Origin of the sequence: Pontibacter harenae (assembly GCF_020907245.1) — a bacterium.
GTDB classification, from domain to species: domain Bacteria; phylum Bacteroidota; class Bacteroidia; order Cytophagales; family Hymenobacteraceae; genus Pontibacter; species Pontibacter harenae.
Window position 1 is genome coordinate 1 of the sequence record NZ_JAJJWH010000022.1, and the last position, 57,671, is coordinate 57,671.

The 57,671-nt window shown below is 43.5% G+C and carries 51 protein-coding genes and 1 pseudogene (1 of these 52 running past the window's edge); 24 read left to right on the plus strand and 28 right to left on the minus strand.

What is annotated here, in order from left to right; translation table 11 throughout:
* Positions 1-277 precede the first annotated feature (277 nt).
* The 3 genes from LN893_RS12325 to LN893_RS12335 are packed head-to-tail and all read right to left on the minus strand — an operon-like array spanning position 278 to position 4,679.
* On the minus strand, positions 278-1,972 hold the full coding sequence (locus tag LN893_RS12325; protein ID WP_229970471.1) for a sodium:solute symporter family protein: 1,695 nt from the start codon (positions 1,970-1,972) through the stop codon (positions 278-280).
* Entirely contained in the window at positions 1,969-2,109 is a 141-nt protein-coding gene (locus tag LN893_RS12330) for a hypothetical protein (protein WP_229970473.1), read from the minus strand. The genes LN893_RS12325 and LN893_RS12330 overlap by 4 nt, the downstream gene beginning before the upstream one ends.
* A 26-nt stretch (positions 2,110-2,135) precedes the next feature.
* Positions 2,136-4,679 carry a PIG-L family deacetylase gene (locus LN893_RS12335; RefSeq protein WP_229970475.1) on the minus strand — a complete coding sequence of 848 codons (2,544 nt, stop codon included), beginning with the start codon at positions 4,677-4,679 and terminating at the stop codon, positions 2,136-2,138.
* 470 nt (positions 4,680-5,149) lie between these two features.
* On the opposite strand from LN893_RS12335, the gene LN893_RS12340 reads away from it, so the two are divergent.
* From LN893_RS12340 to LN893_RS12375, 8 genes are all read left to right on the plus strand, one after another.
* The gene (locus LN893_RS12340; RefSeq protein WP_229970477.1) at positions 5,150-5,845 is read left to right on the plus strand and encodes a hypothetical protein; all 696 of its coding nucleotides are present in this window, start codon (positions 5,150-5,152) and stop codon (positions 5,843-5,845) included.
* A gap of 147 nt (positions 5,846-5,992) precedes the next feature.
* Positions 5,993-6,751 carry a DUF2461 domain-containing protein gene (locus tag LN893_RS12345; protein WP_229970479.1) on the plus strand — a complete coding sequence of 253 codons (759 nt, stop codon included), beginning with the start codon at positions 5,993-5,995 and terminating at the stop codon, positions 6,749-6,751.
* Positions 6,748-7,122 carry a DUF3221 domain-containing protein gene (locus tag LN893_RS12350; protein WP_229970481.1) on the plus strand — a complete coding sequence of 125 codons (375 nt, stop codon included), beginning with the start codon at positions 6,748-6,750 and terminating at the stop codon, positions 7,120-7,122. Before LN893_RS12345 ends, LN893_RS12350 begins: the two co-directional genes overlap by 4 nt.
* A gap of 3 nt (positions 7,123-7,125) precedes the next feature.
* Complete coding sequence (locus LN893_RS12355) at positions 7,126-7,482, plus strand: Rieske (2Fe-2S) protein (protein ID WP_229970484.1); 357 nt, start codon at positions 7,126-7,128, stop codon at positions 7,480-7,482.
* A gap of 132 nt (positions 7,483-7,614) precedes the next feature.
* On the plus strand, positions 7,615-7,899 hold the full coding sequence (locus tag LN893_RS12360; protein WP_229970485.1) for a hypothetical protein: 285 nt from the start codon (positions 7,615-7,617) through the stop codon (positions 7,897-7,899).
* 356 nt (positions 7,900-8,255) lie between these two features.
* The gene (locus LN893_RS12365) at positions 8,256-8,933 is read left to right on the plus strand and encodes an alpha/beta hydrolase (RefSeq protein ID WP_229970488.1); all 678 of its coding nucleotides are present in this window, start codon (positions 8,256-8,258) and stop codon (positions 8,931-8,933) included.
* Positions 8,930-9,181: a hypothetical protein gene (locus tag LN893_RS12370; RefSeq protein WP_229970490.1), complete on the plus strand. Its 252-nt coding sequence runs from the start codon at positions 8,930-8,932 to the stop codon at positions 9,179-9,181. The genes LN893_RS12365 and LN893_RS12370 overlap by 4 nt, the downstream gene beginning before the upstream one ends.
* 3 nt (positions 9,182-9,184) lie before the next feature.
* On the plus strand, positions 9,185-10,324 hold the full coding sequence (locus LN893_RS12375; RefSeq protein ID WP_229970492.1) for an NAD(P)/FAD-dependent oxidoreductase: 1,140 nt from the start codon (positions 9,185-9,187) through the stop codon (positions 10,322-10,324).
* 82 nt (positions 10,325-10,406) lie between these two features.
* Here LN893_RS12375 and LN893_RS12380 read toward each other — a convergent pair whose 3' ends face one another.
* The 4 genes from LN893_RS12380 to LN893_RS12395 form a co-directional block, all read right to left on the minus strand.
* Positions 10,407-10,616, minus strand: a complete 210-nt coding sequence (locus LN893_RS12380) for a hypothetical protein (protein ID WP_229970494.1) — start codon at positions 10,614-10,616, stop codon at positions 10,407-10,409.
* Between the two features lie 341 nt (positions 10,617-10,957).
* On the minus strand, positions 10,958-11,623 hold the full coding sequence (locus LN893_RS12385; protein WP_229970497.1) for a GDSL-type esterase/lipase family protein: 666 nt from the start codon (positions 11,621-11,623) through the stop codon (positions 10,958-10,960).
* A 42-nt stretch (positions 11,624-11,665) separates the two neighbouring features.
* The gene (locus LN893_RS12390; RefSeq protein WP_229970499.1) at positions 11,666-13,327 is read right to left on the minus strand and encodes a DUF8614 domain-containing protein; all 1,662 of its coding nucleotides are present in this window, start codon (positions 13,325-13,327) and stop codon (positions 11,666-11,668) included.
* Between the two features lie 261 nt (positions 13,328-13,588).
* Complete coding sequence (locus LN893_RS12395) at positions 13,589-14,203, minus strand: deoxynucleoside kinase (RefSeq protein WP_229970501.1); 615 nt, start codon at positions 14,201-14,203, stop codon at positions 13,589-13,591.
* Between the two features lie 183 nt (positions 14,204-14,386).
* Here LN893_RS12395 and LN893_RS12400 point away from each other — a divergent pair, with 183 nt between their 5' ends.
* A complete protein-coding gene (locus LN893_RS12400; RefSeq protein WP_229970503.1) occupies positions 14,387-14,563 on the plus strand; it encodes a hypothetical protein in 177 nt (58 codons plus the stop codon).
* 57 nt (positions 14,564-14,620) lie between these two features.
* Here the strand turns inward: LN893_RS12400 and LN893_RS12405 are convergent, their stop codons facing one another.
* Complete coding sequence (locus LN893_RS12405; protein WP_229970504.1) at positions 14,621-15,253, minus strand: hypothetical protein; 633 nt, start codon at positions 15,251-15,253, stop codon at positions 14,621-14,623.
* A gap of 258 nt (positions 15,254-15,511) precedes the next feature.
* Here LN893_RS12405 and LN893_RS12410 point away from each other — a divergent pair, with 258 nt between their 5' ends.
* The 4 genes from LN893_RS12410 to LN893_RS12425 all read left to right on the plus strand — a co-directional run bounded on the left by LN893_RS12410 (position 15,512) and on the right by LN893_RS12425 (position 19,962).
* On the plus strand, positions 15,512-17,947 hold the full coding sequence (locus LN893_RS12410) for a GAF domain-containing protein (protein WP_229970506.1): 2,436 nt from the start codon (positions 15,512-15,514) through the stop codon (positions 17,945-17,947).
* 282 nt (positions 17,948-18,229) lie between these two features.
* Complete coding sequence (locus tag LN893_RS12415; RefSeq protein ID WP_229970508.1) at positions 18,230-19,033, plus strand: hypothetical protein; 804 nt, start codon at positions 18,230-18,232, stop codon at positions 19,031-19,033.
* Positions 19,034-19,170: 137 nt separating this feature from the next.
* The gene (locus LN893_RS12420; RefSeq protein ID WP_229970510.1) at positions 19,171-19,395 is read left to right on the plus strand and encodes a CDGSH iron-sulfur domain-containing protein; all 225 of its coding nucleotides are present in this window, start codon (positions 19,171-19,173) and stop codon (positions 19,393-19,395) included.
* Between the two features lie 120 nt (positions 19,396-19,515).
* Positions 19,516-19,962: a putative signal transducing protein gene (locus LN893_RS12425; RefSeq protein WP_229970512.1), complete on the plus strand. Its 447-nt coding sequence runs from the start codon at positions 19,516-19,518 to the stop codon at positions 19,960-19,962.
* Between the two features lie 137 nt (positions 19,963-20,099).
* Here LN893_RS12425 and LN893_RS12430 read toward each other — a convergent pair whose 3' ends face one another.
* Both LN893_RS12430 and LN893_RS12435 read right to left on the minus strand, forming a co-directional pair.
* On the minus strand, positions 20,100-20,357 hold the full coding sequence (locus LN893_RS12430; protein WP_229970514.1) for an acyl-CoA-binding protein: 258 nt from the start codon (positions 20,355-20,357) through the stop codon (positions 20,100-20,102).
* 97 nt (positions 20,358-20,454) lie between these two features.
* On the minus strand, positions 20,455-21,459 hold the full coding sequence (locus LN893_RS12435) for a zinc-binding dehydrogenase (protein ID WP_229970516.1): 1,005 nt from the start codon (positions 21,457-21,459) through the stop codon (positions 20,455-20,457).
* A gap of 123 nt (positions 21,460-21,582) precedes the next feature.
* Between LN893_RS12435 and LN893_RS12440 the strand changes: the two genes are divergently transcribed.
* Positions 21,583-22,083 carry a GNAT family N-acetyltransferase gene (locus LN893_RS12440; RefSeq protein WP_229970518.1) on the plus strand — a complete coding sequence of 167 codons (501 nt, stop codon included), beginning with the start codon at positions 21,583-21,585 and terminating at the stop codon, positions 22,081-22,083.
* A 74-nt stretch (positions 22,084-22,157) separates the two neighbouring features.
* Here LN893_RS12440 and LN893_RS12445 read toward each other — a convergent pair whose 3' ends face one another.
* Positions 22,158-23,375, minus strand: coding sequence for a S8 family serine peptidase (locus LN893_RS12445; protein WP_229970520.1), 1,218 nt, complete (start codon positions 23,373-23,375; stop codon positions 22,158-22,160).
* A 416-nt stretch (positions 23,376-23,791) separates the two neighbouring features.
* Here LN893_RS12445 and LN893_RS12450 point away from each other — a divergent pair, with 416 nt between their 5' ends.
* Positions 23,792-24,544, plus strand: coding sequence for a peptidylprolyl isomerase (locus LN893_RS12450; RefSeq protein WP_229970522.1), 753 nt, complete (start codon positions 23,792-23,794; stop codon positions 24,542-24,544).
* Between the two features lie 90 nt (positions 24,545-24,634).
* Here the strand turns inward: LN893_RS12450 and LN893_RS12455 are convergent, their stop codons facing one another.
* Positions 24,635-26,710 carry a M13 family metallopeptidase gene (locus LN893_RS12455; protein WP_229970524.1) on the minus strand — a complete coding sequence of 692 codons (2,076 nt, stop codon included), beginning with the start codon at positions 26,708-26,710 and terminating at the stop codon, positions 24,635-24,637.
* A 155-nt stretch (positions 26,711-26,865) separates the two neighbouring features.
* Positions 26,866-27,549, minus strand: coding sequence for a TIGR04283 family arsenosugar biosynthesis glycosyltransferase (locus LN893_RS12460; protein WP_229970526.1), 684 nt, complete (start codon positions 27,547-27,549; stop codon positions 26,866-26,868).
* Between the two features lie 98 nt (positions 27,550-27,647).
* Between LN893_RS12460 and LN893_RS12465 the strand changes: the two genes are divergently transcribed.
* Positions 27,648-28,493 carry a zinc-dependent peptidase gene (locus LN893_RS12465; RefSeq protein ID WP_229970528.1) on the plus strand — a complete coding sequence of 282 codons (846 nt, stop codon included), beginning with the start codon at positions 27,648-27,650 and terminating at the stop codon, positions 28,491-28,493.
* Between the two features lie 73 nt (positions 28,494-28,566).
* Here the strand turns inward: LN893_RS12465 and LN893_RS12470 are convergent, their stop codons facing one another.
* Entirely contained in the window at positions 28,567-31,035 is a 2,469-nt protein-coding gene (locus LN893_RS12470) for a S9 family peptidase (protein WP_229970530.1), read from the minus strand.
* Positions 31,036-31,240: 205 nt separating this feature from the next.
* Between LN893_RS12470 and LN893_RS12475 the strand changes: the two genes are divergently transcribed.
* The 3 genes from LN893_RS12475 (at position 31,241) to LN893_RS12485 (ending at position 33,996) form a co-directional block, all read left to right on the plus strand.
* A complete protein-coding gene (locus tag LN893_RS12475; RefSeq protein WP_229970534.1) occupies positions 31,241-31,729 on the plus strand; it encodes a hypothetical protein in 489 nt (162 codons plus the stop codon).
* 234 nt (positions 31,730-31,963) lie between these two features.
* Positions 31,964-33,517: a M28 family metallopeptidase gene (locus tag LN893_RS12480; protein WP_229970536.1), complete on the plus strand. Its 1,554-nt coding sequence runs from the start codon at positions 31,964-31,966 to the stop codon at positions 33,515-33,517.
* Between the two features lie 197 nt (positions 33,518-33,714).
* Positions 33,715-33,996: a (2Fe-2S) ferredoxin domain-containing protein gene (locus tag LN893_RS12485; protein WP_229970538.1), complete on the plus strand. Its 282-nt coding sequence runs from the start codon at positions 33,715-33,717 to the stop codon at positions 33,994-33,996.
* 67 nt (positions 33,997-34,063) lie between these two features.
* Here LN893_RS12485 and LN893_RS12490 read toward each other — a convergent pair whose 3' ends face one another.
* Entirely contained in the window at positions 34,064-34,600 is a 537-nt protein-coding gene (locus LN893_RS12490; protein WP_229970540.1) for a ferritin, read from the minus strand.
* Between the two features lie 212 nt (positions 34,601-34,812).
* A complete protein-coding gene (locus LN893_RS12495) occupies positions 34,813-35,163 on the minus strand; it encodes a hypothetical protein (RefSeq protein WP_229970542.1) in 351 nt (116 codons plus the stop codon).
* A gap of 110 nt (positions 35,164-35,273) precedes the next feature.
* Here LN893_RS12495 and LN893_RS12500 point away from each other — a divergent pair, with 110 nt between their 5' ends.
* Positions 35,274-35,651 carry a cupin domain-containing protein gene (locus LN893_RS12500; protein ID WP_229970544.1) on the plus strand — a complete coding sequence of 126 codons (378 nt, stop codon included), beginning with the start codon at positions 35,274-35,276 and terminating at the stop codon, positions 35,649-35,651.
* 122 nt (positions 35,652-35,773) lie between these two features.
* On the opposite strand, the gene LN893_RS12505 is transcribed toward LN893_RS12500, so the two are convergent.
* A complete protein-coding gene (locus tag LN893_RS12505; RefSeq protein WP_229970546.1) occupies positions 35,774-36,514 on the minus strand; it encodes a LytR/AlgR family response regulator transcription factor in 741 nt (246 codons plus the stop codon).
* Positions 36,515-36,537: 23 nt separating this feature from the next.
* Positions 36,538-37,644 (minus strand): sensor histidine kinase, encoded by a 1,107-nt coding sequence (locus LN893_RS12510; RefSeq protein WP_229970547.1) that lies wholly within the window; start codon positions 37,642-37,644, stop codon positions 36,538-36,540.
* A gap of 278 nt (positions 37,645-37,922) precedes the next feature.
* On the opposite strand from LN893_RS12510, the gene LN893_RS12515 reads away from it, so the two are divergent.
* On the plus strand, positions 37,923-38,498 hold the full coding sequence (locus LN893_RS12515) for a DUF1579 family protein (protein ID WP_229970548.1): 576 nt from the start codon (positions 37,923-37,925) through the stop codon (positions 38,496-38,498).
* Positions 38,499-38,568: 70 nt separating this feature from the next.
* Here LN893_RS12515 and LN893_RS12520 read toward each other — a convergent pair.
* Positions 38,569-38,905, minus strand: a pseudogene (locus tag LN893_RS12520) (MGMT family protein).
* 229 nt (positions 38,906-39,134) lie between these two features.
* Here LN893_RS12520 and LN893_RS12525 point away from each other — a divergent pair.
* The 3 genes from LN893_RS12525 (at position 39,135) to LN893_RS12535 (ending at position 44,972) form a co-directional block, all read left to right on the plus strand.
* The gene (locus LN893_RS12525) at positions 39,135-40,229 is read left to right on the plus strand and encodes an efflux RND transporter periplasmic adaptor subunit (protein WP_229970549.1); all 1,095 of its coding nucleotides are present in this window, start codon (positions 39,135-39,137) and stop codon (positions 40,227-40,229) included.
* Between the two features lie 251 nt (positions 40,230-40,480).
* Positions 40,481-43,606 (plus strand): efflux RND transporter permease subunit, encoded by a 3,126-nt coding sequence (locus tag LN893_RS12530; RefSeq protein WP_229970550.1) that lies wholly within the window; start codon positions 40,481-40,483, stop codon positions 43,604-43,606.
* A gap of 28 nt (positions 43,607-43,634) precedes the next feature.
* Positions 43,635-44,972 (plus strand): TolC family protein, encoded by a 1,338-nt coding sequence (locus LN893_RS12535; protein WP_229970551.1) that lies wholly within the window; start codon positions 43,635-43,637, stop codon positions 44,970-44,972.
* Between the two features lie 236 nt (positions 44,973-45,208).
* Here the strand turns inward: LN893_RS12535 and LN893_RS12540 are convergent, their stop codons facing one another.
* From LN893_RS12540 to LN893_RS12580, 9 genes are all read right to left on the minus strand, one after another.
* Positions 45,209-46,585 (minus strand): leucine-rich repeat domain-containing protein, encoded by a 1,377-nt coding sequence (locus LN893_RS12540; RefSeq protein ID WP_229970552.1) that lies wholly within the window; start codon positions 46,583-46,585, stop codon positions 45,209-45,211.
* Between the two features lie 622 nt (positions 46,586-47,207).
* Positions 47,208-47,705 (minus strand): hypothetical protein, encoded by a 498-nt coding sequence (locus LN893_RS12545; RefSeq protein WP_229970553.1) that lies wholly within the window; start codon positions 47,703-47,705, stop codon positions 47,208-47,210.
* Between the two features lie 66 nt (positions 47,706-47,771).
* Positions 47,772-48,113 (minus strand): hypothetical protein, encoded by a 342-nt coding sequence (locus tag LN893_RS12550; protein ID WP_229970554.1) that lies wholly within the window; start codon positions 48,111-48,113, stop codon positions 47,772-47,774.
* A 382-nt stretch (positions 48,114-48,495) separates the two neighbouring features.
* A complete protein-coding gene (locus LN893_RS12555; protein ID WP_255710031.1) occupies positions 48,496-50,865 on the minus strand; it encodes a glycoside hydrolase family 127 protein in 2,370 nt (789 codons plus the stop codon).
* Positions 50,866-50,941: 76 nt separating this feature from the next.
* Positions 50,942-52,099 (minus strand): BT3233 family polysaccharide utilization protein, encoded by a 1,158-nt coding sequence (locus LN893_RS12560; RefSeq protein ID WP_229970556.1) that lies wholly within the window; start codon positions 52,097-52,099, stop codon positions 50,942-50,944.
* Between the two features lie 110 nt (positions 52,100-52,209).
* Positions 52,210-54,144 (minus strand): DUF2264 domain-containing protein, encoded by a 1,935-nt coding sequence (locus LN893_RS12565; RefSeq protein WP_229970557.1) that lies wholly within the window; start codon positions 54,142-54,144, stop codon positions 52,210-52,212.
* Between the two features lie 195 nt (positions 54,145-54,339).
* Positions 54,340-55,494: a glycoside hydrolase family 88/105 protein gene (locus tag LN893_RS12570; protein ID WP_229970558.1), complete on the minus strand. Its 1,155-nt coding sequence runs from the start codon at positions 55,492-55,494 to the stop codon at positions 54,340-54,342.
* A 63-nt stretch (positions 55,495-55,557) separates the two neighbouring features.
* A complete protein-coding gene (locus LN893_RS12575; protein WP_229970559.1) occupies positions 55,558-56,898 on the minus strand; it encodes a BNR repeat-containing protein in 1,341 nt (446 codons plus the stop codon).
* Positions 56,899-57,012: 114 nt separating this feature from the next.
* Positions 57,013-57,671, minus strand: the 3' end of a protein-coding gene (locus LN893_RS12580; RefSeq protein ID WP_229970560.1) for a glycoside hydrolase family 43 protein. It continues 1,579 nt past the right edge of the window; 659 of the gene's 2,238 nt are visible here — the last part of the coding sequence; the start codon falls outside the window, past its right edge — the gene reads right to left on this strand; it ends in the stop codon at positions 57,013-57,015.

Here is a 57,671-nt window from a genome sequence, read left to right on the forward strand (position 1 = left end):
CTCGCTTTGCAGAAAAGTTATGAAACAGGATAAGGCTGCAAACTCGCACCGTGCGTTAGGACATGCTCCCAAGCATGGTCACTGATTTCGTAGCGTCGCATAAGCTCTTAAACTATAAACGCTATCTGACGGAAATCATTCATTTAATTGTCAACACAACCTTACAACCCCACTTTCGGAACCCGAGAGTCCATCAATCAAAACAACCTTATCCACGAAAACAGCCTTGCCAGTACGCGAGCAAGAATATCCGAAACAGCAGAGCAGCAGATATGTTCTATTTTCTAGCCTTCTCCCCAAGCACCGCCTGTAGCACAAAACCAAACACAATCACAGCCACACAACCAATCACATTAAACCACAGGAAAGCAATATCGGTGAAGTTGTAGCAGTAAAGCACAATGGCCTCAGCAATTACAGCTGCTATAAACACAGCCTGCCCTTTGATGTACTTGAAGTAGAAAGCTACCAGGAAAATGCCCAGTATAGTTCCGTAGAAAATAGAGCCGATGATGTTTACCGCTTCTATCAGGTTTTCAAAAAGTGACGCGGTGGTAGCGAAAAATATGGCTACAACACCCCAGGCTACGGTGAAGAGTTTAGAAGCTGTCAGGTAATGCTTGGCATCACCTTCTTTTCGGAAAGAGCGCTTATAGATATCTACTACCGTGGTAGAAGCCAAAGCATTCAACTCTGAAGCTGTGGACGACATAGCAGCCGAGAAGATCACCGCCAACAGCAGCCCCACCAGCCCCACAGGCAGGTATTTCATCACGAAAGAGATGAAAATGTAGTCCGTATCCCTTGTTTCAGTATCAGGAACGGCAGCTTTTACAACAGTTTTCACCTCTTCCCGCACTTTATCTGATGCCGTTTCTATACTTGCTAACTGCGTTTGAGCCTCAGCAATGGCTGTTTCATCTTCTTGCTGAACAGCTGTAGTTAGCGCCTGCACTACCTCCTGCTTTTGGTTAAACAACTGCTCGTGCTGTGCCTCTAGTTGGCGCAACTGCGGAGCATAATCAGTAGCGTATACTTTGTTTTTGGCGGCTTCATTGAAAAAGGCAGGCGGCTGATTGAACTGGTAAAACACGAATACCATTACGCCGATAAAAAGGATAACGAACTGCATCGGGATCTTCAGCAAACCGTTGAACAACAAGCCTAGCCTACTCTCAGTTACCGATTTTCCGCCTAAATAACGCGCCACCTGCGACTGATCGGTGCCGAAGTAAGACAGCGACAGGAATAGGCCACCTGTTATACCTGACCAGAAATTATAGCGGTCGTCCCAGTCGAAGGAGAAATCTACTACATTCATTTTGCCCATTTTGCCTGCCACCTTTATGGCATCACCAAAAGAAACATAATCAGGCAGATAGCGAACCACCATAATACCTGCGATAATCATTCCGCCCATCATCACGGCCATCTGTTGCTTCTGCGTTACACTTACAGCTTTTGTACCGCCCGACATGGTGTAGATAATTACCAGCACCCCGATAATGATGATGGTAAGATTCAGGTTCCAGCCAAGTATAGAAGACAAAATAATGGCAGGCGCATAAATAGTGATGCCTGCCGCCAGGCCACGTTGCACCAGAAACAGGAGCGCCGCCAGCGTACGGGTTTTCAAGTCGAAGCGGTTTTCCAGAAACTCGTAGGCCGTATATACTTTCAGTCTATAAAAAATAGGGATTACGGTTACAGAAATGATAACCATGGCAATGGGCAAGCCGAAGTAGAACTGCACGAAGCGCATCCCGTCTTCGTAGGCCTGCCCTGGTGTGGAAAGAAAGGTGATAGCACTTGCCTGTGTCGCCATTACGGAGAGACCAATGGTCCACCATTTCATGCTGTTATCTCCGCGCAGGTAGCCGTCTATGTCTTTGCTGCCGCGCGTTTTTACCACACCATAAATCACGATAAACCCGAGGGTACCAAAAAGCACAACCCAATCCCAAATGCTCATTCGTAGATTCTGGTAATCAGGTAAAACAAAATGATCAGGAAGGCTAGGTTTCCGAGCACCAGCAAATATAAGTTGCGCCAGCTACCAAGTATAGGTGGCTTTTCAGGGCTCTGCTTTTCGGGTATATTTTCTTTCATTTTAGACAGATTGTGCTGGTAGGCCTTTACTTCGTTTTTTGTCCTACCTCTTTGCTTGGCTGCGTTTCGCCCAGCGAGATAATATTGGTAAACAAGCGGTAGGCTCCTGGCACACCAGCGGGTAACTCTCTAAACCAGGAGTAACCTGTGTATACAAAGTGGCCTTTGCCATACTTCGCAACCAGCAAACCTCCGTTACGTGGCGGCTCATTAGGGTCGTTGCTCGAAAGTATCGCCTCAAACTCATTTCCCCAGTCACTGGCAAAGTATAAACCACGTTCCTGTACCCATCCTTCAAAATCTTTTTGGGTGATCTTGTTTGGCCAGTTCAGCACCTGGTGTCCAGGCTTTAGGAAACGCACTTCCGCTTCCTCCACCGTCACACGGTCGTGGGAAAGCGTTAGCGGGAAAGGCGAAAAGTTTGGCGAGAGCAAGCCCTGCGGCGTAGTATACTGCAGCACCACCGTACCGCCGTTCTGCGCATATTCCAGCAGTTTAGGTTGGTAAAAGCGCGTGCGCTCTACTGTGTTATGGGTTCGAATACCCAATATAACAGCACTAAAACGGCTAAGATTCTCAGAGGTGATGTCGCCATCCTGCAGCAGCGTGACGTTATAGCCAATCTGGCGCAGGCTCTCAGGCACCTCATCCCCAGCCCCCATTATGTAAGCAACTTGATTGGCGGGTGTTTTTATTTCAAGCCGCACCGCCTTCGCCTCAGCCTCAGGGAAAGTAGTTTGTGTCGGGATGTGTTGGTATTGAATCACGTTCAGGCCACGGCTATACTTTTGCCCATCCATGGTAGCCACGGCCTTTATCGTTATGCTTTGCTGGTCTTTTGGCGGATAAAGCATAAAACGTACCTGCTGCTCCTCATCTTTCAGCGACAGGTTAAACGGCACCTGCGCTGGTTCAGAACGCCAGTTTTTGGGTAACTGCAGTGCCACATTGCCTTTTATACCTGCTTTTCCAGCCTTCACCAGCACCTGCACCGCCTTCGGCTCCTGGTTGGCAAACATGTAAACTTTCTCCTGGATGTTCACAAAAACGGGTGGCGTAACGGCCAAAGGTCTGTACTGCTCCCCTGCCACGGGATCGGTACGTTTGTACACCACAGGCATAGTATAGTTGAACGGCTGCCCTTGGATGAGCAGGTTGAACTGTACATTGGCGGCAGGTTTATTTTCGGGCAAGCCCACCTCCTGCTGGTTCTCAACCTTAAACATACCCAGAGTACCTTCCTTGCGCAACCAGTAAGGCTGCGACAGCGGGTAATCGGCAGGCAGTTTCGCTTTTAGCCTTAGCTGCAGTTGGTCGTTGGCAGTTAGTTGTTTGTTGATGGTAGTATCGGCTTTAGCAAAATCTAGTTTCACGCTCTGCAGTTGCACAGGCACTCCTGATCGGTTTACGGCCTCCAGTTGCAGCTGCAGCAGCTCGCCTGGCGTTACGGCATAATCCGAGGCTACGGCTTCTAAGTATAAACCCAGCGCATGGCGCACCAGGTTGTTTACCTCTTCCAGCTTCACACGTTTCCAGTACGAATCTGGCAGCTTCTGTAGTTCGTTTTTTATAGTTAGCAAAGCTGGCACAGAGGCAGCGGGGGCTTCTGGTTTATAGTTCTGGATGGCTTGGTCCACCAGCTTTTCTATTTTCTCACCGCCTTTTACACGGCTCCAGCTGGTGTTTATACCTTCCAGCAGTTCTTTATCGGCTTTGTTGCCCTTAGTGTGTTGCAAATACTCCATAGCGCTGCCACGAAAGCCGCTGGAGCCGAACCCCTGGCTCTTGTGCATGCTCCTGCTTTCGGCAGCCATCTCGGGATAAGATTTTCCCAGCAGCGGATTGTACTGCCCTACATCAATCTTCAGCAGATTCTTTGCGTTCTCTTCAAACTCCTTTTGGCTTCTGAACGACCACACGCCCGTGTTCCACAGCAGGCGCTTCGGCTGCCACACTTCCACAAACTTCAGCTGCTTAGGAAAACGTTTCTGATCGGCGGCGGCTTCAAAGGCTTCTTCAGCCAGCATAGCAGAGGCCGTGTGGTGCCCATGTCCTGCACGGGAATCGGGCGGAAAACGGGTAACCATCACATCAGGCCTAAACTTCCTAATTACCCATACCATATCAGCCAGCACCTGCTCTTTGTCCCAGATGGTGAAAGTCTCCTCAGGGTTCTTGGAAAACCCGAAGTCGTTGGCACGGCTGAAGAATTGATGGCCGCCATCTACTCTGCGGGCTTGCAGAAGCTCCTGTGTTCGGATTATGCCAAGTCCCTCACGTATCTCGGGCCCGATTAGGTTTTGACCACCATCGCCGCGGGTAACAGCAAAATAGCCTGTGTTGTACAGGTTGTGGTTAGCGAGGTAAGCGATCAGGCGTGTGTTTTCGTCGTCGGGGTGCGCGGCCACGTAAAGCACGCTGCCCAGCACGTTCAGCTTTTTCAGGTCCTGCAGCAACTCTGCCGAAGATGGCTTGCGTGGTGCCTGGGCAGTGGCTGCAGTAACTATAAAGCATAGCACCAATAGTTGTAGCAGCAGGTGCTTAAAAGTATACGTATATTTCTTTATCATAACTCAAAGGGATTCCTCTGGCAGTCCTTCAGACTTCATTTTATGTAAAGCTAAAAAATATTGGTGAGCTATAGTAATGCAATTTTCACAAGGTAATTCAATCAATCAAATTACTGAATACTTAAGTTGCACAAGGTCGACTTATAGCTTCTGATAACACATAAGTCTTTGTTCACATAGAAGGAGTGAAATTTAAAACTTATGATCACATTTATATTTCCCATTATTCAGCTCTGTAAGTTTGAAGACTTGAAACTCGCCCTCAAACTTACTGTTATAACAGTGAAAAATTTGATATCCAACCTGTTGCACGTATCACAAATAGCACTATATTTGTATTACCTTAGTATTCTACCGCTAAAGCAGCAGAAGAATATTAGATTACAACAAGTATAAAACCTAGAAAACAATACTTTATTATAATTTTATATTTTACACCATTCATCCGTCTACTATAATCATAATAAAGTATGCCGAGCCCAAAAGAGAGCAGAATTGAAGACTTTGCTTATCCTTTCCTACAGTCTTACTACTCCAACAAGTATAAAGGCAAAAATGTCTATGTATTTAAGGCTATAAAAACAAAACAAGGCACCGAAGTAGACGGACTCTTTGCTTTTCTTTCTCCAGAAAACAAGATTTGCACCGCCAGCCTGAATACAAGCTATTCTACCGAGATAGCTAGCATGTTGAACAACTATAAAAAGAATGGCCTCAGCAAAACGCGATATATAACGGCTGTTATAACTGCTGCCATTTCTTTCTTGCTGCTGTTTCAAATAGCAGGAATATTTATTGCTGCTGGTGCAGCTTTAGTTGTGGCAGCTACTTGCTTTCTCATACATTCTCTACTCGAAAAAAAATTCAAAGTAAATAAACTCAGGAAGATAGTAAGCAGCTTTAAGCAGGTACCTGCTGATGAAAAGTGGGTAGGTTTATCGATGAGCAGCCTTAACTTCAGAAGAAACAGATTAGCTGAAAACTTTCTGGCCCTTTGCAGGAAGAACGGCATAGGTGTTATTACTGTAGGCCAACGCGCTAAAGTGGTGTTGAAACAGGAGCCTCAACAAGTGCCGTGCCCAGCCGAAGATTTCCTGACTTATTACGAATCTGAAACCGTTATACGCACTGCTGTGCTGACAAATAAAGTGTTGAAAGTGGCTTAACATTATCCACTAAAATGACAAAGGGCCTCTTGCTTCAGGTAAATACCTGCAACAAGAGGCCCTTTGCATTAGTACAATAGCTAATATGTTCAACTTAAACAGACAAAGACATGACTTTCTTCATATTAATCGCATTAGCTATACTAATTGTCATCGGTATATTATGGTTTAAAGCCAAAACGCCAAAATAAAATATTGGCCTTGCATTCTACCCTAACAGACACTGGCTTTGTTCTTGATTTTTTAAAGGAACTGCAGCTAAACAACAGCAAAGCCTGGATGGACGAACACAGGGAAAAGTACCTACAAGCGAGGCAGAAATTTTCAGAAATTGTTTCTGGAACTATAGCCTCGCTTGCTACCATTGACCCAAGAGTGATGGGCCTTACACCCACTGAGGCTATGTATAGAATCAATAAAAATGATTTTACGCGTAAAGGCGGGGCACCCTATAAAGGCCGAATGGGAGCAGGTATTTCTCCTGATGGCAGACACTCACCCTACGCTAACTATATTTTAGTGTTGGAGCCAGGAAACAAATCTCGGGTAGGAGGCGGTTTGCCCGCACCAAGTGCAAAAATACTTCAAGCCATAAGGCAAGAGATTGATTATACCCCTGAAACTTTAGAGAACATTCTAGCTACTGCTGAATTCAAAGAAAGCTTTGGGCAACTTTTTGGAGAGAAAGCGAAAGTAGCACCTAAGGGGTACAGCAAGCAACACCCATCTATTGAGTTGCTGAAACACAAGAGCTTTTTGGCTTTACATTATTTTACGGATGAAGAGGTCAGCTCTCCTACTTTTCCAGAGCAGCTCTTACCCTTGTACCAGCGTGTTAAACCTCTTAATGATTTCTTAAACCAACCGATCAAATTAAACCAACCGATCAAAGAAATAACTTTATGAAGATACAAGCCTTTTTAGTGATGCTGCTAACAGTTTTGCTAATAAACTGCCGTGGAGAAGAACCTAAACGTATGCCTGATACGCTCTCCAATATTCAGGGAAGAATAACCAGCATGCAATCTGCTGAAGCAGATGATAACAAAGTGATGACCACAATAAGTGTAGAAGCGGTGGAAGGCATAGCGTCAGATTACCCCAAAGCAAATATAAAAGCAGGAGAAAATACTTTGATTGAGACTGATGACGGTCAGGAATTAAAAGTAAAGGATTTGAAAGAAGGTCAGTTAGTTCAGGTCTGGATAGACGGTGAAGTAATGGATGCTTCTACTATACAGGCGAAAGCAATTGCTATCAAAATTACAAGCGAATAACCTATGAGCAACTCCGAAACCAGTTATACTTGGCACAAAATCTTTTCATCTGAAGAGGAGGCCAAAGCACAGGTACCGCAGCGCCAGCTAAAGCAGCTTGTTATAGATGGTCACAGTATTTGCTTCGCCCACACCTTCGCAGGTTTCTTTGCTGTTCAGGATGCCTGCCCCCACCTGGGCCACTCGCTAAGCAAAGGCAACTATTTGAACGAAGTGATTTGCCCCTGGCACAGTTACCGCTACAACCTGGATAACGGCAAGGAGTGCGACTGGCGCACCAGAAACGCAATCTCATATCCTTTGAAAATAGAAACAGAAGGATTATATGTGGGTATTCCTGTGATTTCGAAAGAAGCTTAAACACCTATTTTATAAGCTTCTACCTTTTTGCCTATACAAAAGAGGCATTTCATAGCCCCAATTTCTGCTTTTTGCGTAAGATAAAATATGCGCTGCACCCCTTTACTCCACTATAAATGAACCCTAAAGGCTATGGCAGCCAACCACCTGTTTGCTGTAGCTATGGAAACAAAAGTTTCAACCCAGATAAGGCACTGGCCATCTCCTTTCCAACTCAGGCACACCTCCCATGGTGTACACACCACTTTTTTGCAACACAAGCATTATATAGAAGCCAAATGGACGGGCCATATCACAGCAGAAGATGTGGTAGCTACAGCTAAGGTATTTCTAGAACTACTCAAAAGGCACCCTTGCCCCAAGCTGCTCAACAACAAGTCTGAGGCATCCGGTGACTGGCAAGAGGCCAACGAATAGCTACAATTTGAATGGGTGCCACAGGTAACAAAAGCAGGACTGCGCTACATGGCTCACGTATACTCCAGCAACATGTTTAGCTTGCTTTCTGCACAAGACCTGCTAGTCAGAGATACGCCCTCTCTACTTGTATCAAGTTTTAGTCAACGGAAGCAGGCCGTCAAGTGGTTAGTACAGCATTGATCAAAAGATTAGGTGAAGTAAATCCGTCACCAAGGATGGAACACGAAGAAGACATTCTTCAAAATAGATCGAGCCTAAAGTCAGCGCTTGTAATGTTGGCCATGCTGCTTTTCTTTTTTATATTCGTAAAGAGTCTTTAAACAAAATAAGCTCAATTCAACTACTTATAAACTTTGCCAGCCACAGTTAATTCGTCTGCAAAAAACATCTACATTATCAGCGGCTTAGGAGCCGATTGGCGAGTATTTCAGTTTCTACGCCTACCGCCAAATTACCAGGTAGTGCACCTCCCCTGGCTAGAGCCACTGCATATAGATGAACCACTACAAGCATATGTAAAACGGTTAGGTGCTGCTGTTCAGGAGCCAAACCCTATTTTGGTTGGCCTTTCTTTTGGAGGAGTGGCTGCCATTGAACTAGGCAAAATCTTGAATCCTGAAAAGCTTATACTTATCTCTAGCCTGAGCACGCAGCATGGTATACCCTGGCACTATCGCCTGATGGGTAAAATGAAACTACAGCGAGTGGTGCCTATGCCGCTTTTGCGTGCTACTTATCCCGCGGCTCCTTACTTTTTCGGAGCACATACTCCCTATCAAAAAGAACTTCTGAAGGACGTTTACCAGAACATGAGTGAGCTGTACCTGCGTTGGTCGCTTGACCAACTCTTAAAATGGAAACAGCATGAAGTAATGCCTCAAATCACGCACCTGCACGGTACATCCGATAAAGTGCTTCCTTTCCGAAACGGCTCAGAGATCATCAAAATAAAAGGAGGAGAACATTTAATGGTGATGAATCGTGCTGAAGAAATAAGTACTATCTTGAAGCGTATTTTAAATGAGATATGAGCACAAGCAAATACATTGTTACGGTTGCAGAAGGTCGAAAAGTAGATCTAACGAATGCCATCATTCTTAAAAGCAACAACCTATACCCCTTTGGGCGCCACAACTATGCCATTTACGAAACACCTGAGGGCACTTTTGTAAAAGGCCTGAACAATGGTGAAAGAGAAATTATGTTGACAGGCTTTGAACTGCTAGACGAAGCCACGGCACGAAACTATAGCCACCCCTTCACCCGCGAAGAAGACTAAATCATGCAGCTCAGTTTTTGGGAACGTGATACTTATTTCAGTAATATTGATGTGCTGATTGTTGGTAGCGGTATAGTTGGCCTGAACGCTGCCCTCCACCTGAAAACAAAACAGCCGAAACTAAAAATAGTGGTGGCAGAACGTGGGTTGCTACCTACGGGTGCAAGTTCCAAAAATGCTGGCTTCGCCTGTTTCGGCAGCCCCTCCGAACTATTGGAGGATCTGGTACATCATTCCGAAGAAGAAGTTTTTAGCCTGGTGCAGCGTCGCTGGCTTGGCCTGCAACGCCTCTTGCAAAACCTTGGAAGTGCCACCATAAACTACCACCGCTGGGGCGGCTACGAACTGTTTGAGCAACCACAGCAAGAACTGTATGAAGCCTGTTTGGACCGCCTCCCCTACCTTAACAAACAACTTGAAGCCATCGTTGGTGAGCCTGTTGTTTACAGATCGGCAGACAGCGAGATAGAGAAATTTGGCTTTAAACAGGTGGCGCATTTAATCAAGAGCACAGCCGAAGGACAGATAGATACAGGTAAAATGATTCTGGCCCTGACACAAAAGGTGCAGGCACTAGGTGTGTTAGTACTTAATGGGCTAGAGGTCCAACAACTGCAGGATGAAAGCTCGGGTATAACAGCTATCACAGCACAAGGGTTACCTATACAGGCTCGTGCGGCTTTGGTGGCAACCAATGGCTTTGCCCAAAAGTTGCTGCCGAATTTATCTATTGTTCCTGCTCGTGCACAAGTATTAATCACTAAGCCCATACCTAATCTAAAATTCAAAGGCACTTTTCATTACGACAAAGGTTATTACTACTTCCGCAACATCGGCAACCGTGTCTTGTTTGGGGGCGGCCGTAACCTGGATTTGCAAACGGAGGAAACTGTTGAATTTGGCCTTACTGACTTAGTACAGCAAAAGCTGGAGCAGCTTTTAAAAGAGGTTATACTTCCTGACACAGCCTTTGAAGTAGAGCACCGTTGGAGCGGTATTATGGGTATGGGAAACCAGAAGACAACCTTGGTGCAGCAGGTATCGGAGCGGGTGAGCTGCGCCATTCGCCTCAGTGGCATGGGCATAGCCATTGGTTCGTTGGTAGGCGAAGAAGGTGCCGAACTAGTGTTACAGCAGTTATAGCTCTTGCAATCAAGGAAAAAGAGGCCATAAAAAAGGCAAACAATTTAACTTTGTTTGCCTTTCCTATTTCATGATGCTGTTGTTAAGCATAAATTCGCTGGTTTCCCGTTTGATGATACATAGGAGCATAAAGTTTCATAGCTTCTTTCTCTGCCTGATAGAAAGCCTGATACTCTTCCTCTCCCAGCTCTTCTCTTAGAGCAATATGAAACTTGGCAAGCTCAGGATATAAGCTGTTTCTCTCCAGCCGCTCCTGCGGACTGTCATTTTTAAAGTCATAATAGCTTTTCATCAGTTTTTAATTTAGTTAATGATTTAGGATAAAACATATCGGAAGTTTAAAATACCCACATCACAACAATAAGGTTATCAATATTTTACACAAAATCCTTCACATTCATTTATTGTCACATCCTTACCTAAAAAATAAACCGACTACACACCACATGTGTAGTCGGTTACCTTAGTTAACATTCCCTTAAACTATATCCTATCTTTTTTTTGTAACTTTTAATCTTAGCTCGCACACTCGACTTGGGTGTGCCTCTCTTGGTTTGCACAAGCACAGATTAGCCTAAACATTAAAGAATCAACATGTTAAACCAACTGCGATTTACATGAGGCAATAAGTTTTTATAGGTACTTCCCTACTATCTCTTGCCAGATGTCGTAGCCTTTGCTGTTCATGTGCAGATTATCTTCTATAAAAAGCTCTTTTCGTGGCGCACCATTCGCATTTAGCATCGCATTGTAAACGTCTATGTAGGTCCAATCGCACTTCTGGTCGTTTATGAAGGTTTTCACTTTGTTGTTGAACTCTACAAACTTCGCTTTCGAGCTTAATCTGCTGGGGCTAGGCTTGGCTGATATAAAATATACCTTAGTTTCTGGCAGCCGAGCAGTCACCTCTTTGTAAAACTTTAAGAACTCCTGGTATGTTTGCTCTACTGTTGCATCGCCTGCCAAATCGTTTTCACCAGCATAAAGGAAAATCTTAGACGGGCGGTAAGGGAAGAGAATTCTGTCGGCATAATAGTTAACATCGGCTAAGGTGCTTCCGCCAAAGCCCCTGTTCGCCAAAGCATAACCCTCAAATCGCTCCTGCAGATCTTTCCACATTCTGATAGAGGAACTCCCGATAAAAAGAATCGCGCCTTTTTGAGGCGGATTGGTCTTATCCTGCTGCTCAAAATTTTTAATTTCCTCTTCGAAAGGCCTTGAAGCTTGAGAAAAACCACTCGTAAAGGTGGCGCAGAAAAACAGAATCAACAGTAAGTACTTTTTCGTTTGACTTTTCATATGTTAGCAAATCAGGATTGTTTTTACTGATAATTTTAAAACTTATTTCAGGCCCAGAACATCTACACCTTGCTCAAACACAATATCAACAGGTATGTTGTTCTGCGACAGGCGGTCTAGGTCTGCCTGCAGATTTGCACTAATTTGGCCTTGTTCCTCCAGCAATTGGCCTACACCTGCGTAGTCGCCGTTGCCTTGCAGCGTCAGTATCTTCTCCGACAGTTTGTTCATGGCTTCTCTCATTTTAGCATAGTTCACGCGGTACTTACCTGTTTGCGCATCGCGTTCGAAAGCTCCGTTTTCAGCAAAAAAGTTAAATCGTACCATATTGGCCTTACCATGTGCACTTGCCGCCCCAAACCTGACTGAACGAAAAATACCTGCCAAAAAAGTTGTGTAATAGTCTTCCAGGCTACCTTCTACTTCACCTTTCTCATGCAGCTGCGTAATCATGTACAACCCTAGTATATCTGCTTTGCCTTCTTCTAATGCTGATGCATGTTCTTTCAATGCCTCGCGTACAGTGCCTTTACCGTTTATGGTGTTCTTTATGCCTAAACCGTGTGCCACTTCATGAAACATGGTGTTTGCAAAAAAGGCATCGAAGGTGACATGCTGTTGCTGGTCCTCTACAATCAGTTCTTCCTCTATTGGCACCATAATTTTATCAAACTTGGCGCGCATGGCATTTTTCAGTTGCAGGCGGCGTGTGCCTTTTTTCAGCTGCACCTCCTCGTCGTTTGGCAAGTTTATAGCAATGGTTTTACTGCCTGCATTACTGTCGCCTGCATAAAAAACCACATCGTAAGCATTCAGATCAGAATCGGTGCCTGGCGTTTCTTTTTTATAATTGGCGGCAACAGGCAGGCCTCGTTGTAGTTCTGGCAAAAAGGCAGCATATTTTGCCAAGCGTTCGCTCCACTCCATATCTTTTATAAGCACATAAGCTTCGTGAGCAGCCTTATAGCCAAACAATTTGTCCTCGTACGTTTCTATTGGCCCGATAACAACGTCTATTTTATTGTTTTTCATGTCCATCCAGGCTAAGTCGCTGGGCTGGTAATTATCAGTGAGCAAAGCCTCTGCCCGCAGGTTAAGGTACTTCTTAAGGCCAGCATCGTCAGCTAGATTTGTCGCCTGCTTCAGTAGGTCTGCCGTGCGCTGCACCTGCGTTCTAAACTGCGCATGGTAAGGCACTGTTATCAACTTTCCGTTGGCATCACGGCGCAAGAAGGTGTATTGGCTCGTTTTGTCAGAAAGGTTGGCTTGTTCAAACTCATTCTTTGTCATGTCATGCGGATAGAAATTAGCCGCATCTGGTTTCGGACCTACACCTGCTATAAAAGGCTCGTTGTTCTCTAACCTGTCCCAAGGGCCGTAGTTGATCTTTACATACTGTTTTGCGGCTTCGTTATCGAGTGTGGCTAACAATGAATCGCGCCTGCCATATGCCTCATACCAGAAAAGCTCATTCATGTTCACACCCGCCTCAATCAAAAGCGCAACCATCTGCTTCTCGTTTGCACTCAGGTTTTCAAGATCCGCTGTAAGGCGCACCGTTGTGTACTTGTCCAGCTTCTGCTGTATGTTATCGTCAGTCTGAACTGTTTCGGCGGTGTTGGCAGCGTCTTCTGATGTTTTACTTGTACAGCTGAAGGTTACAGCCGCAATTGCCGAGGCAAAGAGGATATGGCGTGGTTTCATAATGCTATCGTTAGATTTCTTACAATGATGAAGATAGTCATTTTAGAATAGTTAGCAAAAGCCTCTCCTGTCTTGAGGTCTACCCTAAACCAAGAGTGTGGACGGTAGTTTACCACCCATGAAAGCATTTTAGTTGTGATGGGAATGAGGCAGATTTTCTGCTCACATGAGTTGTGCTTACAGAAGATTAATCCTTAAAAGCAAAAAAGGTAAAGAGCCTTTTCTGCCCTTTACCTTTTTTCTTTTTAGCAAATGCTATACTTAAAACAAGCCGAACAGCTCGCGCTGTATCTTTTCTATAATAGAGCCCAAGTCTTCTGGGTTTGCCACAAAGTCAAGGTTGTTCACGTCTATTACAAGCTGTTTGCCTTGGTCGTAGCTGCCCATCCAGGTGTTGTAGTGCTCGTTCAGGTTGCGCAAATAATTTATGCTGATGCTGCTCTCGTAGTCGCGGTTACGCTTTTCTATCTGCCCGATCAACTTTGGCAAATCTGCTTTCAGGTAAATCATCAGGTCAGGCGCTTTCACCATGCTGATCATCGACTGGAAAAGCGAAAAATAGTTTTCGTAGTCGCGGGTGCTCATGAGGCCAGACTGGTGCAGGTTTTTAGCAAATATGAATGCATCTTCATATATGGTGCGGTCCTGGATAACATCGGTCTGCTTTGCCTGTATCTGCTGCACCTGGTTAAAACGGCTGTTCAGGAAATACACCTGTAAGTGAAATGCCCAACGCTCCATGTCCTCGTAAAAATCCTTCAGGTAAGGGTTGTTATCTACAGCCTCCAGGTATAGATCCCATTTAAAATGTTGTGCCAGTTTAGTGGCCAGTGTAGTTTTGCCAGCGCCAATGTTGCCGACTATTGCAATGTGCATGTACTAAAGTAATTATTGGTAAAAGCCGAATACAAAAGTAAGGCTTTTTAAAGAGATGCCCCGCGAACCTGCCCATTACTTACCCACCACTTTTCAACAGTGCTATACACCACCGCTTTAACTCATAGCCACTAACACCGCAAACAAAACTATAAACAGACACTAACCCTAAGTAAGAAAGCTATGACAAAAGGACATAATCAACAACCGAGCAAACAAACAGATCCGAAAGCAAAAAACTCTGACGATCTAAAGCAAAACCACAGCCTGAGCGATCAGCAGAAAGATAAAAGCCCTAACCAAGGCCGTAGCAGCGGCGAAGACCCATCGGGTGGTACTAAAGGACAAAACGCCATCTAAACAAAAGCCCCACCAACTGAAATTGGTGGGGCTTTTGTTTAGATAAAGCGAGAGAGCTTATTTCTTTTCCTTCATGTTTTCAAAGGCATCTTTGGCATCGCGGCTCTTTTTCAGAGATGCAAATTCAACCTGCAGGGCAGCTATTTTAATCTTATCACTGCTGTTCAGGTGACCTTGCAGCTCCGATTTGCGAGTATTAAGTTCTCCAAACACAAACTCAGCGTAATCCCAATCGCGCAAAGACCAGTTACGGCGCGAGCCACGGGTATACTCTAGGGCTCTCACGAAGGCATCGCGCAGATTAGCGGCCTTTATCTTATTTATTTTTGTAGTGCCCACCATTTCCCGCTCCCAACGCTCCAATTCTTCTTTTTCGAAAGAAACGGCTTTACGCGTCTCGTTGCGTTCTTCCCATTCTTTGTACTGCTGCTTTATGGTACTATATTCACTCTTAGACTCTTCCGAAAGCTTCTTGGTGTTACTGTCAAGCGAATAACTCAGTTCTCTGAATTCATTTTTTACAGTTGGCCATTCTTTCCGAATAACACTATCTGCCTGGCTTGATCTGGTTTTCATCCAGGCTCTTAAATCATTCAATTCTTTTTCCAGCTCCGACTGTGTTTGCGCCTGGGCATTAAAAGCTAAACCTAGCAAGAGCATTACACATAGCCATACCTGAATCTTTTTCATGTTTTCTTTTATAAGTTCTGATAACACTTTTAACAACCTTTCTCTATAAATATTGTGCCATTCTATATTTACTCCTCATAATATAGGGTGTACGGGAGCGCCCAAGCCAACTATTACTTAATCAAAAGATAAAACTCATTCTTGATAATTGCACTACCTTTTACTTGTGAATAACGTTAAAAGTAATGTAAAACAAACAGACAACTCTTTTTGGAGACCAGTGGCACTCCCTACAAAACTAGAGTAAAACAGCAATATATGAGCACCAAAAGCAGCTTTCATGAAACCGTTGTTACCATCACTAACCAAGATGGCTTCACGCTTAGCTCAGATAAGTTTCCTTTCGAGACTACTCTAAGCTTAGCACCGCTTGTTGCCTATTGGGAAAAAAAAGCAGCCTCTGACCCGAACTGCAATTTAGCAAGAGTACGCGAGTTGGCTAACCTGCTTCGCCAGAAACCTGAACTATTGGAGCCTATTCATAACCTGGCTGTTATTGATAAAAACATAGACACCGTAGATATTTTGATGGAAGACATTTTCCCGAGTGCGCTATGGGAAAATGATTTAAAGGCCGCTGTATTGCCTTTCCACTTCGAAAGCTTTTATGCCACGCCACGGCTAGAGGAACTACAGTTACTGGGAGGCGAGAATTATACCGAGCGACTGAGCATAGACCAGAAAACCTTGCTCTTCAGGCAAACGCTATCGGCTTACACACTTATACTGGACAAGTTTTACAATGCCAATTTCACGGTAGACAAGCCCTTTATCTTTACTATAAAAGATAAATTCACCATGCTGGAGCGTCACTATAAACTTGATATCGACCTCAAGTTTATGGAAGTAAAAGCGAAGGGTGATATCAAAAAACTTACAGCACAGGAAATAAACTTCCTGATAAACCGGTACAACAACCTAGACCTGTGGATGCAGAAGATTCCGCCACAGAACTTTGAGTTCTCTGGGTTTGCGATTTACGATTTTACCGATGTAACTAATGAGGAAACGATTTCATCGCTCCGATACGACCTCCTCGATAAAGACTCTGTAAGCTCCAGGGAAGGGTTCGAAAATTTACAGCAGAAACTTCGGGTATTGTTTAACCTGCCAGACATACGTTTGGGTATCGCCTCATGCCCTGCAAAGCAGGAGTTTGACACTAACTTTGCTCGTAAGCTTTGGAACGGACTTGTGCTTACAAACAGCTGCAATTTAAAACTGGAAGACCTAGATAGCTCTATCTATGACCCAGTTATAAAGAAAGGCCATACCATTGTAGTGGAGGATTTAAAGGTATTCCAAAATGCTACGCCTGTAGAAGAAGATTTATTGAATGCAGGTGTACGCAACCTGATTATTGCACCACTGCAATTCGAGGGTTCGACCATTGGTGTATTGGAAATTGCTTCTCCTATACCAGGGGAATTGAACGCATTATCCACTATCAAGCTGAAAGAAATACTACCGTTGTTTGCCCTTGCTATGAACCGAAGCATGGATGAACTGCGCAGCAGCATTCAGAGCATCATAAAAGAGAAGTTTACAGCCATACACCCAATTGTTGAGTGGCGCTTTACACAAGCGGCCATAAACCTGCTCGATAAAACAGACCGTAACATACGCGCCGAGATAGAGCCTATCGTTTTTAAAGATGTGCACCCCTTTTTCGGCGTGTCCGATATAAGAGGATCGGCTTCTGAACGCAATAAAGCAATACAAGGCGACCTGCTAGAGCAGCTAGTATTGGCCAAAGAAATTATACTTGCCGCGAAAGAGGAGCTTGACCTTTCTATTCTGGATGAACTGCTTTACAAATTAGATAAGTTCTCGCAGAACATCCTTAATGAACTTACCTCGGGTGACGAAGGTATAGTGCTTGAGTTTTTGAGAGAAGAAATTGAATCGCTATTTCCCTATTTCCAGGCCAAGAGCCCTTCTATGGCGGCACCGATCAACCTTTATAGGCTAGCCATTAGTAACCCTTACAAAGCTGTTTATAACAAGCGTAAGGCTTACGAAGAAAGTATGCATAAGATAAACGAAACCATTTCTAACTTTTTGGACCGAGAGGAGCATAAAGCACAGAAAATATTCCCTCACTACTTCGAGAAGTACAGAACTGATGGTTTGGAGTATAATATTTACATCGGCTCATCCCTTTTGAACAACAAGCATTTTGAGCCAATTTATTTAAAGAACATGCGCCTGTGGCAGCTCATGCTTACCTGCGAAATTGCCCGCCGCATTCATAAACTCCGTCCAAGTTTAAAGCTGCCACTCGAAATAACGCAGCTGCTGCTGGTTCACAGCGAACCTATTTCTATACGCTTTAGGCAAGATGAGAAAAAGTTTGATGTAGACGGCGCCAACAACATTCGCTACGAAATTATAAAAAAGCGACTTGACAAAGCCACCATACGTGGCACAGAAGAGCGCCTTACGCAACCAGGTAAGATTGCCATTGTATACATGCTTCAGAAAGAGGCGCAAGAATATATGCGTTACATAGAGTTTTTGCAAAGCGAAGGCTACGTGGAGCAAGACGTGGAACACTTGGAAATTGAAGAAATGCAGGGCGTACAAGGCCTCAAGGCCTTTCGGGTAAAAGTGAACATGCAAGATGAGTTGCGGCACAATATAGAAACTGGAGACGAACTACTTGCCATTGCACAAAGTGCAACTTTAAACTAAAATAAAGCCATTCAATAAACACTATATAATACAAAATATATTGTATTTGATGAATTAAACCAAAAAACCATACAAGCCTGGTTTCCTTTATAAATAACTAATTATCAAGTATTTATACAAAGTAAAACGCAATCAAAAACCACCTTTCAGATAAATTAAATTTTATTTTTTAACAATAAGTGCAATTTAATTTAAAACATTAGCGTTATTTGCCCAACAAACAAACGCAGTGATTGCTGCTAGTTTTACTTTTTTATTTTTCAACATTTCAACTTTTAGCCCATGAAATTGAGAAACAAGTTTTTGCCTGCCATGCTGGTATTCGGCGTGGTGGCACTATCTTCTTGCGAAAAAACAGACCAGGAAATTGCTGATCCTACCTTTGAGCAAGGAATTCTTTCTCACGTGCTGGTAGATTCGGCAGAGGTAACATCTTTTAGCTTTGCCCAAAATGAGATAGGCCAGGTTAATCATTACAACAAAGCCACAGGTGAACTTGAACGCTTTGAGAAGTTTGAGCGAAATGAAGCAGGCCGTGTTTCTAAAATTATTACCTATGCAGGCAAAAGCAGCGAAGTGCTTTCTGAAGAAGAGCATACCTACAACACGCAGGGTAGATTAGAGCAAAGCTCCACTGTATACTTTAGTGCAGGCAAGCCTACTTACAGCACTTTGAACACTTATGAGTATACAGAAAACAATAAGTTAAAGAAGGTTGCTATGTATGAAGGCGCCAACGGTGAAGAAGCAAAGCTGCAATCTTATACAGAATACGCTGTTTTACCGAATGGCAACTATAGCCAATCAAAGCAATATGTGGCAGACAAGACAGAAAAAGCCAAGCTGTTTTCTACTACAAACTTCTCCTACGACACTAATTACAATCCTTTCTTCGAAATTGCAGAACCAGGTACAGCTGTCAGCCCAAATAACCTAATCAGTTCCACAACAGAAATACACAACAGCAATAAAACATACGCTTATACCTACAGCTATAAGTACGACGAAAGAGGTTTCCCGCTGAGCCAAACAGTATCTAATCCTAATGGCAAAACGGAAACTTATAACTACAAGTACAGCAATTAGGCTTTACACAACATCAAATTATCATCAAAAAGAGGCTTCCAAATCGGGAGCCTCTTTTACTTTAGGCCCAATTAAACAAAAACTGCGGCCTGTAGTATAGCCAAGAAGTATTACATTTGTTAAAAAACATATCTAAAATGGCTAAAACAAAATTAACTGTAAACCCAAATGGGTCACTCAAAATAGAGGGAGACTTCGAAATTGTAGATAAGAGCGGAAACGTGTACAACCTGCAAGGAAGAGAAGTTGTATCGCTGTGTCGCTGCGGACAATCTAAAAACAAGCCTTTCTGCGATGGCTCTCATAAAGGTTACTTCGAGCACGATGCACAGGCTTTTGACCTACCTCCCAAAAAACAGTAGAGTTCTTTTTTCCACTTAGAAAGTAGCAGCTAAATTCTGCAGCCAAACTTTGTTTTAAGTGGAAAACTGCACCTTTCTTTTGCAAAAACGTATCTGTCTCTGCACTCTCTTTTAACTGGAATGTCAGAGAAATTAGTTACAATCGCTACATACAATGATCCTACAGAGGCACACATCCTGAAAGGCCGTTTGGAGGCAGAAGGTATTGTGTGCTTTTTAGGAGACGAGCACATTGTGGGAGCACACCCTTTTTATGCTGTTGCTGTTGGAGGAGTAAAGCTAAAAGTTCTTGAGAACGATGCAGAAGAAGCACGCACTATTCTGGAGCAAATCCAAAGCGGCAACAACGAGTACCTGCTCGACAATAACATTGAACTGGCACCAGTTATGCAGGCACATCCTGCAGAAGAGGTTTGCCCTAATTGCGGATCTGAATATACTGTTGAGGAAAAGTATTCTAAAACAGCATTCTCCCTCAGCTATTTAATCTTAGGTTTCCCAATTCCTTTCTTAAACCGCAACTATAAATGCAGTAACTGTGGCTTCTTCTGGAAAGCGAAAAAATGAGCTTCTTAAAGACAAACTGGGGAATAGATTATCAAGAGGAGAAACTCAAAGCTTAAGGCATAAAAAAACGCTATGGCTAATACCACAGCGTCATCCAATATCATAAAACAAGTCGAATTGCTTGTTTGCAGCTACACCTAGCCTTTAGCCAGCTGATCTACCAACTGCACATACTCCGCTCGGGCTTCTTCAGGTGCTTTACCCTCTTGCGACTTCCAAGCATCCCATTTGGCAATATTCTTAAAGTCAAATCCACCTGGTCTGCCTGTATTCACATCGCCTTCTGTTGCCTGCTTGTATAAGCCGTAAAGCTGTAGAAGGATATCGTTAGACGGACGTTCCGTTAAAGTTTTAGAGCGCTCTACTGCGCTCTCGAATTCTGCTTGTGTAGCCATAGTTTTATAGTTTGTATATGAGTTACTGTATAAATTTATAGAAAATGGATATACGTGCATAACGGTCTTAGCACTTTGTTATGCACCAGCACCACCCTTATTGTTCTCCTACTTTAATAACAATTTTTCCGAACTGCTTGCCTGCCTCCATATAGCGCATGGCCTGCTCCGTCTCATCCAGCGGGAAAACAACATCTACAACGGGCTTAACTTGGTGTTTTTGTACAAAGGCCACCATTACTGCAAAATCTTCTGCCGTTCCCATTGTGCTACCATGTATAGAAAGCTGCTTCCAGAACAACTCTGCTGGATTTATCTTACCAATAGCGCCCGTAGTGCCGCCATACATACCTATGCGTGCACCTGGCTTAGACAGTTTTACTAGCTGTACAAAGCCTTCGCCTGCAGCAGAATCTATAATCACATCGAAGCCCCTCGCCTGCTCTTTAAGCTTTTTACCCCAATCTTCTGTTTTATAGTTTATTCCTCCTCTCGCACCAAGTGCCTTTGCCTTTTCTATCTTCTCCTCAGCCCCTGAGGTAACCCAAACCTCAGCCCCAGCTGCTACAGCAAACTGAATGGCAAAAAGAGCCACGCCTCCACCAGCTCCTGTTATTAAAACCCGCTCTCCCTGCTGCAGCTCACACTTCGTAAACAAAGTTCTATAAGCTGTTACGCCTGCTAACGGCAAAGCGGCTGCTTCGTCAAAGCTTAAGTGCACTGGCATTTTATGCAGATTATCAGCACTTATCTTCACGTATTCCTGAAAAGCACCATCCTGTGGCATCCCCAGCACTTTAAACTCTTTACTTTGCACCTTAGGGTTATCGCCCCAATCTGAAGACGGATCTAGAATTACCTGCTGCCCTAGCCAATTCTTATCAACCCCTGCCCCTACTTCTGACACCATACCTGCGGCATCCGATCCGAGTATAGCAGGGTAATCCTTGATAAAATAACGCCCCTGCTGTATCCACACATCCCGATGATTGAGCGCCGCTGCTTTTACCTGTACAATGGCCTCCCCAGGGCCTGCTGTTGGCTTTTCCTTATCAATCAGAACAAAAGGTTTATTTATATCCTCCAGATAAATTGCTTTCATAAAATATTTGCTTCAGTTGATAAATATGACATTAAAGTTAAGATTTCTAAAACTGTGGAAAAGGTGAACACCTTTCTTGCTTTTAAGCTTGTAGCCTTTAAATTGCGACCACACATCTAAACTATGCACACAGACTATACCATACGGGAAGCAACCGCATCCGATATTCCGACGGTTAAATTTTTGGCAGAAGCTATTTGGGAACCTACTTACCACACCACCTTAACCAAAGAACAAATAGATTATATGTTTGAGGTTATCTATACAGAAGATGCGCTAGCACAGCAGATGCAAGAAGGACAAACTTTTTTGTTGATAAGTGAAGGAGAACAGGCAATAGGCTTTGCTGCTTTTTCGGTTAAAGAAGCGGCATCAAAAATTTTTAAACTGAACAAAATATACCTGTTACCAGCGTTTCAGGGGAAGGGCTTAGGAAAAAGGCTACTTTCTGAGGTAGAAGCGAAAGTAAAAGAAAGAGGCGCTGCTATTCTAGACCTGAATGTAAACCGATACAACAAAGCAAAGCAGTTCTACGAGCGTTGTGGCTATCAGGTGCACCAAGAAGAAGACATACCCATAGGCCCTTATTGGATGAACGACTATATTATGCGAAAGAAGCTCTAGTTTGATTAAACAAAAAAGGGAGGCACTTGTACAAGTGCCTCCCTTTTTTGTTTAATCAAACAGATATATATTTATTACAAATGTGCGATTGGATCTGGGTTCCCGTCTGGATCTCCAGAAACAGTACCATCTGTAGAAATACTTAACAGCAACAGCCCTGCCACGTGTGGCGCCGCCATAGAGGTACCACTTATAGTATTATAAGCGCCATCTTTCCAGGTCGATTTTATACTTACACCAGGCGCGCAGTAATCTACTGGCGGGTTGCCGTAATTGGAGAATGACGCAAATCTATCATTCGCATCCATTGCTGAAACAGTATACACATTAGCATGGTTTACCCTGGCAGGAGAAGAGTAGTTGGCATCGGCTCCATCATTACCAGCAGCTAGGGCAAACTTGATTCCTTTGCCAGCCGCTGCAAGAACCGCATCATCCAAAGCTTGAGAAATTGGTCCGCCAAGGCTCATATTAGCTACATCGCCAGACTTGCCGTTAGCTGCAACATAGTCTACACCAGCAATAACTGTAGAATATGCACCGCTTCCACGAGAGTCAAGCACTTTAACAGCCACTACAGTTGCATCGTAAGCCACACCAAGTACGCCAGTAGAATTATTTCTTGCAGCAATTGTTCCAGCAACGTGTGTGCCGTGTCCGTTACCATCATCAGCATCTCTAGCATCTTTACCTGAAGAGATGAAAGTTCTGCTTCTACCACCATCCACAATCAAGTCTGGATGATTTAAATCAACTCCTGTGTCTATTACCCAGGCTGTTTTACCAACACCACTTGCATAACCAACTCGGGCTATACCGTAAGGCACCTCCTGTGCTGTAGAGCCGCCTCCGCCACTACCTGGCCTGGCTAAAACCATCATTCTATCTGGTTCTACATACGAAACACGAGGGTCAGCACGTACAAGTTCTGCCTCCGTTTCACTCATGGTTACAGCCATACCTGTAATTGCTTGGCCGTACGTTTGCTCAATGTTAGCAGATGCCACGCCATGTGCTTCCAGAACCGACTCGCTTAGCGCGCGGACCATATCAACACGCTCCTGATAAGTGATATTACTGTTTAACCTGAGGTTGTCATCTTTCTTGAACACAACGATGTACTTACCTGGGATAACAGCTCCGTTGATCTCTGTAATTTGCAACTCTTCTGTAGGTTCTAACGCCTCCACGCTTTCTTGATCACAGGCTGTAAAAGTACAAGCCGTAGCTGTTACTGTAGCTCCAAAAAGTACAGAGCGCAGTAAGTTCTTGATTCGTAATTGTTGTTTCATACTTGTTATAGATTTATAGGATTGAAAAAAGGTGTTTCTGTGTGAGTGGTTTAAACTATAATGTATTGATTATATTCAGGATACACAAAAAATATTGCCCTAATATTTACTCCACAACAACAGTTCTGTACAAGCTGCTGTTGCTGATAAAACCTTTGTCATAACACAACAGATGAAACAACTGAAGCCAGCTAAAACAGAAGATACTTACTTGGGAGAGACGAACGCTAAATAAAAAATAAGTAGAAAATAAGTTTGATGTTTCCTGTACGCGGATTCCTCATTTTTAGTAACATTAAAAATGTGCTCTATAAAATAAATACAAATTTTACGTTTATAAATTATACACAATTAAATAAGCATAGCAATTTTATAGCGCAATTGGTAGATTAGCAGTTTGATATAAACCTATAGCTATGACAAAACAAGTGTCGAGATTAAGTTTACTTTTCATTGTTGCGGTACTTTTCACCCTATCCTTTCAGGCCTGCCAACAAAAGGAGAACCAGGATGAGCAAACAGCAAAAGAAGCCACTGAGCCTAAGCTAGAACCTCTGACAAATGAAAATGTAACAGAAACCTTAACCTCTTATGGACAGGAAAATCCTGACTCCATAGTCATTATAAGTACCCGCCACGGAAATATAAAAGTGCGCTTGTTTAAGGACACACCGCTGCACCGCGCAAATTTTGTACGACTCACCAAAAGCGGCTTTTACAAGCAAGGAGAATTCTATCGTGTGTTAGAAGATTTTATGATACAGGGCGGCGACTCTGATAGTCGAACCATGGAGTTGGGTTCTTATAGAATTCCGCAGGAAATAAGACCACAGTACTTTCATAAGCGTGGTGCTGTAGGCATGGCCCGCTATGGCGACGAACGTAACCCAGAGAAGGAATCATCTGCCCATAATTTTTACATTGTACAGGGCAAAATTAGAACAGAAGAAGAACTACGGGCTTACGAGGCGCAGCATGGTATAACCTATACTCCTGAGCAACGGGAAATATATAAGACAATTGGAGGTGCTCCCAACCTGGATAGTGAGTTTACTGTTTTCGGGGAGGTAATAGAGGGAGAAGAAGTAATAGACAAAATAGCCAGCGAACCTGTTGATGGGCAAAAATGGCCAAAAAACATTGTCCCGCATCAGATAAGGGTAGAGTAACCAGAGATGGTTTGCAGGAGTTATTCAAAAACAAAAGCGAGGCGGCACTTATATAAGTTGCCGCCTCGCTTTTGTTTATAAAACTTCAAATTACCAGATCTTCACTCTTGCGCTTTCAGCTTTATACATTTGGTCGCCGCTGTCGCAACCAAAGGCTTTGTAAAACTGAGGCATGTTCGAGACAGGGCCATTGGTACGGAACCTGCCAGGAGAGTGCGGATCAGTAAGAATTTGCTGATTTTGAGCCTCATCACGCATGTTCACACGCCATATTTGAGCCCACGCCAAAAAGAAACGCTGCTCTGGCGTAAAGCCACCGATTTTGCCTGGATTGTTTTGGGCAAGTGCTTTCTGCAAAGCCGTGTAGGCAATATTCAAACCCCCAATGTCGGCAATGTTTTCACCTAATGTTAGGCGGCCATTCACGTGCAGGTTATCTAAAACCGTAAACTGATCATACTGCGAGGCAACCACATCCGCACGGGCGTTAAACTGCTTTAGATCTTCTTCGCTCCACCAGTTCTTCAGGTTTCCTTCAAAATCGTACTTAGCGCCCTGATCATCAAAACCATGCGTTAGCTCATGCCCGATTACGGCTCCCATACCACCGTAGTTCACAGCATCGTCTGCCTGAGGGTCAAAGAAAGGAGGTTGCATAATGCCCGCTGGGAACACAATCTCGTTCATGGTTGGGTTGTAGTAAGCATTAACAGTAGGCGGAGACATAAACCACTCTGTACGATCTACTGGCTGTCCTATTTTGCCAACGTTATCGCGGAAAGCAAACTGGCTGGCCCGCATTACATTGGCTGCATAAGATTCACGGTTAGTTTTTAAGCCTTTATAGTCTTTCCACTTATCTGGGTAACCGATCTTAACAGCAAAAGCATTCAACTTTTCGAGTGCTCTTTCTTTTGTAGCTTCGCTCATCCAATCCAAACCACTTACATGCTCCTGAAACGCCTCCTGCAGGTTTCTCACCATGTTCAGAGCACGTTGCTTTGCCTCAGGCGAGAAAGTTTTCTGCACATAAAGCTGCCCAAGCGCTTCGCCCAAAGCAGCATCTGTCGTACGAAGTACACGTTTCCAACGCGGCTGCATTTCTTTGGCACCGCTTAATACTTTACCGTAAAAGTTAAAGTTCTCCTGCACAAAATCCTGGCTTAGGTAAGGAGCCATTGTGCGCACCAGGTGCCACTGTGTATAAGTCTTCCAATCTTCCAGCGGCACATTTTTCAGCATTGTGTTCAGCTCCTTAAAGAAGTTTGGCTGCCCTATCACAATCTCCTGCGCTGCCTGAGCCCCCATATGGTCAATAAACTGGCTCACCTTTAAATTAGGATTCTGAGTGGCAAACTCTTGCAGCGTCATCTTATTATAGTTCGCATAAGGGTCGCGCAGTTCCACAACTGTTCTGGAAGCCCTGGCTAACCTGGTTTCCAGGTTCATAATGGTCTGCGCCTTTTGCTTCGCTGTAGCCTCATCAGCTCCCATCAATTGGAACATCTTCTGCACGTGCTTCAGGTATTCAGCGCGAATATTCTGCGAGCGTTCATCGTCTTTTAAGTAATAGTCTCTGTTGGGCAAACTGAGGCCGCCTTGGCTGGCCTGCAAAATGTATTCCGTGCTTACTTTGTCGTCTTGCCCTACATACATCCCGAAAAAGCCGCTAATTCCTTTAGCTTTCAGGTCCGCGATTCTGCTTACCAGTTGGTCTGTTGAGGTGATGGCAGCAATGGCATCCAGCTCTGGTTTTATCGGTGTAATGCCTGCTCTGTTAGCTGCCACGGAGTCCATGCCTGTAGCATAGAAATCGCCTATCATTTGTGTTGCAGTGCCGTTTGCAGCTGTTGTGTTAGAGGCAGCCTCTGTCAGCAGTTCGCGCAAAACGGCATTATTTCTTTCTGCCAGCTCATTAAATGAGCCCCATCTACTTTCAGATGCAGGTATGGGGTTATTCTTTAGCCACCCACCGTTGGCATACTGATAAAAGTCTACACAAGGGCTTACGGTTGTATCTAAGTTCGCCAATTCTATACCCTGGCCCACATTATTATCTACAGCAGTGGCGATAGCACCACCCTCGTTTGTTGAAGGAGAGCTACAGCTTCCGAGAAGTAAACTGACAAGGGCTGCTGAGCAAGAGAACAAGTGTGATTTAGTCATAGAATATGTCTTTTGTTGCACAAGTAAAATTATCTAATGTTCCGTAATAAAGCCTCATCTGTTTAAAAAGAGTTCGATTGGTGTTTCGAAAACATGCCTTATATTGGAGTATGTAACCCTACGATGCTAGCAACTAGGATGTTAATCTGCCGCTGTTATGGCAGTAGTTTCTTGTAAAGCTTAACCAACTGAGTTTGCGTCAAGCCTAAACGGTAAGCGGTATAAACCAGGTAATAAACAGACTGCAGCCGCAATACACCATAATGCTTATACTTTCGAGCAGAAGTAACAACAGCAGAAGGCAGCACAGTAAAAGAAGCGTATCGTTTCAGCCTTTTAACTATCTCCTGATCTTCCAGCAGCAAGAATTTTTCGTTATACCCGCCTGCCTTCCAAAATACTTCCCGCTCAACAAAAAGACTCTGATCTCCGAAACGCACCGCATCTACATCAAAACGGGTAAACCAGGCATTTGCTCTTAAAAACCAATGCACTAAATCAAACCTTAACCTGAAGCAGCCGCTTCCATACCCATGCTGCACCGCTCGCTGTATCTGCTCCTGAAAGTCTTTCGGTGGATACGTATCGGCATGTAGAAAGTATAAAATATTGCCACTAGCCGCAGCTGCACCAGTATTCATCTGTAAGGCCCTTCCTTTTGAAGCACAGGCTACTACGCTGACACCATTTGCCTCAGCTATACTTTGTGTTCCGTCTTTGCTGCCTCCATCGGCAATAAGCAATTCCGTATCAGGAGTAACATGCTGCCGCAGGTACTGCAACAACTGGCCTATAGTAGCAGCTTCGTTATAAGTGGGTATGATAATGCTTAATTGCAAATTGAAGTTGTAGATATATATAAACTGGAGTTATAAATTCTTGTCAGGCCATGAAGTAAAAAATGATATCTTTATTTATTACCTAATGCGCTAAACCAATGCCCGTTTTACTTATATTTTTTCTTTTTGTTTTACCTGATCTTAAGCGGCTCCAACTGATCCTGCTGGCAGTTCCTGGTTTCCTGAATGCCACAGTGGCTGTTTTGGTTACCTTTTCTCTAATAGAACTTACAAGATTCCTTATAAAGCAGCAACGCGGTAGCAAGCTTGTAAAAGCATTGCATCAGCTAGAGTTTCCGTATTATCATGCACTGACTGCAAACTATAAAAAAGAGTTTGAGCGTAGAGTTATCAGCTTTGTACATCAGAAAGAATTTGTGCCGCGTGGCAAAGCATTTGAAGTAACCGAGGCTATGAAAGTAAGCATAGCTGCCTGCGCCACACAACTTACTTTTGGGTTGGAACCTGTTTATTTCTCTCATTTCAGAAGGATATTAGTTTACCCCGACCGCTATTACTCCACTATTTTTAAACGCTACCACTGTGGCGAGGTAAGCATGCGCGGGCTAATCGTGCTGTCGTGGAATGACTTTATGTTTGGCTATAACCATGCGTCAGATGGTGTTAACCTGGGCTTACATGAGATGGCGCACGCCCTGCACCTGGAGAACAAAATACCCAACGATGAATACAACTTTTTAGACCATCAGCAACTGCAGAAGTGGCAGGCTGTAGCAGAGGCAGAAAAGGCCGCCTTACCAGAAAGAGAAGTACGGTTCCTGCGGCTGTATGCCACCACCGACACACATGAGTTTTTTGCCGTGTGTGTAGAATCGTTTTTTGAAAGACCCAACCAGTTTTTGGTAGAGTATCCTGCACTCTATAAAGCATTGGTAAAGCTACTGAACCAGGATCCTGCGCGCGGCATTGTTCGATTAGTGTAAAAATCCTCATTCAAAAAAAGGCAGCCCCTCCAACGTGAGGAGAGGCTGCCTTTTCTTGTAACGTCAGCTAAGACTATTGCACAGCCCGCTTCTTCACATAAGTATCTAGCCAGGTATCCATCTCCCAAAGCATGTGCATAATAGATTCCTTTGCACGGTAGCCGTGGCTCTCTGCTGGCAGGAACACCAAACGAGTAGTAGCACCATGGCCTTTTAGCGCATTATAAAAACGCTCGCTCTGGATAGGGAAAGTGCCAGAGTTGTTATCGGCCTCGCCATGTATAAGCAGAATTGGCATTTTAATTTTGTGTGCATAAGAGAACGGCGACATCTCGAAATATACTTCTGGCGCCTCCCAGTAAGAACGCTCCTCCTGCTGAAAACCGAACGGTGTTAAGGTTCTGTTGTAGGCACCGCTACGGGCAATACCAGCTGCAAATAGATCAGAATGTGCCAGTAAGTTTGCCGTCATAAAGGCACCGTAAGAGTGGCCGCCTACAGCTACTCGCTTCGGATCAACCACTCCCATACCTGCTACTTTATCGATGGCAGCTTTGGCACTTGCTACCAATTGCTCTACAAAGGTGTCGTTCGGTTGTGCGTCGCCCTCTCCTACTATGGGCATGTCTGTTCTGTCGAGTACGGCATAGCCCTGCGTTACCCAAAATAGCGGAGAGCCAGAGCTAATACGTGTAAACTCATAAGGAGAGCTTTTCACCTGGCCTGCGGCATCAGCATTCTTAAACTCCCGTGGATATGCCCACATCAGCATTGGCAGCGGCGCATCACCTTTTTTGTAATCTTTCGGCAGGTATAGCATAGCTGTCAGTTTTACACCATCGTTGCGCTCGTACTGTAGCAACTCTTTCTGCACACCCTCCAGTTGTGGAGCAGGGTGCGGGAATTTCGTGATTTGCGTCAGTTGCTTTTTGTTCAGGTTGCGCACAAAATAGTTCGGCGGGTCGTTTTCAGATTCTCTTCTGGTAATAATCTTCTTTGAGTTCAGATCGATAATATCTACAGGACGTTCGTAGTAAGGAGCTTCTGAACGGAACAAGATCTTGGCTTTCTTGCTTTTCAGGTTAAACTCGCTCAGAAAAGGCCTGTTACCTTCAGGCGACCCACCTTCACTGATCATGTAAATGTTTTCGCCTTTCTTGTCTGTTAACAATACATTGCGGCCAAATTGGTTCTTGGTGTAAACAGGAGATCCTGGATCGGTATAGTTATCTTCGTAAGAACGCTCTATCAGCACCACAGGCGCCTTAGCTGGCTTGGCAGTGTCTATCACAGACACACGCTCGGTACGGTTTTTCCACCAGCGCTCGTTTAGAAGTGCCATATTGTTGCCCCACTGCACGCCTCTATAGCGGTATTTGGTGCCCGCAAGCTTTGATGGCTTAGCAGCGAAAGGTGCATCCAAAGTATACACAATATCACGCTCAGCTACGGCTTTGCTCGGGTCGCCGCCATCCTGCGCCTCTACCCAATAGAGCGTTGCAGGTTTGTCTGGGCGCCAGTTGTAGCTACGAGGGCCTTTTGCTGTGGCATCAAACGCAATCGGAATATCTTCAGCCAATGGCAGTTGCGCCAGTTGCTTTACCACTTTGCCATCGCGGCTCCACACTGCCACCGTGTACGGAAAGTAGTAAGAAGGCACCAGGTAGGAATAAGGCTTCTGTATTGTCTGTACCAGCAGGTATTGCCCGTCAGGCGAAACATCTACCCCTTTAATAATACCAGCCTCTCCTATCTTCTGCTGCGATCCGTCTAAGCTTACAAGCTTCAGCTGTGCTTGCATGTAGTAATCAAACAGATCCTCATCGTAGCGGTTCTTGAGCAAGTCCTGGTACGTTCTCGATGGATTAGCCTTGCCAATGTTCTGCTGAATATTCGGCCCAGCAGGCACTGTGTTGGCTTTTGGCATGGCGCCACGAGCTTCATCTACAAACTTAACAACCAACGTTTTGCTATCTGACATCCAGTCAAAGGGTCTGCCAGAGTACGCATCATTTACTACAGCCTCTGTTAGTTTTTTCGCTTGCCTATCTGCCAGGTTAGCTGTCCAAAGCTCAATGCCATTGGCCTTGGTGTTTGTAAAGGCTATATGTTTTTCATCAGGAGACCAGGTAACATAAGAGATCTGAGCATTTTGAGGCAGACCCTTTAACTCAAATTCCTCGCCGCTGCTTACCTGCTTCAGTTTTATGTTGTACAGATAACTGCCACGGCTCTGCCCGTTAGTAGCGGGGTTTATGCGCAAGCCTGCAATACGGCTTTCTGGCTGCGACACTTCCTCTATACTTGGGTAGCCAGGGCTCTCAAACAACAGCATCCAATCGCCTTTCGAATTTATGCTAACTGAAGGTGTGGAAGGAGCCTCAATAATATCGGCAATGGCTTGTGGCGGGCGCTGATACCCCACATTCTGGTCCTGCTTAGCCTGCGCAAAAGCACCAGGTGCAGGAGTTCCGCCCAACAGGAGCAGTCCTAGCAGCACAGAGCTTAAACGAAAGCTTTTTTTTGTCTTACTTTGATTCATGTTTAGATTAGTTTAGTACACCTTCTAAAGATAATAATTTATGTTAAAGAAGATTTATAGCATTTAAAATATGTTAATTATTTGTAAATAAATTTATAAATTCTTTAATTGAACATTGTTCCTTTCTACTACAAGGTGTCTTCCTATTAAAAAGCATTACCACTACTCTATATAGTAGTTCCTTACCAAAATGAAAACAAAAACCATGTTTAAACACCTACTGCTACAACTCCTCTTTTTAGGTACTGTTCAGCTAGCACAGGCACAAACCGTTACCCTCTCGAAACTCGAGGTTCGCTCAAAAGAGGTTTATATGATTGGCTCAGAAAATTCATTAAACGTGGACACGCTTATACTTCATGACAATGCAACCATACAGTTTGACCCAGAAAAGCATGGAACCATGGAAGCCAAAGCTGTATATGTTGGGGAAAATTGTAAGATAACCTCGAAAGGTGGAAAGGGTTTAAACGTGAAAGGTATCAATCTAACGGATGGTTATACTGACTATGTATTAAGCAGATTAGGTGACGGATCTCTTACAGGGGCTAATGCTGTAGGAATATTGAAGCCAGGGGGCAAAGGCCAACCTGGCATGAGTGGCTCTGACGCTAGTATAGGAGGCAGCGGGGGAAACGGAGGCAACGTAACCTTATGCTATAAAACAAACGGCTTTCTTCCTATCATTCAATAACACTAACCATGAAAAGAATAGCATCACCACTTTACATACTCCTGGTGAAGATGGCCCTAATGGAAAGCCAGGAGAAGGAGACCTTCGCGAAATAGATGGCACTGTACGCCCCAAAGTAACTGAAATTGTAACTCCTGGCAGAGTCAGGCTCATGAACAATCTATCTTACAACTAGCTGTTGTAATCATAACATTATCCTAATTTAACCAACACTAATCATCACTTAAGCTAAACATGACTAAAAAACCATTCCTCCTGCTCTTACTGCTGCTGCAATTTGCCTTTGTAGTCCAGGCGCAACAAGAACCTGTTGACCTGGAAGTAGTAAACCGAATCAAAAAAGAAGGATTAGAAAACTCTAAAGTAATGGAGACCGCCTTCTACCTCACTGACGTAAACGGGCCACGCCTTTCTGGATCTTCAGGGCTGAAACGTGCCAACGAATGGACAAAAAACCAGCTAGCCAGTTGGGGACTAAAAAACGCTCATCTGGAAGAGTGGGGTGAGTTTGGCAGAGGCTGGGACATTGAGAAAAGCTATCTTGCCATGACAGCTCCTTACTACCAGCAACTCATTGCCACGCCTAAAGCCTGGACCCCAAGCACCAACGGCCTTGTAAAAGCACCTGCCGTTTTGGTAACTGTTGAAAAGGAAGAAGATATACAGCAATATAAAGGCCAGCTAAAAGGCAAAATTGTGTTGCTCTCTGAGCCACGTGAAGCTAAAACCACTTTCGAAGCTGATGCCCGCCGCTTTACAGAAGAGGAATTGGAGCGTATGACAGGCGCTGCCGAGCCAAGGCAACGCTCTGCAGACTATGAGCAAAGAATGCAGCAATACCGCGCCATGATGCAACTACGCAACAAAGTAGCAGACATGATGAAAGAGGAAGGTGCAGCAGCTATACTTAGCACTCGTGGCGGCACCCATGGCACTCACTTCACCACAAATGGTGCACCTTATGCTGTAGATGCAGCTCCTGCCCTACCTGAGTTTGAAATGGGACTGGAAGATTACGGCCGTTTGGCCCGCTTGCTAAAGGCTAACCAGAAGGTGGAACTGGAGCTTGAGAGTAAAACCAAATTTCAGGATGAAGACCTGAAAGGCTACAACGTTGTTGCTGAAATACCTGGCACGGACAGAAAGCTAAAAAGTGAAATTGTGATGCTCGGCGGCCACCTAGACTCCTGGCATGCTTCTACGGGCGCTACAGATAATGCAGCTGGTGTATCGGTTATGATGGAGGCTGTACGTATTCTGCAAGCGCTGGGCATTAAACCAAAACGTACCATTCGCATTGCCCTCTGGACGTCAGAAGAACAAGGCTTATACGGCTCTAGAGGTTATGTAAAGCAGCATTTTGGCGATCCTGCCACCATGAAGCTTACCAAAGAGCATGAGAAACTATCGGCATACTATAACTTAGACAACGGAACAGGAAAAATAAGAGGTGTATATGCTCAAGGCAACGAAGCCGTGATGCCTGTTTTTGCTGCATGGCTTGCTCCTTTCCACGACATGGATGCCAAAACCGTTACCAGCAGAAACACAGGCGGCACGGACCACCTTTCTTATGACGCGGTTGGTTTACCAGGCTTCCAGTTTATCCAGGACCCAATAGATTATAACACACGTACGCACCACACCAACATGGACAGCTACGACAGGCTACAAGCTGATGATCTAAAACAAGCATCTGTTATCGTGGCTTCGTTTATATACCACACAGCTATGCGCGACAAGAAGATGCCACGCAAAGAGTTACCTAAACCAAGAACAGCTTCTTAAAAAGACAGCGTAAGTTGTATATTGAAAGGCAGCTTCTCTTTATCCTTTGCATAAAGAGAAGCTGCCTTTTTTTGCTGGATGCCAGCAGTTGATGGGTTTTGTTCTTTAGCTTCGTTTATAGATTTTAATTTTCTAATTCATAAAGTCGCCTACTACTTTTAGCTAACTTTAGAAGCTACAAAACAGTAAACTTATACATGGCTAAAAATTTTAATATCCCTGAAAAGGTTATATATGTGTGCACCGGCAGCAAGTGCAAGAAAAAAGGAGGCAAGGACATCGGGAAGCTCTTCAGGACAATGATAAAGGATATGGGGCTGAAGAACGAGGTGGAGGTGATAAAAACAGACTGCACCGACCGTTGCGATTTTGCCCCAGTAATGAGCTTTCAGCCCGACAACGCCTGGCTTAAACAGGCAACAGAAGCAGAAGCTAAACAAGCTTTTGAAGAACACATCTTAAAGAAGAGAACACCATAAAAAAGAGCCTGCAGCATGCTGCAGGCTCTTTTTTATGGTGTTCTCTTCTTGGTTGGTTTACCTATACTTAATCTTCGTAAGTATCTTCATAAGAAATTTTAGGTATACGCTTATCTATCTCGTACAAACCAGTTCCTTCCTCACCAATCACCTCAAACAGTTCCACAGCACGTCTTGCTACATATTCTTCTTCAATCTGCTCTTTCAGGAACCACTGTAAAAAAGTAAAGGTAACGTAGTCTTTTGCCTTCATGCATTTATCGGCAATACGATTAAAAGACTGCGTAACAGCAATCTCCTGCTGCAATGCCTGCTCGAACACGCTTTTAAAAGTTTCATATTCTATCTGAGAAGCACTTATACTCGGAGAAATAGCTCGACCTCCCATATCCGATACAAATTTGAACAAGCGCAGCATGTGCTCCCGCTCCTCATCAGACTGCTTTTTAAAGTACCCAGCACTGTAATCATAACCGTTGCGGTCGCACCAGCTTGACATAGACAGATACATGGCAGAAGCCTCTGCCTCCATCTTAATCTGCTCGTTCAGTACTCTTTCTATTTCTTCTGTAAGGGATGTCTTAAGTCTTAGTAAATCTTTCATGGTTTTGTCTTTCGTTTGATAGCCTTTTCAGCTAAAGTTAAGCCGTATTGAATATTTACAGCTTATCCTTTATTCTTACTTACTAAGTTATCCAATTGTTTATGAAACCCACTATCAATGAAAAATTTGGAAGCAGTCTAAATAAAAGGGCATAAAAAAGCCTGCTGTTTCTCAGCAGGCAACATTCTTATAAGAACGCCTATAACAGCAGACTAGGCTACTGTTGGGGTTAAGCATTCGTGCAGCATGCTGTTTAAGGTAAGCATAGCCATCGCTCCGCTCAGTAGTTCTGATAAAGAAAGCACTTCTGGCAGCGTCAGCACATAAATACAATCGCAACCCACAGGGTATATGATTTCCACATCAGAAGATCTGTCCGTGCTGTTTGCCATCTCAACAAGATCAATCTTCTCTATAATTTGCTTTAACCTAATAAAAGCATCAACTTTTAAAACTGTTAAAGAACCAGCAAACTCTAATAAAAATCGGTTTTGGCGGTCGCACTGGTAAATGGCACCTGCACCTGTTTTATAAATTTCTTTTAGATTGGAGTTCGATTGCATCTTCTATTCTATCTTAGCACATACTTTTGCTTTCTGATGTTACAAAGATAAGCACTGTTTAGAATCAGTCCAAATAAAATTAACTGATAAAAATAAATTACTCAAAGATTATGGCAAACCAGCAAATAGATAAGGTAAAGCTCTCAGATAAGTTCAGCCTGTTTAACGACCATTGGAACCCACGTGTGATAGGAGAACTGAATGGGCAGCAGGTAAAAATCGCAAAGTTTATGGGACCATTCGACTGGCACCACCACGAACATGAAGATGAGTTTTTCATGGTGATAAAAGGCAGCTTTGAAATGCGCCTGCGCGACAAAACAATTGTGTTAGAGTCTGGTGAATTTTTAATTGTTCCACGTGGGGTTGAGCACTGCCCTGTAGCTAACGAAGAAGCAGAAGTGCTGATGTTTGAACCTGCCTCTACTGTAAACACAGGTAACCTGGAAAACAGCGAGCGCACCCGCTCAAACCTCGAAAAACTGTAGTGCCCTGCTCCTTTGGAGCAATGATGGATTATGAAGTAGAAATTAAGAGATGGAACACACTTATGTTTCTTACTTCAAATCATTCATGATTTCTAACTCATAATTCATCATTTAAAAAAGTACTACGCCTCCAGAAGGTTATTCTGGTTGAGCACTTGCAGTACTTCATTTTTATAGAAACGTCCGATCGGGATTTCTATTTTGCCTAGTTCTACGGCCGTCGCAGAAAATGCCTGAACCTTATCAAGGGCAACTATAAAAGAACGGTGGATTCGCAAAAATTTGTCGTGCGGTAGTTTTTCCTCCAGAAAGCTAATTTTCTGATAAGAAATAACTTCTTTGCTTTCAGTTTTTACACGGATATAGTCTTTCAGGCTTTCAATGTATAATATCTCAGCCAGCTTCACCTTCACCATCTTTTTCTCCGCTTTTAAGTAAATAAAGGCTTCGTTGAAGTTTGCATCAGCTACTGGTGCAGCCACCACTGGCAAGGTAGCTGCGGCTTGCGGCTCAACAGCAGAGACTTTGGCAACAGCTTTCATAAAACGTTCAAACGCAATGGGCTTAAGCAAGTAGTCTATTGCATTTACTTCAAACCCCTCCAGCGCATAATCGCGATAAGCAGTGGTAAGCACGGTCTTTGGCGGATTGGGCAATGACTTCAAAAATTCTATACCTGTTAGCTTGGGCATCTGAATATCTAAAAAGAGCAGGTCTATTTTCTGGTTCTGCAAGTAATTATATGCCTCTATAGCGCTGTTGCAACGGCCAACCAGTTCCAGGTTATCTAAACGACCTATAAAAGTCTCCAGCACATCCAGCGCCAGCGGCTCATCATCAATTATCAAACACTTCAGTTTCATTATGTAGGCTGTTCTTTTATAACTTACTCTTCTAAATTCAGCTCCAGACGTATAGTATAGCTTTCGGGCTCGTCTTCTATCTTTAGCAAATGCTTTTCTTCATAAAGTAAATCTAGGCGACGACTTACGTTTTTTAGTCCGATACCTGCTGCCATTTCGCGGGTGCTATGCACTCTAGAGCCTACACCTTTGCTGTTCTCCACAAGTAACACCAACTTATGCTCCCCTACCTTTACATCAATCCTGATCCAGGCATCATCGTTTTCTGAGCTTACCCCATGCTTAAAAGCATTCTCCACAAAAGGCAACAGCATTAAGGGAGCAATGCTGAGTCCACTCACACTCCCCGCTTCATTATAACTGATAGCTACCCTGTTTCCGTATCGCATGCGCTCCAAATCGATGTAATTTTTAATGTAGCTGAGTTCTTTTGTTAAAGGCACTTTTGCTGCAGCAGCGTCATAAAGCATATAATCCATCAGGTCGGAAAGCTTAAGCACCACCTCTGGCGCCGTATCGGCTTTCTTAAGTGTAAGCGCATACAGGCTATTAAGCGTGTTGAAAAGAAAATGCGGGTGAATCTGCCCTTTCAGGAATTGTAGCTCTGCCTCTAGCTTATCTTTTGCAAGGGTTTGTGATGCCTGCTGATGGCGGTACCAATTCTTGAGCAGGTATATAACGGCCGTTACCGCCACCACATAGTTTATGCTAACTACATTTTTAATGAAGCGATACAGCGACAGGTTATCGGTAGTATAGGTTGTGGGGCAAAAGAAAGGATCGACCAGGAGTGGCAGCAGCACATACTGCATCAAAGCCACAATGGCGGCCATCAATAGAAATAGGTAAACAAAGTACTCGAGGTAGCGCTTCAGCAGCAAGTAGCGTGGCATCAAGTAATACACATTAAAGTATACCAGCGCCATTTTAAACGGTAGCTCCACCAGCTCTACCATGTAGGCGTTATAGTAGTCGTCTATATAGCTGCCATAGAGCAACCCAAAGAAAACAACATAAATTGCCCAGAACGAAAAATGCTGCAGCATTCTGTTCTGGGAGAGCCCCCTTACCTGCGGCAGCGCCAGTTCCTTCGCCTCCAGCACACGCCCTGCACTTAGTTTTATTTCCATTCTTACAAAAGTACTTCTTCTATCCTTTTAAAACTTCATGAAAAATTAATTTAACACCAAGCAACCTTTAGCCTACTCCCTCTATCTTAGATATATAAGAAACACAGAAAACTAATTAGTCTAGTAAAATCAAGGATAAGAATAGATCTATTGGCAGTTAGTCTAAAACAATTTATAGATACAAAATAAACAGTTAAACTTGTATCGTTATCAAAGCAAACAAACTGATTACCAGATAACAACGCAACCCATTTTATCTACTTTTAAAAAATAAAACCATGAAAAAAGGATTAATTTTCTTATTGGCAGCAGTGCTGTTGATAGGAGCAAGCCCTGTTACACAGGCAAACCCAACTACCGCTCCTCTTTCCGCTGACCAAGCGAGCGAAGTCCTACAGAAGATTGCAGGCGATTGGGTAATTAACTTATCGGTGTGGGATCAGAAAAACGAGAAGCCCTCTGCATTTAAAGGTATATCTAAAATATTTCCTTTCAACTCTGATAACATAATGCGGGAGCAGTTTGAGATACCACAACCTGATGGCACTACACTTACAGGAGATGGCTATATTCGTTACTCTCACTCACGTAAATGCTTTGAGTTTGCCCAGGTAACACCAGCAGGCAACAGAGAAGTACTGATGATCGGTAAATATTCTCCTCAGCACAACACTATTTTGTTTCTACCTGCAACTAAATCCGAAAACAGACACAGTAAGCCTTCCGTTCAGTGGCGCTACGTCTTCTTCGAGGATGGCAGCTTTACAAAAGTGGTACATGAGCTGAATGCTCAAGGCAATTACGCAATTTCGTCTTATTACCACTATAACCAGGCTTCTACAGCAGAGATGTAAGCTTTTATAAACAAAAGGAGTAGACCACGCTAGCATGTTACTGGAGTGGTCTACTCCTTTTGCATAGCTACTACATCAACTCTTTGCCTGGGTCCCAAAAAAGCTTTTCGAAGTTTACTACCTGGTCATTCTCTACCTTTATTCCCTCCTGCTCCAGGCGCTGCTTCATGGCATTTGCTTCCTCGAAGTGCTGTTTACCCGTAAGCATCCCCACTCGGTTTATTACTCTGTGAGCAGGTATACTGGTATAAGGTTGTGAGGCAATTAAAGCCCAACCTACCATACGCGCAGCTCCCTTTGACCCCAGATAACTGGCGATTGCACCAATAAGAGGTCACTCTCCCTTCTGGTATCAGGCGCACTACATCGTATACATCCTGAAAAAAATTTTTCTTCTCCTTCTCCATTATAAATCTTCACGGTCTCTGTTTAAACACAGGGACTTGTCGTTTATCTGAATTTATTGTCTGTTTGTAGAGTTATGTACACGGATTATTCTTTTTAACGGGATAGGTTTCTAAATTTAAACCTTCCTGTAAATTCTTAGTCTAAGTACGGTACCTGAGGAGGCTTTAGTTGAAGAAGCTTGGTTTATTTAGGTATTTTTGAACTCAAATAATTTCTTTATAAACATTCATGAGTAAACCTGTTAAAACCGTTCTTATTCTGGTGGCAGTCGCTGTTGTAGCCTATCTTGCTGTTACAAAGGTATTTTCTGGAGGCAACGATCAGCCTCAAGCAGCTAGCCGAGGCGGCGGCGGTCCGTTAGCACAAAAAGTTGCGGTTGATGTCTACGTAGTTTCTGCGAGTGCTTTCCAAAACAAAATCAACACAACGGGCACCATACTGCCAAACGAAGATGTAGAACTTCGCAGCGAGATAGCAGGAAAAGTAACAGGTATCAACTTTGAAGAAGGCGCTCGCGTGAGTAAGGGCCAGCTTTTGTTAACCGTAAACGACGCAGAATTGCGTGCGCAGCTGCAGAAACTGGAGTCAAACCAAAAGCTTTACCGCGACATGGAAGAGCGCCAGCGCACACTGCTGGAGAAAGACTACATTAGCAAACAGGAATACGACCAGGTAAGCAACCAACTTGCCACCGCTACTGCCGATATACAAGCCCTAAAAGCATCTCTTGACAAGGCCTATGTACGTGCTCCTTTCGACGGCGTAGTTGGTTTGCGCCAGGTAAGCGAAGGCAGCTATGTATCGGCTACTACCCCTATTGCCCGCATAGTAGATATCAGCCCAGTAAAAATTGACTTTTCTATTCCTGGCCGCTACAGCCAGCAGGTAAAGGAGGGCGATAAGATCACTTTTACGGTGGAAGGTAACCCTGAGGTATACAATGCCTCTATTTACGCAGTGCAGCCAAGCATCGACCCTACCACACGCACCTTGCAGATACGTGCTCTGTTCGACAATAAAAACGAAGAAGTAAAACCCGGATCTTTTGTGAATGTGAACCTTTCTCTGAAAGATTTAGATGATGCCATTCTTATTCCAACTGAAGCTATCATCCCAGAGGCTACTGGCCATAAAATATTTTTGAACAAGAATGGTAAAGCTGTGCCACAGATGGTAAAAATCGGTCAGCGTTCCGAAACCATGATACAGATTACAGAGGGCGTTGCTCCTGGCGATACCATTATCCGATCTGGCATTTTGCAAGTGAGGCCAGGATCTGATTTAAATGTAAGAAACGTGAAAACTGCAGAGGGGAATATTTAAAGGCAAAGGGTTGTATCTAACACAACATTATGTGGTTTAAGCTGTTACGATACTATAAAGCTTCCCACCACTACCCTACTGCACCTCAGCACAGCTTCTGGAAAGCTGTTTATACACAGTAAGCAGATTGAATAGAAAGTAGAAGAACAATATAAGTTCAGTTAAGGCTATAAGTAGTAGAACGATATAGGAAACAAAAACTCCTTCTTCTAAAATTTAGCCCTAGTGCCCGAACTTAAACAAAAGCAAGAATGGCAAGTTTATCATCCATAAGTATAAAGCGCCCTGTACTCGCCATCGTGATGAGCATCACGATTGTGGTTTTCGGTGTTATAGGTATCACTTACCTTGGTGTGCGGGAGTACCCAAGCGTAGACCCGCCTATCGTTAACGTTTCTACCAGCTATACAGGAGCCAACGCCGAAACCATAGAGTCGGAAATAACAGAGCCGCTGGAGGAATCCATCAACGGTATTGCAGGTATCCGTACACTAACCTCCAGCAGCAGCGAGGGTAGCAGTAACATTACCGTAGAGTTCAACTTGGGCATAGACCTTGAAACTGCCGCAAACGACGTGCGCGACCGCGTATCCAGAGCACAGCGAAGATTGCCTGAAGATGCAGAACCACCTACCGTTTCGAAGGCTGATGCTGACTCAAACCCTATCATTATGCTAGGTGTTAAAAGCGAAACCCGTACCCTGCTAGAGCTTTCAGATATTGGCACGAACGTTTTTAAAGAGCAGCTGCAAACCATACCAGGCGTAAGTTCTGTGGGTATATGGGGCGATAAGCGCTATTCTATGCGCCTTTGGATGGACCCAGATAAACTTTCTGCCTTACGTGTAACACCGCTTGAGGTACAGATGGCTTTAGGTCGCCAAAACGTGGAGCTGCCTTCTGGTAGCATTGAGGGAGCTACAACAGAGCTTTCTGTAAGAACAATGGGGCGAATTTCTACGCCAGATGAGTTCAACAACCTTGTTATCAGGCAAGATGAAGATCGCCTGATACGTTTCCGAGATGTTGGCTATGCACAACTTGCCCCTGAAAACGAAAAAACGGTGTTGCGCTACAACGGCATCCCAATGATTGGTGTTGTGCTTATTCCGCAGCCAGGATCTAACCAAGTAGAGATTGCTGATGAGTTTTACCGCCGTTTGGAGCACATTAAAAAGGATATTCCAGAAGACCTTGAACTCATCATCGGCTTTGACAACTCTCAGTATATTAAAGCTTCCATTGCAGAGGTAGAAGAAACCATCTTCGTGGCCTTTGGCCTGGTGGTAGTAATTATCTTCCTTTTCCTGCGCGACTGGCGTTCTACCCTTATACCTGTGGTGGCTATACCTGTGTCACTGGTAGGCTCTTTTTTCATTATGTACATCATGGATTTCTCCATTAATGTGCTGACCCTTTTGGGTATAGTACTGGCCATTGGTCTGGTAGTGGATGATGCCATTGTTATGCTGGAGAACATCTATGCCCGTATCGAAGCAGGCGAAGATCCAATGAAGGCGGCCAAGAAAGGCTCTGCTGAAATATACTTTGCCATTATCTCGACAACAGTTGCACTGGCAGCGGTGTTTATGCCTGTTGCCTTCTTAGAAGATACAACAGGTCGCCTTTTCCGTGAATTCGGAATTGTGGTGGCTGGCTCCGTAATTATTTCTTCATTTGTGTCGCTAACGCTTACGCCGATGATGTCGTCGCGTATGCTTAAACGTAAGGAAAGGCCTGGCTGGTTCTATCGTAAAACAGAACCGTTTTTCGCTGCACTTACAGATGGCTACCGCAGCAGCTTAGAAAGCTTTATGAAAGTACGTTGGGTGGCTTTTTTACTTATTCTACTTTCTGCAGGAGTTATCTGGTGGCAGATGTCTACACTTCAGTCTGAATTAACACCAGACGAAGACAGAAGCGGACTCAGAATAAATGCCACAGGTCCGGAAGGTGCCTCTTTCGAGTTTATGGACCAGTACATGAACGAGCTGACAACCCTTGTTAATGATTCTGTGAAAGGTATAGAGAGTATCACCTCTATGACCCGTAACTCTAATTCAGGTTTCATTCGCCTACGCTTAGTAGAGCCAGACCAGCGCGATCAGTCGCAGCAGGAGTTAGTAGAAGGACTTCCTAACCTCATCAACCAAATACCTGGTGCCCGTACTTTCGCCTCTGGTGATAAAGGCTTAGGTGGTGGTCGTGGAGCTGGACAGCCCGTACAGTTCGTAGTGCAGTCGCAGAACATGGAAAAACTGCGTGAGATTATACCTCCATTCCTGGAGGCGGCTCAGCAGGACCCGACCTTCAACTTTGTGGATGTTAACCTGAAGTTTAACAAGCCTGAACTACGCGTAGAAATTAACCGTGAGAAAGCCTTGTCTTTGGGGGTTAGTGTACGAGATATTGCTCAAACCATGCAGTTAGGTCTTAGTGGCCAGCGCTTTGGCTACTTTGTAAAAGGTGGTAAGCAGTACCAGATATTAGGGCAGGTAGCACGCGAGAACCGCAGCGAACCACTTGACCTGCGTAGCCTGTATGTGAAGAGCAGCTCTGGAGAACTTATTCAGCTTGATAACCTGATCGAACTGAAAGAAGAAAGTGCATCGCCACAAGTATACCGCTTTAACCGATTTGCAGCAGCAACTTTTAGTGCCTCTCTTGCCAAAGGTAAAACCATAGGCGAAGGCGTGGAAGCAATGGAAGCTATATCAAAAGAAGTACTTGACGAAACATTCCAGACATCCTTAACAGGACAGTCCAGAGACTTTTCTGAGAGCTCTAACAGCTTACTTTTTGCCTTCCTTTTAGCTTTAGGTTTGATTTACCTGGCGCTTTCGGCACAGTTCGAGAGTTTCAGAGATCCTATCATCATCATGTTTACAGTGCCGCTAGCTTTAAGTGGAGCGTTGTTTAGCCTTTGGTACTTCGGCGAAACGCTAAATATTTTCAGCCAGATTGGTATGATTATGCTTGTGGGCCTGGTAACGAAAAACGGTATCCTGTTGGTGGAATTTGCGAATCAGCGGAAAGAAGAAGGCTTAACAAAGTTAGATGCAGCCGTAGATTCAGCAGTGTCCCGCTTCCGCCCTATCCTGATGACTTCGCTTTCTACGATACTGGGTACATTACCGATTGCCCTAGCATTGGGCGCTGGTTCAGAAACACGTGTTTCGATGGGTGTTGCCGTGGTAGGTGGTCTTATTTTTGCCACAGGCCTTACGCTGTACATTATTCCAGCTATCTATTCCTACTTCTCATCCGCAAAGGCTAATATTATCGATTCGGATGATGAACACGAGAAGCCTACTCCAAAGAAAGTAGTAGTAGCAGAGCCTGTTTTGAGCAAGCAAGGCAATTTAAATTTTAGCTAAAGATCTCACAAAAGTCAAAATCACTTTAATGTTCTCAATAAAACATTCAGCACTGCTTCTATCCCTGGCAGTGCTGCTATTACCAGGCTTAGCTTATAGCCAAGAACAGCTGTCGCTAGAACAGGCGCTTCGCATTGGTTTGCAGAATAACTATGATATCCAGATTGCCGCCAAGCAAGAAGCTATCGCAGAAAACAATGTTACAATTGGAAATGCAGGTTTTCTTCCTATCGTAGACGGCCGCGCCTCTCGTACCTTCAGCGAGAACAACTCCAGGCAGCAATTTCAGTCTGGTCCAGACCGCACCAGAAGTGGAGCCAGTTCTAATAACATCAGTACAGGCGTGGCTCTTAACTGGACTATTTTTGATGGGCTAGGTATGTTCATTGCTTACGACAGACTAGAGGCACTGCAAAAAACTGGCTCTTTGTTTACAAGAGAAACTGTAGAAAACACGTTGGCTACCATCTCTAACAACTACTACGAAGTGGTTCGCCAATCACAAAAGATACAGGCGCTTGAAGATGCCATTGCCATTTCTGAAGCACGTGTAGAGATTGCACAGGCACAGTATGATGTAGGTGTAAGTGCCAAAGTAGAGATACTGCGTGCCCAGGTAGATTATAATGCAGACAGGTCAGAGTTACTGCTCCAGAAGGAGTTGCTACAGAATGCTAAAATAACGCTTAACCAGTTGCTTAGCAGGGATCCTAATATAGATTTTATAGCAACTGACTCCATTCAAGTTGACAATACTCTTAATTATGGCAACGAAGATGCGAACATGTATGCTGCTAATCCGCTCCTGCAACGTTTAAGACTTCAAAGAGAAATAGCAAACTTAGACATAAGAGCAGTGCGCGCAAGTCGCTTTCCAGTAATTGGAGTTACCAGCGCCTATAATTTTAATCGATCAGAAAATGAACCGCTAAACGAGTTCTCGCCGCGTTTCAACCAAAACAGGGGGTACAACTATGGCTTAACTGTTAGTTTGCCTATTTTCAATGGTTTTAACATCAACAGACTAGCACAAAATGCTCGTATAAACCTGGCGTCAGTAGACCTGCAGTACCAGCGCGAGCAGAATCGTGTGGCCTCTGATCTTGCCCGTGCTTTTAGCCAGTACACTAATCGGCTGCAACTACTGGAATTAGAAGAATCCAACCTTAAACTAGCTCAGCAAAACAGCGATATTGCCTTAGAGCGTTACAGATTAGGCTTACTTACAGCCATCGAACTTCGCGAGGCACAACGCAATCAGTTAGTAGCTGAGAACAGGCTTATTGATATTAAGTACCAGGCTAAGACAGCAGAAACAGAAATAAAGCGCTTGACGGCTTCTTTCTTACAGCAAAGCCAACTGTAAACAGGCTCAGCTTTCAACATAAATGAAAAAGGTATCGCATATGCGACACCTTTTTCATTTATGTTGTTTTTCAGAAGCTGTTGGATCGCTTCCTATAAACTTGGCACTGTTGCTCTTGCTTCCTTGTCATTGTAAAATAATATGTAGCTATGTGGTTGTTTACTCAACGGGCTTGTGTATGATGCGTATCCGCAGGGTATACACTGTAAACCTTGTAAGCAAGCATATTTCTTATTTCATTGGAAGTTTATTTCACAATTCGGCAACCAATTTCTTATCGCTTCCATTTGTTCTTCTGTCAAATTATCTTTATCAATTCGCATTGATTTCAGATTTGTCAGTTTTTGAATTTCAGGTGATACATATTTTATTGGATTGCTCCATATCTCCAATTTTTCAAGATTTGTCAATGAACCGATACAGTCAGGTATTGAGTCAATTTGATTATCAAAAATGAGAAGTTCTTTCAGGCTCTTCAGATTTTCTATATGACAATCAATTTGTTTTATTTCATTGCTGTACAAATAGATTGACTCAAGTCCTTCAAGACGTTCATCAATAAATTTCAAGTTAGTCAGTTTATTGTTGTTAACCCCAAGTCGTTTGAGATTTAGAATTGTGAGAATTGATTCTGGTAATTCTTTGAATTCGTTATGGTCCAACCCAATTGTTTCAAGGTTTTCAAGAACTGATAAGTCAGAAGGAAATCTCTTTATTAACGTGGCATTTATTGAAAGCCTTTTGAGGTTTTTCAGGGATTCTAAATTGTCAGGTAGTTTGGAAACAGGATTATGACCAATTAGAAGTTCTTCAAGTTGTGGCATATCTAAAACTTCATTTGGAAATTCGGTGAAGTTGTTGCCTGTCAGTATAATTTCCTTTATTTGAAGAGTGTTGATGTCCTTAGGCAATTTTGAAAGTCCTCTGTTCTGCAAGTGTAAATAAGGTGTTTCGACTTCATTCACGATTGGTGAATATTCCGAATCATAGGCAGATACAAGTTTTCCTTGATTTATTGAGTCGCAAAGTTTTGAGAGTAATTCCTGAAAATTTGTGTTTGAAGATTTTCCAATTGTGAATGAATAATGTTTAATCACAGAATTAGTCAAGATGCAGGGAAACTCTGATGAGTATGAGAAATCCCAAGTCGAATCTCTGAAATCAAGATAGCTACCGTCTTTGTATTGAAATTGAAACTTATTTGGCAAATCTTCTTCTTTTGTAGAAGTGATTAATACTCCATTAGAAGGAACTTCTATTGTCCTTTTCCAATAACTCATTTCAGGAAGTTCAGGATAACCTTCAATTCCAAAGACGATTCCTCCGTCACCTTGAAAACCTGTCGGAAAAACAATTAGGTTGTGTTTGTTCCAATCTAAATATGAGAAAGTCAGGAATGCAATGTATGTAACAGAAAGAACAACTTGTAGAATCCAATAAGCCTTCCGTGTTTTAGTTTTCTTAGTCAGCCAATTGAGTAGAAACAGAAAAAGAGCAAATCCAATTAAGTATGCGCCAAGTATTATGAGGTATCCACCTGTCAGTATAGCAACTGTCAGTCCGAGAACAACAGAAAGAAGTCCCAATATTATAAGTGGAGAAATCCTTTTCAATGTGTCGTTTTATATGTTTGCCAACGGCTTTGCTATGGTGCGCTTATGCACTTTAGGTTTTATTGGCATGTGTTTGTTGTTTTTCTAAAAATGTGTTAACTCAAAGAGCTTGATGCTTTGCAAGTCATTTCTCTTACTGTATTGTTAGCTTTTTTAGAAGAAGATAACATATGCAACGTATAAGAAAAAAATAATTGGCACTACCAGCAAAGAGATAGAGAGTTGTATTCTTTGCTTGAATTTCATATAACTTACTACCGAGTTTAGAACAAGTATCAGAGGATAACTGTTAATTCCTATAAAAATGAGGTAGGCTAAGGACATGTTCTTTGGGTTATCAAAGATGAAAATGGAGCCATAAAAGATAAGAGGCCACAGAAGTATAGGGAGCAAGCTAAAAACCATTAGCGATATGAACCATACTGGCCTTTTCCGCTTCTTATAAGTATTGTTTAGCTCCACCTTATTAATTGCTGATGTGTTAATTCTTTAAAGATCAATTTTCTTTTCTTCCTCCTTTTAAGCTCAAACTTTTATCTTCAATTTTTGCTAACGGTTAGTGTAAACAACGTGAGAGGCCGTCGGCCGAAGCATGCTGTTTACTCAATGTTGGGCAAAGTAATTATTTATAAAGCTGTCTTATTTTTTGCTCCACTTCTACAGATAATGTTGTATCAACTTTCAACATTGTTATGATTTTCTCACATCTCTCTTGTAAGTTCTCAATTTTTTCAATTTTCTGTTGTTCATGTAAATTAAAAAGGCTGAACAAGCTACTTTCAAAACTTTCAATGCTGTTCTCAGGAAAAGAAAGTGTAGATTCTATTAATTGTGGAATATACAAATTTCTTATTTGGCTTTTCTTCTCCTCAACTACATCTATTTCAGATTTATGGATTTCCTCTTGCCTTTCTCTAAACCATGAATAAAAGTCAAAAACTTTTTCAAAATAATCATTTATTAAGATTAGTAAATCTAAGTCTCCATTTAACTGCTGTAAATACTTTTTTGATTTACTGTTCCAATTAAACCTGCCTAAATCAGAAACTTTTATTTTTAATGTTCTTTCTAGCGTTGGTGGGTCAGATTTAAAATAGGTGTGTGAGTAAATTTCGGGCAAATCATAATGTTGAACAAACTGTCGTAATTCTTTAACGAAATTAGCTATAGGACTCTCTTTGAATCTTTAATTTATTTCTGTTTGGTATTCAGGAAATCTGTTATTACTAAGATACAATTTTCGATAATGTATTCTTGTATGGTCAACTAATGAAAATGCTGCTGCAACATAATTGTGTAATAGCCTAATTACTTCAATTTGGAATGCATGTAAGACTTCCCTATTTCTTACACTATGAAGAAACTGCGATTTTATTGGGTCGTTATGAATTATGAGAAGTTCTTTTAACTGCTCATAGTTTCCTTCAAATATTGTAATTGATGCTCCAAAATGCCTTATTTCTTCCAAGAGTTGGAATTCTGGCATTTGGTTAAGTTCATCATGAAGGTCGAGAATTCTTTTACTCATTATTTTTATTTTCCCCAACTTCTAGATATATGAAATCAACATACGGTTTTTTGTAGCTTTTAGCAGACAACGGTAATTGGCTAAACTAATATACTATATTCAACAATAAGTATAAGTAAGATAAGGAGTAGTTATTTTTAAAATCCTACATGATTGATAAAGAACCTTACTTCATTAAACTGATATGATGAAATTGTTATGCTTACATTTTAAGCTAAACCTGACGACACCAGCACGATAGCTTTTACTATAGTAGAATTAGCTACAGACTGCAATGAAGTTAGAGTAAGAGAACTAAGCGCTGATTGTTAACATTAGTATCAATAAAAAGGCCACCCAAAATTGGGTGGCCTTTTTATTGATACTGTCTGCAGATGGAAGTTTACTTTAGCAACCTCACATCATAAATTCCTCCTGCTACAGAACCCTCTTGCGCAACAAATTTTACAGTTAGCTTATCACCAGGAGCACTGTTGATTAGTTTCTCGGGTAGGTCATAGTCTACGTTAAAGAATACATCGCCCTTCGAACCATCAAGGCGCACTTCTTTTAAGAGCGTGTCGTTCACATAAATGTTGAAGTTACGGTCTTTGTCTAAACCATAGTACGTGATACGCAGCTTACGACCTTCTTTGTTTTTGTTTCTTAAATCGTAGCTGAACCACCTGCTTGCATGGCGCCAATGGCGGTCCTGATATACACCAGACTCTGTTTTCTCGCCTTTATAGTTATGATCTGACTCTGGCTGCTGCTCCCCTGGCACAACTCTATCCACTGTGCTCGCCTCCAATACCATCTTTATTCTCTCTTCCTCACGAAGCGCCTCTTTCCTCGCCTCCAGCTCTTCTGGCGTTGTAACAGGCCAATAAAGCATATAACGCGCATCATGTACCTGAAAGAATGGCACTAGCTCTACATTTTTATACTTTTCAGAAGAAATAAGATTAGAGGCAGTAAAAGTCATAGGTTTACCCGCTACTGGCTTCAAGGCTGAAGCCAAATTCTTATTTGATGACACTAAAACTGGGGCTTCCTCAATAGAGTATAATGGGCCGTTAGCAATATGCCCCATGCGGCTGTTATCAGCTACCAATCCGTCTAAATCTGTTTTATCCGTTACGGCAGCCAGCACAATAGGACCATGCACAAACGACACCCAATCTGAACCATCAGGCAAGTATTCGGCCTTCGTTTCCATAGGCAGTGACACCGAAACAACATCACCAGTTTTCCACTTTCGCTCTACTGTTACATAAGCAGAAGTGGGATCAGAATTTACCTTTACTTCTTTATTATTCACAAGCACTTTCAGCCCGCCCTCTTTTACCCAGCTTGGTCGCCTGATGTTGAGTGCAAACTTCTGCGCCTTCTTAAGCTTTAGCTTGATAGTAGATGCTTCTTCGTAAGGAAAATTTGTAGTTTGGATTAACGCCACTCCACGCTCCTTCCAGTCAAGGCTTGAGGGGATAAACAGGTTTACAAAAATATCTTTTGCGTTGTGGGCATAGATCAACTCGCCATACTTACCGTGGTTTTCCAACCCAGAGCCTACGCAGCACCAAAAGGCCTCGTCTGGCTTTGAGTATACCCTATAATGCCTTGGACGTATAGGCGTGAAATAGACAAAACCTCCTCTGGTAGGGTGCTGTGAAGAAAGGATATGATTATACAGTCCTCTCTCGTAATAATCTAAATACTCACCAGATGCCTCTGATAAATACAACTGCTTCGAGAGCTTCAGCATGTTATACGTATTACAGGTTTCTGGCCCTTCCCGCGATTCTATCATTGGAGAAAAATCGTCTGCAGGATGAAAATGTTCGCGAACGCTGTTACCGCCAATAGAAATTGTCCGATCATCAACTACCGTATTCCAGAAAAAGGCTGCTGCATCAGACCAAGCTTTATCTCCAGCCACATCTGCTACACGCTTATAGCCAATTACCTTCGGTATCTGCGTGTTCGCATGCATACCTGTCAGCTTGTCTTCTTTGGCTAATAGTGGGTTAAGAACAGACTCATGTGAGAACTTACGTGCCATTTCAAGGTACTTCTTATCCCCTGTTATCTCCGCAACATCGGCAAAAACTTCGTTCATTCCTCCGTGCTCGCTACGCAGCATATCCTGTATCTGTGCATCCGATAAGTTAGCGGTAAGGTTCAGGCACCAATCCGAAAGCTTTACCAACATGTTTTTTGCTTTCTCGTTTCCAGCAAACAGATAGGCATCACGTAATCCCGCATAGGTTTTATGAATGTTATACCAAGGCACCCACTTCTTATTAAGAGAAAAAGTTTCCGCCTCAATGTTGCCTTTTGCAATTTCCTGCCACATGGCTTCTCCACCTGGTACGCCACCAATGTATCCGTTCCCGTTTTTCTGCTGGCAAGCCTCTAACTGATCAACCATATAGTTCAGCCTTTGCAGTAGCTCTTGGTTGCCTGTAGAGGCATACATTAAAGATAGCGCTGTCAGGTAATGGCCACCAATATGCCCATCCAAACCTGTATTCTCCCAGTTACCGTAACTTTCAGCTTTAGGTGTAATGCCAGCTTCGCGTAGGTAAGGTGCCAGCAATCTGTCTGGCTCGAGTGCCAAAATATATTCCATATCCGTTTGCTGTGCCTGTTGAAAAGGGCTTTCAAGCAAGGCAACCGATGAAAGAGGAAACGTTTCTAATGGGGCACCCTGGCTAAAACCTAGCGCAGGTAAAAGAAATACTAAAATGTAACTAAAAAAGGTAGTTCTCATATTTAACTTATCGTTTATACAAAGTTATCCACAAGATAACACTTACAGCTCCCAATTCCTTCCAACTATTCAAAAATCAGAATGCTACTTCTAGCGGAAAAGCTATTCGCTTGGCAAAGTCGGCCAGATAGTTATCCCACTCCTGTTTTGATTTGAATTGTCCGCTCTTTTCCCAACCAAAGCCCGCATAATAGGTCAGGGTGTTGTTTTCTGCTTTGCCAATCACAAACAAATGGCTTTGGTCGCTTGCCTGCACCTTATGCACTTTAGAATCCTGAACAGAAGCTGGTGCTATCACGATTCCTGTTCCCAAACTTGAGTCATCCATCGGCTCCCAATAGCGAAACCAGCCCTCATCTTCATTCACATTTACTTCACCCTTTTTATCATGTAAGGTGATGCCTGTTGTGATGTTTGGCAGTGGTTTGTCGCTTTGCAGTTCTACCTCGTAGCGGGTTAGGTTGCTACCTAAGTCAAGGCTGATGCGCTTGGTTTCTTTTACTGTAGTACCCTTCGCACTCCATGGTGCATAAGTAAGTTCGAAAACGGTACGAATAGGCCCTTCTGCAATTTTCTTATAGCTTGTAAAGTTTTTAGATACATATGGAGTACTGTCTGCCCATACACCAATTCCTCCAATACCACGGCTAGCCCCAACATGATAAGGGTCATAGCCTTCGCCAGTATCTTTGTGGTAAAACATAGGGTCGCTTAAGTAACCTTTATACCACTTGTCTATAATTGGGTAATCGACACGCTTCAGCCAGGCATCCATACCACTGGTTAAGGTTCCACCTGGAGTACCATCTTCTACCATTTGCTGCGCCACAGGTCCGTAGGTACGGAAAGCAACCCGATCATTTTCCCAGGTATAATCATCTGTTCGCTCTGGCACAAAACGGGAATAGGTAGTTAGCTCACTTTTAGGTTTTTGTGCAGCACCGTTTTCCAAACCTTCTACCTTAAACTTCTTTTCCTCCTTAGCTTTTATGTTTGTCTGAAACAGTATTTCATCTACATTGCCATCTGCATCGTTGTCCAGCGCTTGAGTTACGAGCAGTTTATCAGTTCCCGTGTCTCTAATCAGCAGGTTTTCTGTCCCAAACTTCTTTGCCAGTTCTTCTACTTTTTCAACAGGGACACTAACGGTTTCTGACGTGCGATCTAAATCCAGCTTATTTTTAACTGTAAAAGAAGTCTGGTAGATATCCTGCTGACAGGAGGCAAGAAGCATAGTGCTACAAGCTATAAGAACCCACTTTGCACTTCGTCTAATATGTTGATGTCTCATACAATTTAACTTATTTTAAGAAGTAGAAGCCACTACACTCCTATCAGTTAGCTTTAGTTAAACTTCACAATTTTTTTGTCGCCGTTTCTAAAGGAAACGGTAATGCTATCGTCCTTTTTGGAAAGCTCTACTTTCTTTACAGGAACCAGTTCTTCCTTTGTCCACTTTTCACCAGACTTTTTCCAAAGCATAAGCGTAGCATAAACTTCCTGCTGTGGGGTAAAGTTATCTGATACATTAACCACAGCGCTTTTATCGCTAACAGGATGTAGGCCTGTACTCGTTACAGTTTCCATACCTTCCCAACCTTGTAACGGAACCATTGCTAGTTGATACTCCCCATTATCGATGATCTGCACCTGGTGGCCTCTTACTTTTCTGGTTTCTCTACTGATTTTCCCATTCATTTCTGGTAAGGCATAATGACCCAGGCGAAGCTGACCAGCCTCTGTGCTTGTGTTTCTATCTATTCTAAGTATACCATTTGGCAAAGGCATTTCGGCTAGGCTAAGTTTGTACTTATCATTGGTTTCCAACACCACATCGCGGTAATATACTTCGTCTTCAAACTTTTTAAAGGTATACAGTCGTAGGGCTTCCCACTGCCCTTTTTTGTTCTTAAATACATAATTCATCGCTACTTCTCCATTCTCACCATCGGCCTGCCAGGGGAAGGCACTGCTATAAGAAAGACGGTTGTAGTTTTCCGTTGATCTGAACTTTTGCCAATCATCAGCTACTTTTTCGTGGCACCAGGCTCGTACTTCTGAGGCACCAATTGCAGGGTAATCCGTTATCAAAATGTTAGAACCTTCCTGAAAGTTGTTATAAATTTCGTTTTTGTCGAACTCTTCCGACCACGGCCCTTCGTTTTCTGTGGCTGTCCAGAAAGGATTATCATCGGGCACCAGTAAACCAAGAAATGCTTTGCCCATCCAATAAACGCTGCCTCGGCAACTGTATACCTGAACAGCAGGCTCAAAGTGCCCATAGAAACCAAGTGTCGGCACATTATCTTCCATAAAAGCGGGGTTCTGCAAAAACTGCAACAGCGAACCAGATGAAATTCTGCGCATCCAGCCGTAGTTTATGTTCTCGTCTTTCAGGAAGCCCATAAGCGGAAACGGGCTAACAGAAGCAAAACGGTAGCTGATGCTACGCCCCCACATAATCATTTTACCATCCTCTGAAAACAGGTAAGGATAGTTGCCGTTCAGATCTTTAAAGTTATCTACAAATTTTGCGGCGTATGCTGGGTAGTGCTCCTTTCCTACAAGCTCAGACCAAATCATGCCGTACATCTGAAAAGCCCACATGCTGTAATAATCATAAGCTGGGGCGTCGTTGTACCAACCATCACCACGATAGTGATCCAGGGACTTTTGCAGGTACTCCGTCAAGAGCTTTTCGTTTACTTCGTAGCCTTGGTCCTTGAAGAAACTCAGCACAAAAATGTTGAAGAACTTCCAGTTTGAGTCTACAGTTGGGCCATCTCCATAACTAATCATGGTAGAAGCCAATTTGTCTTTTTGCTCCTGTGTAAGCGGCTCCCAAATGGTCTCGGGCATCACAAACAGTGAAATAGCCAACGCTCCAAACTCTACAAGAATTTGGTTTGGACCACCATTTTTTGCCCTTGGCTTGATAAAAGTTTGGCTAGATGGGTCGATAAGTTTTAGAACCTGATGCCTGTAATAATCGGCTACTTTGATGCCATTTAATTCCAGACCAGGATTATCTTTTAAAAGTGGTGCTGCCACAAACAAGGTACGACAAAGGCCTTCCAGCATTTCAGTTGGGTTATGCACACCATTTGTCGGGTAGCTTTTGCCAGGCAGCTTTGGAAAAACCATCGGGTCGTCCAGGTCATCGATATAGCTGAAAGCACCTTTTAACAAGTATAAACCTGCGTCCTTCCAATGCTTTTTGGTCATGCCTGTATGCGGACTCAACTTATAATCAGGACTGCTGATCTTAAAGATTTCCATTTCTGTTGCCCCACTTCCGCTTGATGGGCTCGAAGTATTTTGCCCCTGTGACAGATTAGTGGAAAACAGGAAAACAATGGCTAGAAGGGTGCAAACAGGATGTTTCATCAGAAAAACTAAAGATTAAGAGCATCAAAAGCTGCCTATTATTGGATACAGCAGTTCTGAAACCAGGTAAAAGAACAGGCTAAGCTTTTAGTCCAGGCAGCGGTACATTTCAGAGGCTGCCAAAAGAAACGCTCCCACTCCGAACCCCGAAGTAGATTTAATATCTACCACCTGCCCTGGAATGGCTCTTTCACCAATCGGCTGTACGTACCCTACTTTGCCATTTGGCTGTAAAGCCACTTTGGTTAAGTAGTCGTATCCTTTAGCAGCTACTGGCAAGTATTCTTTTTTATCTAAAAGACCGTTATTGATTCCCCAAAGCATGCCATAGGTAAAGAAAGCGGTACCACTTGTTTCAGGTCCTGGCGCATGTGCAGGGTCAAGTATACTTCTGGTCCAGTAGCCTTCTGGCTGCTGCGACCTGGCAATAGCCACTGCCATATCTTTAAACCTTTGCTCATATTCTTTTCTGTGCGCATCGTTCTTTGGCAGGTCCTGCAGCACTTTTGCCAGTCCTGCAAACACCCAACCGTCGCCTCGTGCCCAGAAGTCTTTTTTGCCGTTTGCACTTTTGTGCTTCGGGTAAACGTACTTTCCATCACGATAATAAAGCCCTTCCTCGGCATCATACATAATGGAGTTGGCGTAGCTCAGGTATTCGTGCAGCTTCTCCAGGTATTGCTTGTTGCCTGTTACTTTATGCAGCTTCGTCATGACGGGCATCACCATATATAAGCCGTCGGCCCACCACCAGTAATCGTTGTTTGGTGTGCTCATCTGGTACTCCATTACCTCTTTGGCACGTGCTATTTTTCTCTCGTCCTTCTCCTCGTCAAAACTATACAAGTCTATATAGGTTTGGAAGCAAATCTGCCAATCGCCAAACAACACATGATTATCGTTCTCGCCGTAGCTATACTTCCAGTTTTCTTTGTTATCAGACTTTGCCCCTTTCCAATCGTTCTTCTCTGCCCATGCTTCGGAGTATTTTCTGTAGTCTTCATTTTTGGTAACCTTGTAGGCTTCCATGTTACCCGTGTGGTAGGCGGCCACATCCCAAAAAGCCCATCCAGGTTTTGGATTTGCCTCCTGCCAGTAATTGTTTACTTGTTCTATAGTTTGTCTTACTTCCGCTTTGGAATCTGGGAGCAATGCGTTTGCAGACTTAGAGCCTGTGGCTGATGCACAAGAACTGAGCAGCACAATTAATAACGAGAAGTAAACAGCCGTTTTGGTCTTCATGTTTTATAAGGTACTGAGATTATCATTTTTGGTAAATAAACAGTGATGCTGTAGAACTTTGAACTAGAAATCAGGCTTCCACTCCACCACTTGTATAGGTTGCGGCGGCATGTTAGCACGACCCTCGCCATCGAGTTGCTCTACTTTCTGCACGAACAGGTTCAAGATTTTTTTCTGCTTCCAGAGCTCTGTGTCGTAAGTCGGCTCCCAAGAACCAAGCGAAACTTGCGTTAGGTCAACAATAGACCATTGTGGGTCCGACAGCTTATCAATCACAACAGCAGAAGCTTTGTTGCCTCTTTCCTCATCCCGAAAAATCATTAACACCGAGGTTTTGTCGCCTGCGTTTTTCACCATCACCTGCGGCCTCGCAATAGGAATGCGCTTAGTACCCACTCCGCTCAGGCTGAAGGGAGTTTTTCGGAAGTCCATCTGAAGCGATTGCCATTTACTACCGTTGTGGTACACCAGGTGGTACTGCGGAACAGCAGAGTCGGCCTCTCTCCAGTAGGTGGCTATAACTGGATTGCCTTTTTCATCGGCACCCATCGAAGTTTGGTTTATCAACTCGCTGTTTTGGGGAATTGTCCATGCTTTTTCGGCTGTAGCTTCTGTTATGGGAAGCGTATAATCTTCTCCAGTAGACTTCTCCCACGTTTTGCCTCCGTCTGTGGAGCGGGCATAACTCAGGTCGTGGTTACTGGCAACGTTAGGGCTTTCGCGCCATACCCACGACACATGGATTGTTCCTTGCTCGTCAATGTAAGCCTGCCAGTAAGCATTCCGTTTTCCTTCGCCGTTAATCAGGTTACTATGCAACTGCGTCCACTGCTGTGTGCTGGTATCGTAACTGTTAATGACCATGTTCCCCTGACCTGAACCTCCATCACGATAAAAGAAAAGCATGTTACCGTTTTGCAGACGATAAAACTCAGGATAGGAAACTACCTGCTCATGCTGACCTGTCATAGGCATTTTATCAGTCATTTGCAGCGAACCAGGGCTCACGCTACGGGCATAGTTGAGCTTGTTGTTATGATGATCCCATGACATGTGCAGATACCCTTTGCCATCAACCATAATGCTAATAGTGTTGTGGGCATCAGCCGCATTTCCTTTGAAATCAGTCTTCTGTATCTCCCAAGTATCTGCACCGCTTTTTCGTTTAGCTAACACCACAGAGCGATCGTTATCGTACCAGGCCGTATACTGTGTTCCCTGATGTGTCACTAGCGAATTCTTGCGAAACACGACTGTATTAACGGAATTGTTTGCCCATCCATCAGCAACAATAGTTATAGTTGGCTCAGACAAACGCGTAGTAGCGCAAGAGTTGACGAACAAACTGACAGAGAGAGCAGCAATATAACGTTGTACTATCCGAATAGCAATTCTGTGTTTCATGTAATAGCTTATGCGCAAAGATTCAGCAGAGAAGATGAATATGATGTTAATAAAAAATTATGCTGCTATTCTCTACAAGATGAATGGATGATTTCGTCAGTCAAGCACTTTATTTTACTTGTTCACAGACACGTTGAGATTAACTGGTTTTACACCTTCATGCGTTGGCTTTACCTGCTTTACGCTGCCATCCTGATTAAAGTCAAGCTTGTCTATAGATACCTCACGGTTAAAACCAGCAGCGCCTCCCATTTCAATGCCTTTCGGGTAATTAAAGCGGTGATAAACAATGTACCATTCATCTTTGCCAGGAATCTGAAGAACAGAGTTGTGGCCTGTCGCATAGATACCAGCCTTTGGGTCTTTGGCTATAACCAAGTTGTTCTCTGGAACAGTTATCTTTCCCAATGGAGAGTTAGAAGTACCGTAACGCACTCTATAGTTCTCGCTGCGCGTATCGTCTTCGGACCACATAAAATAGTAAGTGCCGTTCCTGTAAAACACGGTTGCTCCTTCCCTAAAAGTTTTATCAGGGGTCATTACCTTAGTTGTACCTAGCTTTAGGGAAGTCATGTCATCATTTAACTCTGCACCAGCCATATAGCCGTTCCCCCAGAACAAGTAGCTCTTACCTGTTTTAGGGTCTGTAAATACTTCCGGATCTATTTGCTGACTGCCCTTAACACCTTCTGGAAACTTATCTATCAAAGGCTTACCAGAATCCACAAACGGGCCAGTTGGGTTATCTGCCACAGCAACCCCTATTTTCTGAG

Bases quoted from the DNA above. Each gene is read 5' to 3' on its own strand.
- LN893_RS12555 (WP_255710031.1), bottom strand. From the start codon at position 50,865: ATGAGAACTACCTTTTTTAGTTACATTTTAGTATTTCTTTTACCTGCG.
- LN893_RS12425 (WP_229970512.1), top strand. From the start codon at position 19,516: ATGTCAGAGAAATTAGTTACAATCGCTACATACAATGATCCTACAGAG.
- LN893_RS12480 (WP_229970536.1), top strand. From the start codon at position 31,964: ATGACTAAAAAACCATTCCTCCTGCTCTTACTGCTGCTGCAATTTGCC.
- LN893_RS12575 (WP_229970559.1), bottom strand. From the start codon at position 56,898: ATGAAACACAGAATTGCTATTCGGATAGTACAACGTTATATTGCTGCT.
- LN893_RS12390 (WP_229970499.1), bottom strand. From the start codon at position 13,327: ATGAAACCACGCCATATCCTCTTTGCCTCGGCAATTGCGGCTGTAACC.
- LN893_RS12470 (WP_229970530.1), bottom strand. From the start codon at position 31,035: ATGAATCAAAGTAAGACAAAAAAAAGCTTTCGTTTAAGCTCTGTGCTG.
- LN893_RS12420 (WP_229970510.1), top strand. From the start codon at position 19,171: ATGGCTAAAACAAAATTAACTGTAAACCCAAATGGGTCACTCAAAATA.
- LN893_RS12490 (WP_229970540.1), bottom strand. From the start codon at position 34,600: ATGAAAGATTTACTAAGACTTAAGACATCCCTTACAGAAGAAATAGAA.
- LN893_RS12525 (WP_229970549.1), top strand. From the start codon at position 39,135: ATGAGTAAACCTGTTAAAACCGTTCTTATTCTGGTGGCAGTCGCTGTT.
- LN893_RS12405 (WP_229970504.1), bottom strand. From the start codon at position 15,253: ATGAAAAAGATTCAGGTATGGCTATGTGTAATGCTCTTGCTAGGTTTA.
- LN893_RS12500 (WP_229970544.1), top strand. From the start codon at position 35,274: ATGGCAAACCAGCAAATAGATAAGGTAAAGCTCTCAGATAAGTTCAGC.
- LN893_RS12415 (WP_229970508.1), top strand. From the start codon at position 18,230: ATGAAATTGAGAAACAAGTTTTTGCCTGCCATGCTGGTATTCGGCGTG.
- LN893_RS12530 (WP_229970550.1), top strand. From the start codon at position 40,481: ATGGCAAGTTTATCATCCATAAGTATAAAGCGCCCTGTACTCGCCATC.
- LN893_RS12465 (WP_229970528.1), top strand. From the start codon at position 27,648: ATGCCCGTTTTACTTATATTTTTTCTTTTTGTTTTACCTGATCTTAAG.
- LN893_RS12485 (WP_229970538.1), top strand. From the start codon at position 33,715: ATGGCTAAAAATTTTAATATCCCTGAAAAGGTTATATATGTGTGCACC.
- LN893_RS12335 (WP_229970475.1), bottom strand. From the start codon at position 4,679: ATGATAAAGAAATATACGTATACTTTTAAGCACCTGCTGCTACAACTA.
- LN893_RS12450 (WP_229970522.1), top strand. From the start codon at position 23,792: ATGACAAAACAAGTGTCGAGATTAAGTTTACTTTTCATTGTTGCGGTA.
- LN893_RS12375 (WP_229970492.1), top strand. From the start codon at position 9,185: ATGCAGCTCAGTTTTTGGGAACGTGATACTTATTTCAGTAATATTGAT.
- LN893_RS12455 (WP_229970524.1), bottom strand. From the start codon at position 26,710: ATGACTAAATCACACTTGTTCTCTTGCTCAGCAGCCCTTGTCAGTTTA.
- LN893_RS12475 (WP_229970534.1), top strand. From the start codon at position 31,241: ATGTTTAAACACCTACTGCTACAACTCCTCTTTTTAGGTACTGTTCAG.
- LN893_RS12495 (WP_229970542.1), bottom strand. From the start codon at position 35,163: ATGCAATCGAACTCCAATCTAAAAGAAATTTATAAAACAGGTGCAGGT.
- LN893_RS12380 (WP_229970494.1), bottom strand. From the start codon at position 10,616: ATGAAAAGCTATTATGACTTTAAAAATGACAGTCCGCAGGAGCGGCTG.
- LN893_RS12515 (WP_229970548.1), top strand. From the start codon at position 37,923: ATGAAAAAAGGATTAATTTTCTTATTGGCAGCAGTGCTGTTGATAGGA.
- LN893_RS12560 (WP_229970556.1), bottom strand. From the start codon at position 52,099: ATGCTTCTTGCCTCCTGTCAGCAGGATATCTACCAGACTTCTTTTACA.
- LN893_RS12340 (WP_229970477.1), top strand. From the start codon at position 5,150: ATGCCGAGCCCAAAAGAGAGCAGAATTGAAGACTTTGCTTATCCTTTC.
- LN893_RS12565 (WP_229970557.1), bottom strand. From the start codon at position 54,144: ATGGAAATCTTTAAGATCAGCAGTCCTGATTATAAGTTGAGTCCGCAT.
- LN893_RS12440 (WP_229970518.1), top strand. From the start codon at position 21,583: ATGCACACAGACTATACCATACGGGAAGCAACCGCATCCGATATTCCG.
- LN893_RS12385 (WP_229970497.1), bottom strand. From the start codon at position 11,623: ATGAAAAGTCAAACGAAAAAGTACTTACTGTTGATTCTGTTTTTCTGC.
- LN893_RS12550 (WP_229970554.1), bottom strand. From the start codon at position 48,113: ATGAGTAAAAGAATTCTCGACCTTCATGATGAACTTAACCAAATGCCA.
- LN893_RS12570 (WP_229970558.1), bottom strand. From the start codon at position 55,494: ATGAAGACCAAAACGGCTGTTTACTTCTCGTTATTAATTGTGCTGCTC.
- LN893_RS12400 (WP_229970503.1), top strand. From the start codon at position 14,387: ATGACAAAAGGACATAATCAACAACCGAGCAAACAAACAGATCCGAAA.
- LN893_RS12510 (WP_229970547.1), bottom strand. From the start codon at position 37,644: ATGGAAATAAAACTAAGTGCAGGGCGTGTGCTGGAGGCGAAGGAACTG.
- LN893_RS12410 (WP_229970506.1), top strand. From the start codon at position 15,512: ATGAGCACCAAAAGCAGCTTTCATGAAACCGTTGTTACCATCACTAAC.
- LN893_RS12355 (WP_229970484.1), top strand. From the start codon at position 7,126: ATGAGCAACTCCGAAACCAGTTATACTTGGCACAAAATCTTTTCATCT.
- LN893_RS12330 (WP_229970473.1), bottom strand. From the start codon at position 2,109: ATGAAAGAAAATATACCCGAAAAGCAGAGCCCTGAAAAGCCACCTATA.
- LN893_RS12430 (WP_229970514.1), bottom strand. From the start codon at position 20,357: ATGGCTACACAAGCAGAATTCGAGAGCGCAGTAGAGCGCTCTAAAACT.
- LN893_RS12350 (WP_229970481.1), top strand. From the start codon at position 6,748: ATGAAGATACAAGCCTTTTTAGTGATGCTGCTAACAGTTTTGCTAATA.
- LN893_RS12360 (WP_229970485.1), top strand. From the start codon at position 7,615: ATGGCAGCCAACCACCTGTTTGCTGTAGCTATGGAAACAAAAGTTTCA.
- LN893_RS12535 (WP_229970551.1), top strand. From the start codon at position 43,635: ATGTTCTCAATAAAACATTCAGCACTGCTTCTATCCCTGGCAGTGCTG.
- LN893_RS12395 (WP_229970501.1), bottom strand. From the start codon at position 14,203: ATGCACATTGCAATAGTCGGCAACATTGGCGCTGGCAAAACTACACTG.
- LN893_RS12445 (WP_229970520.1), bottom strand. From the start codon at position 23,375: ATGAAACAACAATTACGAATCAAGAACTTACTGCGCTCTGTACTTTTT.
- LN893_RS12325 (WP_229970471.1), bottom strand. From the start codon at position 1,972: ATGAGCATTTGGGATTGGGTTGTGCTTTTTGGTACCCTCGGGTTTATC.
- LN893_RS12435 (WP_229970516.1), bottom strand. From the start codon at position 21,459: ATGAAAGCAATTTATCTGGAGGATATAAATAAACCTTTTGTTCTGATT.
- LN893_RS12370 (WP_229970490.1), top strand. From the start codon at position 8,930: ATGAGCACAAGCAAATACATTGTTACGGTTGCAGAAGGTCGAAAAGTA.
- LN893_RS12505 (WP_229970546.1), bottom strand. From the start codon at position 36,514: ATGAAACTGAAGTGTTTGATAATTGATGATGAGCCGCTGGCGCTGGAT.